The sequence below is a fragment of the Ruegeria sp. HKCCD7255 genome, assembly GCF_013031565.1.
GTDB lineage: Bacteria > Pseudomonadota > Alphaproteobacteria > Rhodobacterales > Rhodobacteraceae > Ruegeria.
This window is the reverse complement of the sequence record NZ_WQAG01000006.1, coordinates 167,320-220,720: the sequence shown is the minus strand read 5'-3', so window position 1 is coordinate 220,720 and position 53,401 is coordinate 167,320. Positions and strand designations below refer to the sequence as shown.

Here is a 53,401-nt window from a genome sequence, read left to right as displayed (position 1 = left end):
TGGTGTCGAACATATCTCGGGCGCCGGGCTGGCAGACCCGTCGGTGGCAAAGCTTGTCCAGCGGATCACCGTTTCTGAACGTGACCGCCACAACGCGCGGTTCCCTTTGGGCCGATGGGCCGATATCGAGCTGAAGACGAATGACGGTCAGGTCTATGAGTCCGGCGACATCAACGCGCGTGGCGGAGCAGAAGAGCCGCTTGGCCGGGATGAAATTGTCGCCAAATTCAATGAATTTGTCGTGCCGGTGTTAGGCCGGACCAGAGCCTCTCAGATCTGCGCGACCGTGTTGTCTCTACCTTCAAAACAAACCCGGTTTTCCGACCTCGCACATCTTATTTACGATCCGCCTGGAATATGACCGATCAGAAAAAAATGGAACTTTTTCCCGTATTAGAGACAAAAACAAGCTTTCCCGCTATTCCAACACAGCCTCATCTGACCTGTGTAAATCGTCCAATAGAGTGAACATCTCAGAGATCTGACTGCGAGTTGCGTCACTCTGTTTCAACAAAGTTTCAGCATCGGCAAGCGGAGTATCCGAAGCGCGTCGCATCGGTGTCGCCAAAGCCGCGCTCAATTGAGATAGATTGCGATATGGCTCGCTGGTCTCCGGCAGATCCTCAACCGCCGCGCCCGAAAGCCAGAGATAGCGCGCAGCGCTCTCGCTTTGACCCAAGTCCTGCAAACCTGCGCCGCGCCTTCATAATTCTCGCCCAGAATCATGGCCTCTGCCCGCAATAGCCGCGCTTCGTCTGATTCATCGCGCGAAAGCGTAAGCAGCGCCTGATTGGGAGATCCCTCCTCCAAGGAGATACGCGCGCGTAACCTTCTGTTTGCATCTTCGGCATTGGTGGTATTGATCGTCGCAGTTATCTCAGCCGCGCGCTTGAGAAAGCCCAGATCGACCAGGCGGGCAGAAATGGATGCAACAGATTTCTGCGGCAATTTCTTATGCGCGGCGGCGCTCATGTTTAGCGCACGTCCCAGAAAGGTGATATCATCTGCCCGCTCAGTCACAAGATCCAGAACCTGATGACGTGTGCGCTGCCAGTCTTTGTCATCTGGTGCAGCGTCTAAACGTTTGTGAGCCGTGGCGAAATCTTGACTCAGAGCCAGGGCCAGAACATGCGCCCGCGCCATCATCGGCCCCATCTTGGACCGGCGCAGTTCAACCTCATATGCGGCGGCCAATTCCACTTCTTTTGGAGTGATCGTACCCCGATCAAACCAGCGTTTTTCGATCAATCGCGCCAGCGCCAGCGGTGCATCTTCTACGGCCTCGGCTGTGGTGACAACTTCTGTCAACAACGCGTCTGTGCGTTCCTGTTCTCCTTCCGACTGGGCTATTTCCGCCTTGGCAAGCGTGACATCCGGGCCCGGCTTCGCTTCGCCCCGCTCGATGGCGCGCAACACACGGCGCGAGGCCTCCAATTCATCAGCTTCAACCAAAATCTCAGACAATCTTGGTCCCAGATGTTTGCGAAGATGGAGCGGTAGCTTTGAGTAGGATTGCTCAATCGCATTCAATTTCGCATCGGGGGCCAGCCGACCCGCGGACAACAGACCCCAAAGCGCAGAGTCGGAGTTACATCTTTGCTGCCCGTCAAACGGCCCTGGCGCGCGGGCTGGTTCTTGGTCAATAATACGCGCGATGGCAGCCACTAGTTCACCATCCGAGGTGTCTGAACCCGCAAGATCGAGCAGATGCAACGCTTCCGCGCCAAACCCGAAATAGGCATAGAGTTTTGCTAGCTGTATCGCGGCCCCTGATCGACCTTGTCAAACTCCATAAACAAGCCGGCACGCAGATTTGCAACCTGTTCGACAAAAGGCTGTTCGGTTGACCAGTCGTCAAATCCCAGATCTGCATCGGTCAGGCAAACCGGAACCGGATCCAGCGCGTCCAGCCGGAGGTCTCCCAGCCCTTCAACATCGTCCAGCACCGAAGAAAGCCGGATGTTTTCAGGCAGTGAGTTCGGCAAGAGCAGAGACAAATCGCTTACTGAATCGCGGCGACCGACTCCTGCAATGTCCAGATCAACAACGCTTCGATTCGCACCTTGGAGGACCCGTTCCATCAACTGTGCTTCAAAGCCGGGGGCATTCAGGTCCAGCAACGGAAGGGCGAGGGCCTCAGAGATTGGAAAAGGCGGTTTTTCAACCACTGAATTCTCTGTGAAATCAAAGATATCCGCTGTGGGCGGAGGCACAAATTCTCCCGGAGCGATGTCGATCACGATCATGGTTTGCCGATGCAAGAACGCCGAAGCGACGCAGTCACAGGCAAATTCCAGTTCCAGGGGCCCGCCCAGTTTGGGTTGGGTCAGCTTTGACAAACGGTTTTGGAAAAGGCGGTCAAATACTGGGCCGGTATCAAATGTCACGTCCGTAAGATCAACCGATACTGATGCCCCGTTTTGACGCTGAGACAGCTGCCAATCCGTGCCCTGCGGTACCTGCAGGACAAGGCGGGTGTAACCCTCATGCTCGCCCGACCGTACCGGGATTTCCTGAGCTTTCGCGGCAGCGGCAAAAAGACAGACAGCAAATATCGCGATCAGCCGGAATATCATGCCGCCGCCTGCTTGAGCTCTTTCAGCGCCTCTTCCAACTCCGAGAAGCCGGGACGGCTATGAGTTGGTGTATTTTGCCGCCCAACCTCGATGCACATAGCGGCGTTGTGGTTGTGCAGATTGGCAACCAGAACTTCCTTGATGAGCTGATAGAAATGGTTGTCTTCCTCAACGACAGCCTTCACCTTTCCCGCAAAGGGGCCGACCAGACCATAGGCCAGAAAGACCCCCAAAAAGGTGCCAACCAGCGCCCCGCCGATCAGCTTGCCCAATACTTCGGGCGGTTGATCGATCGAACCCATTGTTTTGATAACACCCAGAACCGCGGCAACGATTCCCAAGGCAGGCAAGCCATCGGCCATCGTTTGCAGGGCGTGGCTGGAATGCAGTGCGTGGTGGAAATTGGCCTCCATCCGTTTTTCCAGCACCTCTTCAACGTGATGGGGATCGTCATAGTTCATCGACGCCGACCGCATGGTATCACAGATTAGATCAACGGCTTCCTTTTCGGCCTGGATTTTGGGATAGGCCAAAAACAGGCTCGAACTTTGGGGATCTTCGATATGTTGTTCGACCTCCACCGGGTTGGCGCGCGCGATACGGATCAGGGAAAACAGCAGACACAAAAGGTCGCGATAGTCATCGGGTTTCCATTTCGGTCCCTTGAAAACCTTGCCGATATCCTTTGCGGTGTGTTTGACCGCGCTCATGTCGTTGCTGATCAAAAAGGCACCGACAGCGGCCCCCCCGATCATCATCATCTCGAACGGCAGTGATTTCATGATGATGGTCATCTTGCCACCCGCAGCCAGATAGCCGCCGAAAACCATGACGAAAATAACGACGATTCCAACAATGCCGATCATGAGAAATCTCCGGTGTTTTGAAGTGCGTGAGGGGAAACCATGGTGCCTATTCCTGCGGCGCGCGCGCGTTACGGCCAGCCATGACGACGCTAATTGTATAGGCGGCCTCGGGGCTTAGCCCGGCCATGACACCTGCGGCTGTATCGGCGGGCATCCGGCCCAAAAAACCTGCTGCGAAAACGGGATCCATGGTCTCGAACAAAGCGGCGGCGTCTTTGGGCTTCATGTTCTGATAAACCTCTGTCAGGCGCGAAAGATCCTTCTCGGCGGCCTTGTCAGCCAGACTAAGTGTCTCGCGCAGCGCTTCTTCGGCCTGTTCAAGCGTGACCAGTCGGGTTTTAATTGCGTCGTTTGCGATCTCAAGCGCCCGTTCGGTATTCTGGATTTCTTCTTCGCGCAGTTTGAGGTCTTTCTCGCGGGCTTGAAGCTCGCTCAGCAACAGCTGCAATTCAGCGGCTGTGGTGCTTGCGGGCGCCTCGGGCTTGGGTTCCATCTGATACGGGTCCATCCCCCTTGCCAGCGCGGGCCCTGCCTCCAGACCGACCCGAATGGCGGCTGATCCCAGCATCAAAAGCGCGATGACTGCCAATACGCCACCGCGTGGCCGTGGTTTGTTGGGAGCGACCGGGTTCATTTCGCTGGCCCCGCCTGAGGTTTGGCATGGCGAAAGAACATCAGCCCGCCCGGAGATCTTTCAATTTCTGTCGAACCGACCGGTTTCTCAGGCTTTTCCGGCGCAGCAGGATCGACTGTGTCGTTCGAATGAGACACTGTCTGCGACACCTTGGGGTTTCGCGTTTCGGTCTGTTCCGCCTGAGCTTGAGAGTGTTCGGGCGTCAGATCGTGCATCGACGCCATCATCAGTTCGAGCCGCTGAGCAACGGCCTCGGCACGTTGGGTCAACTCCTGCAGCGCAGCGCCCGACTGATCTGATGCCGCGCGGGCTGAGTCCAATGAGGTTTTCAATTCGTCCGCTTGCGCCGACAGGACCGAGACAGCACCTCCGACTCCTTGCTCAAGATCGGTAAACCGTTTCAGACGGCGCGCCAGAACAAAGCAGTACAGACCCGCTCCAAGCGCACCAGCGACCAGCAGAATATCCGCAATCAGTTCCAACTTTGTCTCCTAATTCAATACGAATTCCATCACGAGAACGTCGCGAACGCGGCCTTCTCCGACGACAATGGCGATACGGCGCAGCAGGTGGCCGCGAATGCGCATTAGGGCCAGCGAATCCTCAAGATCGGTCAGTTCGACGGCCCGCATGTAGTTGTTCAAAACGTCCATGATTCGCGGCTGCATCTTTTCCACATCCGCAATGTAGTCGGCGTTCACCTCAAGCTGAGCGTGAAACTTCAAATGCCGCGAATCGCCAGCGTTCACCGAAACGATCACCGAAGGCTGGTCGACGAAACCAACATCTGGCAGGGCTTCGACGTCCTTTTTTTCATCCTTGGTCTTGGCCATATCTTCGGGTTTTTCCGACCCGAAAGGCAGCAGACCTGCGGTGGTCGCGAAGAATCCGCCAGCCGCACCGGCAAGGGCCAGAATCACCCCAAGGATCATTCCCAATTTCCCCGATTTCTTAGGGGCTTCTGCCTCATCTGCGGTTGCGTCGGTCATGACATCCTCATCCATGCGTCTGGCCCTTGTCATAACCCCGCAGGGACTAACCGATTGTTAAGGGCAATCGTTCAAACAAGGGACGTGCCGCACAGAATGTCGGCGAGTCGGAGGTGAGCGTGCAGCAGATCGGAACTGTCTGGGCAAGTTTGGACAGGCGTAAACAAATAATCGTGGCTGGTGCTGTTGTGCTGGTATTTCTGGGAATCCTCGGCATGTCGCGTCTGGTGACGGCGCCCTCCATGACCCTGCTTTATGCTGGGTTGGAAAGCGGGGCCGCTGGCGACATCGTACGCTCGTTGGATCAAAGAGGGGTTGCCTACGAGATTCGCGGCGGGTCAATCTATGTACCCAGTACGCAGCGGGATGAGCTGCGGATGACATTGGCCAGTGAAGGATTGCCCGCAAATGGTAGCCGCGGGTACGAGCTGCTTGATTCCCTTAGTGGGTTTGGCACCACCTCGCAGATGTTTGACGCCGCATATTGGCGCGCAAAAGAAGGCGAGCTGGCCAGAACCATCGTCGGAAGCCCTCATGTCAGTCAGGCGCGGGTGCATATCGCCAATGGCACCGCCAACCCGTTTCAGCGCAGTGTTACCCCGACTGCTTCGGTCTTTCTGGTGGCTTCGGGCGCGCAGATCACTGGCGACCAGGCCAAAGCGATCCGATTTCTTGTTTCTTCGGCTGTCAGCGGCTTGGCCCCCGAAAACGTTGCCGTGATCGATTCGAGCGGCGCAGTGATCGGCGCGCAGGATGATCCGGTGGCAGGAGATAGCGCGGATGAAAAGGCGCGCCAGTTGCGCGAACGCGTTTTGCGTTTGGTCGAGGCGCGGGTTGGCGCAGGAAACGCGGTGGTCGAGGTCAGCGTCGATACGGTGACCGAAACTGAATCGATCCGTGAACGGCGGTTTGATCCACAAAGCCGGGTGGCGATCAGCACCGATGTTGAAGAACGCTCGGACAGCACGCGCAACCAGTCGTCTGATGTGACGGTCGCGTCGAACCTGCCAGATGGTGACGGTGCCGGAGGAGACGAATCCAACTCGACGGCGACCCAAACCCGTGAACGCGTGAACTATGAAGTGTCCGAGACCGAACTCGAGGTTCATCGGGCACCCGGTGTTATCAAGCGGCTGACCGTTGCGGTGCTGGTCAATGGTATACAGACCGAGGCGGGGTTCGAGCCGATGCCGCAGGCTGAACTTGACGCGTTGGAAGAACTGGTCGCCTCAGCCGTTGGGTACGACGCCGAGCGGGGCGATGTGATCACCCTCAAATCGCTGGATCTGCCGGTGGTCGAACCGGCTGGAACCCTGGTGGCTTCTTCGCTGTGGCAGAACATCCATCTGGACGTGATGTCTCTGATCCAGATGGCGGTTTTGGCGCTTGTTTCCCTTGTTTTGGCTCTGTTCGTGATCCGACCGATCCTGACCAATCAGGCAGCCCCGGCTTTGCCATCCCCCGCCACAGCGAACACCGGCGATGCGCCGCTGGTTGGTGAGATTGCAGCAGATGACGGGCAGGGGTTCACCGCTTTGCCAGGGCAGCCGGCTCAGAATGTACCAGCGTTGTCCGAGGCACGCAGTGACGATGCCGTCGACCGTTTGCGCTCGATGATTGGAGACAAGCAGGAAGAAACGGTCGAGATACTGCGCAGTTGGCTTGAGGAAAGCGAGGAGACGGCCTGATGTCGATTGCGCATCTTCTCGAGGATTTCACCTCTCAGGTCGGTGGCAGTGCGTTGCATCTTCTGGATGAAGAAGCACTGGAGGAACAGCGCCTGATCGCATTCGAGCGCGGATATGGTGCTGATTGGGACGACGCCACTCAAGCTCAGGACGCAGGCCGCGACAAGCTTACGGGCGATTTGTCAGCGGCCTTGTCGGATGTGTCGTTCACCTATCACGAAGCGCTGACACGGATGACCGTTTCGCTTGAACCGATGTTCGAAAGCCTGGTCCAGGCGGTTTTGCCGGAAGCGCTGGATCAGAGTTTTGCGCGCAGACTGATCGAACAGCTTGTTGAGATGGCGCGCAACCAAATCGCGCAACCCATTCAATTGCGCGTGCCTCAGGGAACAGCCGCGCTGATCGATGACTTGCTGCCGGAAGGTCTGCCCTCCAAAGCTCAGGTCGTCGAAGACCCCGGCTTGATGCCGGGGCAGGCAGCATTACAGGTCGGGCAGGAGCGTCGCGAGATTGACCACATCGCGTTGCTGTCCACCATCGCGGCGGCATTTGACGCCTATCTGTTTGAAGCAAAAGAGGCTTTGACCCATGACTGACTCGCAAAACCCGACCCAGGACAAACCCAACCCGTTCGAGGCCATCCCAATTGAGGTAACGGTATCCGTTGGCCGCGCGCGCCCTTTGATCCGAGATCTGTTGAGCTTGGGTGAGAACGCGGTTCTGACCCTGGACAAGCGGATTGAGGATCCTGTCGATCTCTATGTTGGTGATCAACTGGTCGCCAGAGGTTTGCTGGAGGAGATGGAGGGGGACCAAGCCGGTCAGCTGGCAGTACGTTTGACCGAAATCTCAGATCTTCAAAACGGGATCGGATAATGCGCTTCCTGGCCTGGCTACCGGTTCTGGCGCTGTTGATGATGCCGTCACATGCGGTTGCGCAAGAACTGTCCGTGTCGCTGGGCGAGGGCGGGTCCATCTCGGCCCGATCAATACAGTTGATCCTGCTGATCAAGGTGCTCAGCCTGGCGCCGGGTTTGGCGATCATGATCACCTGTTTCCCGTTTCTGATCACGGTCCTTTCGATCTTACGGCAAGGGATTGGTTTGCAGCAATCACCGCCGAACATGTTGATTGTCAGCCTTGCGCTGTTCCTGACCTATTTCATCATGGAGCCGGTATTCACCGAAGCCTGGGACACCGGCATCCAGCCAATGATTGAAGAAACGCTGGAGGTCGAGCCCGCGTTGACGCGGGCGATGGTGCCGTTTCGTGAGTTCATGGCTGCGCGGCTGGATGCGGATACATTCCAGGCGATGGCTGCCTTGCGTCCAAACGGCGACACCCTGCAGCCGACCCCGGACGCCCCGCTTTCAGTTTTGATGCCGTCTTTCATGCTTTCGGAAATCGCGCGCGCCTTTCAGATCGGGTTTTTGGTCTTTCTGCCGTTTTTGATCATCGATCTGGTTGTCGCGGCTGTGCTCATGTCTATGGGCATTATGATGGTGCCGCCAGCCACTGTTGCGCTGCCATTCAAACTGGCGTTTTTTGTGATTGCCGATGGATGGGCACTGATCGCAGGCGCGTTGGTGCGCAGCTATGTGCCCTGACCCGTCCAGTCTCGCCTCGCGGCTCTGGTCACGCATCAGGGCGGGAAACCCTAACCGATTGAATCCAGATCTTTGATCAACTGATTGAGGTTGCCTTTGCGTGCATCCAGCAGGGCCCCTATCTCTGTTCTTTCGGTCAATAGCAGGTTCACACCCTCGATGAACATGTTGAAGAACTTACCGCGGCCCGATTTATCGGAAACGAGGAACGTTACCTCGAACGGTGCCGAGCCGCGCAGTTTCACTGATGTTCTAACTTCGTAACCCGCTTTGATTTTGCGTGCATTGAGAACGGTAACTTCGCCACCGATGAACTCGCGGAAACGACGACCGTATTTGCGCGAGATGTAACCCTGAAACGCCTTGGTGAACTGACGCATCTGAGCATTGGACGCGCTGCGAGCTTCGACACCGAGCGCATAGCGGGCCATGATCGGCACATCACCATATTCCACGAAGATCCGTTCGAAATCGCGCAGCATCGCGTTTTCGGATTTACCGGAATCGATAACGCGGGTTATGTCGGCGACCACTGAATTCACCAGCTGCGTGGCCTCTGCCTGAGTCAAAGCAAAGGCGGGAAGGGGCAGCAGTGTCGCCGCTAGACCAGCGAATGAGGTCGAAACAAATTGACGTCTGTTCAAAACATTATTCGGCATAGGGGTCCTCGTAAGGGTCTAGGAAAGGGTCCCTGACAGGGTCGGTGCCAATATCGGCATATGGGTCATCATATAGACCCAAATAGGAGTCTTCATCATCTCTCGCCAGTTCAAACCGACGATTTTGTAGATAAATCAGGCGCGCCTGGGCGTAGCTGTCTGCGCTGTCGTACAAAATCGAGTCGACCGTATCTGAAAACCGGCCGCGGTCGCCCATGCGTCTTACAACTTCGGCATAGACGCCCAAATTGTCGGCGGGCCGCACTGGGGTGAAGTTGATGGGATTCGAGAACAAATTGACGATTACACCCACCGCGTCGCGAGTGGTTGAGGGGCCATAGAAAGGCAGCTCGACATACGCGCCTTCCCCAAATCCCCAAACGTGAAGCGTTTCTCCGAAATCGGTATCCACAGGTGGCAGGTTCAATTCGTCAGCAGGCGCGGATAAGCCCAGGCCACCAACTGTCATGTTGATCACAAAGCGCAGAAGCGCGTTGCCCATCTGTTTGGGGTTGCCCTGCAACAGATAGTCAATCGCCTGCCCGGGCAGCGAGATGTTTTCCGCGAAGGTGCTAAAGCTGGTCACCATCGGATCCGGGACGATTTTGACATAGCCCTTTGACGCCGGGCGGAACAGAAACCGGTCAACACCCAGATTGAACTTATGAACCGAGCGGTTGGCGCCTTCGTAAGGGTCAAATACTTCGCCCCGAGCAGCTTCGTCTGCGGGTTGGCTGGCACAGGCAGACAAAAAGGTCGCGACGGACAGCACCATCAGGGTTTTCAGAAGACTGAGACGAGACACTGTTCCTGCCACTCCAAAAAAGCCCGGTCTTACGATGCCGGTCATTCAAACAATAATAGGCTTGCCGCGCAAAGGCGCAATCCGAGGTCACATAAACGTTCCAAGTGTGAATTGAAACTCCTTGCGTTTAACGCGTTTAAGGGTTTGTCGTAAAGTGAGACCAACTTGCAGCATCAAGAATGAGTGAACTCATGCTCAGAGTGTCACTTTGACGGCAGGTTTGCATTTCCCGCTTTCCGATTAGGCGCTTCCCGGTTAGCGTCCGCCCGAGTCGAACTTGGCGAGGAAGAGGAACAAGACATGAGCATTGCAGCAAAACTGGAAAGCCTGGGCGTCAACTTGCCAGATGCGCCCGCTCCGGCGGCGAATTATGTGCCTTTCGTGCGCGTTGGGAACATCGTTTATGTCTCGGGCCAGATCTCGATGGATGGTGAACTCATTACAGGCAAGCTGGGCGACACGATGGATGTCGAGGCCGGTGCCGCAGCCGCAAGAACCTGTGCGATCAACCTGTTGGCTCAGGTCAAAGCGGCGTGTGGGGGTGACATCGACAAGCTGGTGCGTGTGATCAAACTGACCGGTTTTGTGAACTCGACCCCGGATTTCACCGCACAGCCACAAGTCATCAACGGAGCCTCGGATTTTCTGGTCGAAGCGCTGGGCGAGGCCGGTCGCCATTCCCGTTCCGCTGTCAGCGCAGCCGCGCTTCCATTGGGTGTGGCGGTTGAAATCGAAGGCATTATCGAAGTCCAATGAGACCCGCGCTGCCAGAGGCCTTCCTCTCGGTACCGATTGCGCATCGTGCCTTGCACGATATCGAAAACGCGCGCCCGGAAAACAGCCGGGCCGCAATCGAGGCTGCGATTGAGGCCGGATATGGGATTGAGATTGATCTGCAGCTGACCTCGGACGCGCAGGCCATGGTCTTTCACGACTATGACATGACGCGATTGACCGGCCAGCCTGGCCCGATCCAGCAAATCCCGGCACGGCAGGCGCAACAAACGGCCCTGCTGAAAGGGGACGGCGCGGGTATTCCAAGCCTGGAAGATGTGCTGACTCTTGTGGCGGGGCGCGTGCCGTTGCTGATCGAGCTTAAGGATCAGGACGGTGCGATGGGGCCGAATATCGGCGCGCTCGAGGCCGCGACGGTGCGGGCCCTGCAAGGGTATCAGGGGCCTGTGGCGCTGATGTCCTTCAACCCGCACAGTGTTGTCGAACTAGCCCGTCTGGCTCCGGACATCCCGCGCGGTATTGTGACGTGTTCCTATCAGCCCAAGGTCGAGCTTTTGCCTGAAACCGTCTGTGACCACTTGCGTGGTATCCCGGATTTCGACCGGGCTCACGCGAGTTTCATCAGCCACGAGGCCAAAGATCTCTCGCGCCCGCGGGTGGCCGAGTTGAAGGCAAGTGGCGTTCCGATCCTGTGTTGGACAATCCGCTCGCCCGAAGAAGAGGCACAGGCGCGTCTGGTTGCCGATAATGTGACGTTCGAAGGGTATCTGGCCGAACATTCGGCTTGAACCGATTTGCCTGGGCCACAGATAATAGCCAAGGCGTTGAGGGCACATGGATCAAACACAAGTCGAAGTTCGGATTCTGAGCTCGCTGTCGCAGATTTCGGCGGCGGACTGGGACAGTTGCGCCTGTCCCGAGGCCGCAGAGGGCGGACGCCCGCTGGATCCGTTTACAACGCACCGGTTTCTGATGGCGCTGGAAGAAAGCGGCTCGGTCGGGCGTGGCACCGGGTGGCAGCCGCAATATCTGACAGCCTATCTTGACGGGATGCTGATTGGCGCCGCACCGATGTATGCCAAAAGCCACAGTCAGGGTGAGTATATCTTCGATCACAGCTGGGCCCATGCCTATGAAAGCGCGGGTGGTCGCTACTATCCCAAGCTGCAAATAGCGGTGCCTTTTACACCCGCCACAGGACGACGCTTTCTGGTGCGACCGGGCTATGACGTGGTGGGCATGTCAGCGCTTGTGCAGGGCGCAGTGCAACTGGCGGCCGAGAACCAGGTTTCGTCGCTCCATGCCACGTTTTGCACCGAGGCCGAAGCGCTTGCGGGCGCACAGATGGGGTTGATGCATCGCCAGTCGCAACAGTTTCATTGGTTGAACGAAGACTATGCCGATTTCGATGGTTTCTTGGCAGCACTGTCGTCGCGCAAGCGGAAGAACATCCGAAAAGAGCGTAAACAGGCCACCGCGTTTGGCGGCCAGATCCACACTCTGACCGGTGACGACCTGCGCCCAGAACACTGGGACGCGTTCTGGCGCTTTTATCAGGATACCGGCGCACGCAAATGGGGTGCGCCTTATCTGACGCGGCAATTCTTTGATATCGCCCATGAAACCATGGCCGAAGACATGGCTTTGGTCATTGCGGAACGCAACGGATATCCGGTTGCTGGCGCGCTGAACTTCATCGGGCGAGAAACCCTCTACGGTCGCTATTGGGGTTGTGTTGAACATCATCCCTGTCTGCATTTCGAACTGTGCTATTATCGGGCCATCGATTTCGCCATCGCCCAGGGCTTGATACGGGTCGAGGCCGGGGCGCAGGGCGAACACAAGCTGGCGCGGGGTTATTTACCAACACTGACGCATAGCGTTCACTGGGTTGGTGACGCGGGATTTGCGGATGCGATCCGAAAATATCTGGACGCCGAAGCCCAAGCTGTGGGGGAAGAGATCGAAATCCTGACGGATTACGGCCCGTTCAAAAAGGCAAACCCGGAGGAACAGCAATGAGTGAACTCTTGTCGACCGAGGCGCGTGGCCCTTTGCTGGACCCGCTATTCAGAAATGGCTGGATGATGGTCGAAGACCGAGATGCCCTGACCAAGACCTTTACGTTCGATGATTTCGTTGACGCGTTCGGATGGATGACCCGAGTGGCGATCTGGGCCGAGAAGTGGAACCATCATCCCGAATGGTTCAACGTCTACAAGACGGTTGAGGTCACATTGTCTACCCACGATGTGGGTGGGTTGTCATCATTGGACGCCAAACTGGCACGCAAGATGGACGCGCTGGTTTAGTCGCGATCCGATTGTGACCCTTGCCCGCCGGCCAAGAGAGCAACCTGTGCCATTTGACGGAATTCAGCGGGTGTGACGGAGCCGCTGCTAACATCGATGTTGCCGGGTATGCGCGTGGTGCGATTTCCGATCGACCGTACACTGCGCGCACGGGGATCAATATCCAGGCAACGGGTTTCAAAACAGGTCAAGCCGCTGGTATTGATCTCGATCCGCGTTTGCCCGTCGGCACCGACAAAAGTCGGCGCCTGAGGCACGTCACAGGCTGCTAAACACAACACGGCCCCGAGGCCGATCCATTTGTTCATAATACACTCCCGTCAAAATACCGGGGCTCAATCCAGCCGGCCGTTTCCGTCTTGATCCGCTGCCTGAAAGTCAGCGTTCATCTGATTGTTGTATTCCTCACGAGAAATAACGCTGTCGTTGTTTCGGTCAACCTTTTGGAATTGCTTGATGTCCAGAAATTTTGTCGCTTCGGCCTGACCCAGCGTGCCGTTCTTGTCGTCATCCATTTCCTGAAACGCATAGTCGGAAAACGCGTCGAATTCGTCTTTGGACAGGAAGCCGTCATTGTTTGTGTCGATGGCCTTCAATTCGGCTTCGTTCAACTCGGCTGTTGTCTCGGCTGCGCCAGCGCTTGCAAGACCCAAAAACACCAGAAATGCGGTTGCGTATTTCATCCGGGTTCTCCTCAGCAAGCGTAACGTTGACCGCTGACCCCACCGGCAGCAGCGCCTGCGGCAGTCAGAATTGCTTTGCCGGATCCACCGCCGAACTGATTTCCAATCGCCCCGCCGATCAAAGCGCCGCCAAGCGTTCCGCTTAGGCATGCGATCTCGTGCTGACGCGCGGCTTGTTGCTGAGGGGTCGGGGCGGGCCCGCATGCGGCCAAGGTGCCAGCGCTGACCAGGCCAAACGCAATAAACTTGAGTTTCATTCGCGGTTCTCCGGTTTGCATCACTTTGATACTTGCATACCAAAGAACCGCTGCAAGTTAAATTTGCCGCGCCGCCGGGGCTTAGATTGACGCCAGCAGACCTTCGCCTGCCGAAATCTCACATGCGCCCGGGCTTTCTTCCAGGTTCAATGCAGTTACCCTGCCATCTTCGACAAGCATCGCATAGCGCTTGGAGCGTGCGATCAACCCCGCAGGCGGTGCGTCAAAATCCATACCAATGGCTTTGGTGAATTCAGACGTCGCGTCGGCCAGCATAGTCAGACCCGCATCTGCAGCACCGGTCGCTTCGCCCCAGGCTTTCATGACAAAAGGATCGTTGACCGAGATGCAGATGATTTCATCAACGCCCTTTGCGTCAAACTGATCCTTTGTGCGGATAAAGCTGGGCACATGGGCCGAGTGGCACGTTGGGGTGAACGCACCCGGAACCGCAAAGATCACCACTTTGCGTCCTTTGGTCTTGTCTGAAATCCGAACCTCTTCCGGCCCCTCCGCACCCAATTGGGTCAATGTGGCATCGGGAAGTGTGTCTCCACTGGAAATCATTATTCAGCTCCTGTTGTTTGGATTTGCAGAGTTGTGTTGCGACGCAATATAGGTGGTCCTGTGAATGAGACCACGTGAATTTGACAGGGTAAGAGACACATGAGCCATTTTGTTGTGATCGGGGCCGGACAGGCCGGAGCATCGTTGGTTGCCAGATTGCGCAAGGACGGGTTCGATGGCGAAATCACCCTGATCGGGGCCGAGCCTCATTTGCCCTATCAGCGCCCACCTTTGTCCAAGGCTTATCTGCTTGGTGAAATGGAGCTGGAGCGTCTGTTTCTGCGACCCGAAAGCTTTTACGCGGAAAACAACATCACCTTGCGCCTTGGTCAGCCCGTGACTGATATTGATCCACAGGCCAAGACCGTGACCGTCGCGGGTGAGGTGATTTCCTATGACGAACTGGCGCTGACCACAGGGTCCGAGCCACGACGCCTGCCCGCTGCAATCGGTGGCGATCTGGAGGGCGTGCATGTGGTGCGCGATCTGGCCCATGTTGATGATATGGGTCCCTTTGTGACCGAAGGCGCCCGCGCCCTGATCGTGGGCGGTGGGTATATCGGGCTTGAGGCCGCAGCCGTCTGCGCCAAGCGTGGGGTCAAGGTGACCTTGGTCGAAATGGCAGATCGCATCCTTCAGCGCGTCGCGGCCCCGGAAACCAGCGATTTCTTCCGTACCCTGCATACGCAATATGGTGCTGATATCCGTGAGGGCGTCGGCCTGGACCATTTGGTTGGCCATGAAGGCAAGGTAACCGGTGCTGTTCTTACCGATGCAACAGAGTTGGAAGTTGATCTTGTTGTTGTCGGTGTCGGCATCGTTCCTTCGACCGCTCTTGCCGAAATGGCCGGGCTGGAATTGGACAACGGGATCAAGACGGATGCCCATGGCCGTACCTCAGACCCGTCGATCTGGGCGGCGGGGGATTGCGCCTCATTTCCGCATAGAGAGGGACGCATTCGACTGGAAAGCGTGCCCAATGCCATCGATCAGGCTGAAATCGTGGCCCAGAACATGCTGGGCGCGGCCAAAGATTATGTGGCCACGCCCTGGTTCTGGTCGGATCAGTACGACGTCAAATTGCAAATCGCCGGGCTGAACACAGGTTATGATCGTGTCGTCACACGTCAGGGCGAGGGCCAGACCGTGTCGTTCTGGTACTATAGGGTTGACCAGTTGATTGCCGTTGATGCGATGAACGACCCTCGGGCCTATATGGTTGGCAAACGCCTGATCGACGCCGGTAAGACTGCTGATCCGGCGGTTGTGGCCGACCCCGACGCCGACCTTAAACCGCTGCTTAAAGCGTGAGGATCATCGCCGGAGACTTCCGTGGCCGCGCTTTGGCTTCGGTCGGCAAAGGCGATGCGGGCGCACATCTGCGCCCCACCACTGACCGGGTGCGCGAGAGCCTGTTCAACGTTCTGGCCCATCAGATCGATTTTGATGGGCTGCGCGTGCTGGACCTTTTTGCTGGCACCGGTGCGCTGGGGCTTGAGGCGCTGTCGCGGGGCGCGGATCATGTGACGTTCGTGGATGATGGGCGCGTGGCTCAGGGTCTGATCCGCAAGAATATCGACCTGACCCAAGCAGCGGACAGCACCTATCTACTGCGCCGCACTGCGCTGAAACTTGGTGACAACCCCGATGCGCCTTACGACCTGATCTTTCTGGATCCTCCTTATGGCAAGGGGCTGGGGCAGAAAGCGATCGCGGCCGCATTAACCGGGGGCTGGGTCGCAGGTGACGCCCTGATCGTATGGGAAGAAAACGCCCCGATGGCCGCCCCGCCGGGGTTTAATCTGCGCGATACTCGCAAATATGGCGATACCCATATCTCATTGATGTGGCGCGATGTTTCAGACTGAAACGGACACTGGCGATTTGTCGCTGTTTCTCAAATTGCCACAACGCCCAAGCTCGGTTAGGGCTGAGCGGTAACAGGTGGAGACCCCTCATGCATGATCTGGTGATTTTCGATTGTGACGGTGTTCTGGTGGACAGTGAGCCGATCACCAACCAAGTGCTGATCGCGAACCTCAACAGCTATGGGCTGAACCTGACCATCGACGATAGTTACCAGCTGTTTGTGGGCGGCACCATGCGAGGTGCAGGAGAGGTCGCGCGCCAGATGGGGGCGGACCTGCCCGAGGATTGGGTCGATCAGATCTATGCCGCTATCTATGGTCGTCTGCGCCAGGGCGTGACGGTGATGCCGGGTGTGCCTGATCTGTTGACCGCGCTGGACCAAAAAGAGGTGCCATTCTGCGTTGCCTCAAATGGCAGCCCCGAAAAGATGGGTATTACCCTAGGGCAAAACGACCTGCTGCATCGTTTCCAAGATGCGATGTTCTCGGCGCATGTGTTGAAGACTGCAAAACCCGATCCCGACCTGTTCCTGACCGCTGCACGTCATTTCGACGCCAGTGCGCCGGTCGTTATCGAAGACAGCGTCAGTGGTGTGACCGCCGCAATGCGCGCGAATATGCGCTGTTTGGCCTATGCGCCCGAGGGTGGAGGCGAGAAGCTGGCGGATCTGGGGGCCGAGGTCTTTCGGGACATGGCCGAGGTGCCAGAACTTTTGGGGATTTGAACGACCTATGCTAAGCTGGGCACATGGACCGAGCTTTAACTCCGCCCTTCTGGGTGCCAGCACAAAAGACCGAGGCCGCCACAGGCCCCGAGCCCAAACCCCGGCGCGCACCGGTGTTCATCCATGATGCGGTCACGCCATGGGGGGCCGAGACGATGCTGTTGAAGGTTCTTCGGGATCAGGCCCTGGATCAGGACGAAGAATAGGTCGGGTGGTATTTGCCACCGGGCGACAAGGTAAAGATCTCGACCCCGTCTGCTGTTACACCCACCGAATGCTCGAACTGCGCCGAGAGTGACTTGTCCCGGGTCACCGCCGTCCAGTCATCGGCCAGCGTCTTGGTTTCCGGGCGGCCCAGATTGACCATCGGCTCGATGGTAAAGAACATGCCTTCTTCCAGCACCGCGCCAGTGCCCGGGCGACCGTAATGCAGCACATTGGGCGGTGCGTGGAACACACGGCCCAGCCCGTGGCCGCAGAAATCGCGCACAACGCTCATACGATGGGCCTCGACATAGGCCTGAATCGCGTGGCCGATATCACCGAACGTATTGCCGGGTTTGACCATCTCGATGCCTTTGAACAGCGCATCATGGGTCACTTGGATCAACCGCTCGGCCTTGCGTGGCAGCTTGCCGGCCACATACATGCGCGACGTGTCGCCAAACCAGCCGTCGACGATTACGGTCACGTCGATATTCAGAATATCGCCATCTTTCAGACGCTTGTCCCCGGGGATGCCGTGACACACCACATGGTTCACGCTGATACAGCTGGCGTGTTCATAACCCTTGTACCCGATCGTGGCCGAGGTCGCCCCGGCCTCTTCCACCATCTGGGTGATGATCCCGTCAATCGCACCGGTTGTCTGGCCGGGAAAGACGTGATCGGCAATATCATCCAGAATGCGCGCCGCCAGAGCCCCTGCCGCGTGCATCCCGGCAAAGTCACCCTGTTCATAGATGCGGATACCGTCCTTCGTCAGACGGCCACGATGCTCTTTCATCGACGCTTGGCTCCAATAGTTGCGCGCAATGAGCTATTTACGCTGCTTGCGCAGAAAGTTCCAGAGGGCGCAAAGTCGCGGTGTTTCGCAGTATAATGGTGACGCAGTATCACGTGAATTCAAGCACCGCCGCGCTTCACAATTTCGCAAGGCCGAAACCCCAACCAGCGTGCGCTAAGGCCCGAGTCTTTGATCGCGATTTTCAGTCGGTCCGAGAAGAACACCCGATTTCTGATACTGCGATCAATCCAAAGATCCAGGTCACAGGCGTTGGTCGCGTCAATGGCAAGTTTGTTGTCACCTTCAGGATGCGCGCTCCACGCTTTCCCCTTGGTGCCAACTGGATGGATACTCACAGACTTTTCAGGTACAAAAGTTTTTCGGTTTTCTCGAATATGCATGAAAAACCAACGCCTTCCGGGAAAAGGTGTTTTCTGGTCATATTCACGCAGTTCGACTTCTTTGAACCGTGTATGGCCGAGCTCAAACTGAGTTAGCAGATCATGCATTTCGCCGGAGATGTAGATCAAAGACAAAAAGCCCGTAAAAATATCTGGTAAGTTCTCTTTCTTCTTACGCGCGATGTCTCTGTACCCGAAATAAACGTAGTCTGGGTACTCGGATATTTCGATATCATCTGTCAAAGACTTGTATCTATTCTGAAAATCCACGTAGCCTGCCGGGCGCGGAACGTACAAATGGACATCAACTGGTTGAGAGTTTCGGGTTGAGTAAAGAAGGAGAGATTCCCAAACTTTTTTATGTGTCATAATGCCTTGGAACAATCGAATTGGCTTTCTGGTATTGGACGGTCACAGATCGTGCATCTCAAGTCAAATACCCTTCGACCCAAACCCCCTCGGGTGAAATGCGCGTACCGCAGACCAGCCGCTCGACCCCGGTTGCTGCGTCGAAAGCCGCCGCATAGGCCGGGTCGATATCTGCGGCCAGCGCGAAGCGGTCGCAATCGGTGCGTTGCACCAGATACAGCATGATCGCGCGGTGGCCTTGCGCGGCCATCGCCGCCAGTTCGCCCAGATGTTTGGTTCCGCGGGCGGTGACGCTGTCGGGAAACTCGGCCAGACCGGGCTGGCGCGACAGGGTGACGCTTTTGACCTCGACATAGGCGTCCGGCAGGCCCGGTTGGGTCAGCAGGAAATCAATGCGGCTGTTCTCGCCGTATTTCACCTCGGTCCGGACGGTTTCATAGGTGGCCAGTTCAGGGATCTGCCCCGCCTCAAGCGCAATGCGCAGCGCGCGGTTCGGCACGGATGTGTCAACACCGGTGAAATGCCCGTTTTCATGATCAACCAGACGCCAGCCGTATTTCAGCTTTTTCCTGGGGTCATCATTGGGCTCCAGCCAGATTTTCTGCCCTGGTTCCGCCAGCCCCATCATGCTGCCGGGATTGGCGCAATGGGCCGTCACCTCGCGCCCGTCCTCCAAGCTGCAATCGGCCAAAAAGCGTTTATAGCGGCGGATCAGTCGGGCGGGGACAAGGGGGGTTTCAAATCGCATGGCCAAGGGCCTATACCTGCCCAAACAGCCGATCAAGAGGAGACAGCGCCATGGCCAACCCAACCGCAGCCATGCTGGTCATCGGTGACGAAATCCTGTCGGGCCGGACCCGCGACGCGAACATGCATTTTCTGGCGCAGGAGCTGACCAAGCAGGGGATCGATCTGAAAGAGGTTCGGATTGTCTCGGACGACGCAGCCGCAATCGAAAACGCGGTTCGGGCGCTGTCAGAGGCGTATGATCACGTCTTTACCAGCGGCGGTATCGGGCCCACCCATGACGACATCACCGCAGATTGCATCGCCCGTGCTTTTGAAACCCCAATTGATGTCCGCGCCGATGCGCGTGCGCTGCTTGAGGCGCATTATGCAAAGTCGGGATCAGAGTTGAATGAGGCCAGATTGCGCATGGCGCGTATTCCCGACGGCGCCGAGTTGATCGAGAATCCGGTCTCGACCGCGCCGGGCTTTACCATCGCCAATGTCCATGTGATGGCCGGTGTCCCATCGGTGTTCGGAGCCATGGTTGCCAGTGTTCTGCCCAAGCTGACCGGTGGCAGCCCGCTTTTGTCTCAGACCCTGCGGGTGGATCGGGGTGAGGGCGATATCGCCGCGACGCTGGGCAGCCTTGCCGATGATTTCCCGGATTTGTCCATCGGGTGCTACCCGTTTCAGATCAATGGTGTTTTTGGGGCCAATGTCGTGGTGCGCGGCGTTGATGGCGCGCGGATTGATGCGGCAGTTACCCGGCTGGCGAAAGATCTTGAGCTTTGAGTAAAGACTGGTCGAAAATCGTTGACGGCACCTGGCCTGCGGCTGAATTCATCCAAGACGGTCCATTCAGGCTACGCCGTGGTCAGGGCGGTGGCTCGCGCGTGTCAGCGGCCAGTCGGATCGGTGCGTTCTCAGAAGCAGACATAGACGCTGCGGAACAGGTCATGTTGGGCATGGGCCAAAAACGCTTGTTTTGTGTCTGGCCCGGGGATGAAGCGCTGGACGAACAGCTGGCCAATCGCGGCTATGAGGTTCTGGACCCGGTGAATATCTATTCATGCCCGGTCGAACATCTCACCGATGTGCCGATCCCACGCGTTACCGTTTTCACGTTGTGGGAGCCTCTGGCGATCATGCGAGAGATCTGGGCGCGGGGCGGGATCGGCCCTGCACGTCTGGCTGTGATGGATCGGGCAACCGGCCCCAAAACGGGTCTTTTGGTACGGCATATGGATCAACCCGCTGGAACCGGTTTTGTGGCAGCTCAAGATGGGGTTGCGATGGTACATGCGCTGGAAATCCTATCTGACCATCGCCGCCAGGGTTTGGGCAAATGGGCCATGCGCGCTGCGGCCTTTTGGGCGCTGGAGAACGGGGCCAAAACCCTAAGCGTGATCTGTACACAGGAAAATGTTGGGGCCAACGGTCTGTACAGTTCGCTTGGGATGGAGTTGGTTGGAACCTATCATTACCGCTTGCAGGTCTAAGGAGGGCATATGAAACAAGACGCAATGCCAACGGCGCTGAACCTGCCGATGGTCGATCCTTTGCCTCCGGAAACACAAAAATACTTCGACATCTGTGTCGAAAAACTTGGGATGGTGCCGAACGTATTGCGTGCCTATGCCTTTGATATCGAAAAGCTAAATGCTTTTACGGCGATGTATAACGATTTGATGCTGGCCGAAAGCGGGTTGTCCAAACTGGAACGCGAGATGATTGCGGTTGTCGTCTCGTCCCTCAACAGATGCTTTTACTGTTTGGTTGCGCATGGGGCGGCTGTCCGTCAACTGTCTGGCGAACCGGAATTGGGTGAAATGCTGGTGATGAACTACAAAATCGCCCCGCTGAACCCTCGTCACCGCGCGATGCTGGATTTTGCGGCGAAAATGACCACATCCAGCGCGTCGGTTGAAGAGTCGGACCGACAGAGCCTGCGCGATGCCGGTTTCTGTGATCGCGACATCTGGGATATTGCCAATGTGGCGGGCTTTTTTAACATGACCAATCGTGTCGCCAGTGCAACGGCGATGGTCCCGAACCCAGAGTATCACGCACAATTCAGATGATCCGCTTTCTTCTTTTATGTTTTGCGCTTTTGGCGAAACCGGTTCTGGCACAGGATCTGACCTTGCCGTCCAGCGCTCGCCAAGTGTCGGATCGCACCAGCACGTTGGACAGCTATGACTTGCCCACAGGTGTTTTTTCTGACGGCCAAATCCCTGTGCGCCGGGTCGAGGGCCGGGTCGAACGCCTGACATGGCGCTTGCAGGCGGGTGCCAGCACAACACTGCAATTACTGGCGCCATTGCGGGATCAATTGATCGCGCAAGGCTATGAGATTCTGTTCGAGTGCGAAGCGCGTGAATGCGGCGGGTTTGATTTTCGCTTTGCTACCGAGGTTGTACCGACGCCAGATATGTATGTGGCCATCCAGGATTATCGCTTTCTGTCTGCTGCCCTCGGGGACGATGTGCTGAGCCTTTTGGTCAGTCGCAACCCGCCTGACGGGTACTTGCAAATGATCCGGGTGACCCCTGTGGATGCTCCGTCTACGCCAGCGCTGGTGATTGAAGAAACTGTGGACGGATCGCAAGGTCTGTTGGCTGATCTGATCCGTGATGGTCACGTCATACTGGCCGATCTGCATTTTCCAACTGGCGAGTTTTCCTTGGGTGAGGGCCCATTCGAGTCGCTTGAACTGCTGTCGAACTATCTGTCCGACAATCCCGATGTGCGTTTGGCTTTGGTCGGGCATACGGATGATACTGGTGACTTGCAGGCCAATATCACCGTCAGCACGGAACGGGCCCAAGCGGTGCGGACGCGGCTGATCGAGACCTATGGGATTGACGGAAACCGGGTGGAAGCGCGCGGCGCGGGCTATCTGGCCCCTATCACATCAAACGCTACCCCCGAAGGACGTGACACCAACCGCCGTGTCGAGGCGGTATTGCTGATTAACTGACCAACTTGCGCTGGCCAAAAAAAACCCGCGCAAGTAAGCGCGGGTTGTGAGGTGCCACAGGGAGAATTCTACCAGTTCATCGGGCCCTTTTCATTGAAGGACTCGACAAGAAAATCAATGAAAGCCCGGACTTTGGGCTGCGTAAAGCGGCCGGGCGGGTATACGGCGTAGATGCCTTGCACTTCGTCCGGCAAAGTCGGCATCGCGTCCACAACTTCACCCGCTTTCAATGCATCGGCATAAAGATAGCTGGGCAGATAAGCGATACCGAGCCCCGAGATTGCTGCGTTCAACAGTGATTGGCCATCATTCACGCTCAGCCAGCCCGCCGTGCGCACTTGGCGCTTTTCACCCGACGGAGCTGTCAGTCTCCAGACATTGCCAGAAGACTGGCTGGAATAATGCAGCAGCTTGTGCTCGTTCAACTCGTCAATCTTTTGCGGGCGACCAAACTGTTCGATATAGCTGGGTGCCGCGACCATACGTTTGACCGTTTCGGTCAGCTTGCGGGCACGCAGCGTGCTGTCATCCAACTCACCAATGCGCACCGCCACGTCAAACCCTTCCGAGATCAGCTCAACGTAACGGTTGTTCAGCACCATGTTCACTGTGATGTCGGGATAGGCAGACAAAAAGCCCGACAAGACCGGTGACAGGTGGTTTACCCCAAAATCCGTGGCAACACTGATCCGCAACAGACCCGAAGGGGCCGATTGCATCGATGTCACCATCGCATCTGCTTCACCTGCGTCGTTCAACACCCGCCGCGCTCGATCATAATACGCCAATCCGATCTCCGTCGGTGACACCCGACGTGTTGTCCGGTTTAACAGGCGTGCGCCCAGCCGTGCTTCCAGGCTCGACACGTGCTTCGACACGGCCGATTTGGAGATTCCCATCTTTTTCGCCGCGTCGGTGAAGCCACCCTGGTCCACCACGTTGGAAAAGGCCTCCATTTCGGTCAGTCTGTCCATACTCTCATTCCCAGGTCTTCTTTTCGATGATCACATTTGCGTACAATCTGGGCGAGAACTTGGCAGACATGGGATAATATAAGGGTTTTAATTCTGATCGTTTGCGCTTGGGAAACGAGGAAACAGTCGTAATTCTCAGGCCAGATCGATGCCAATCACCTTATTTTCAAGGTGCTTATCGATTTGTGTTATGATGCAGACGGCAAATTTATGGCCTTGGGAGGGAAATATGACACTCAGATCAATCGCAGTAGCCTTATGCGCGTCTGCCACATTTGCAATGGCGGGCGGACCAACGCCTTCGAACCCGGACGCTATTGTTTATTTCGCCAATCTCGCGGATGGCGACACGGTTTCATCGCCGGTCACAGTGGTCTTTGGGCTAAAGGGCATGGGTGTGGCGCCCGCCGGGACCGAGGTCGAAAACACCGGCCACCACCACCTGCTGATCAACCGCCCCCCGATTGGGCAAGGTGAAGACGGTGCAGATGAGCTGGCCTATGGGCTGCCAGCAGACGACAATCACGTCCACTTTGGAGGCGGGCAGACCGAAGTGACACTGGACCTGCCGCCCGGTGAGCACACATTGCAATTGGTGCTGGGCGACGCGGGCCACGTCCCACACTCCCCGCCGATTGTCTCCGAGGTGATCACGGTCGCGGTGGAGTAGGGCGCTTCTTTGCTGGGGTCAGACCATCAAAAACCCGCCGCCAGCCGGGTGCCCTGATTGATTGCGCGTTTGGCGTCCAGTTCGGCGGCGACGTCTGCGCCTCCGATCACATGGGGGGTGATGCCGCGTTCGATCATTGCATCTGCCAGACTGCGATCCGAGATCTGACCGGCGCAGAGCACGATCGTGTCAGCTGCGATCAATGTCGGGTCTGCGCGCTCTTCGCCAAAGCTGACATGCAGGCCGTCCTGGTCGATGCGTTCATAGTTCACACCGCCAACGAAATTGACGTTCTTCATCTTCAGCGTGGCGCGGTGAATCCAGCCGGTTGTTTTGCCCAGCCCTTTGCCATGCGCCTGTTTCTTGCGTTGCAACAGCGTGACCTGACGCGCCGGGGCGGCGGGTTGAGGGCCTTCGGGCGCAAGGCCCGAGCGGTGCTGTTCTGGATCGGTCACGCCCCATTCCTTCATCCATAGCGGCAGGTCGGTTGTGGCGCTGTGGCCGTCTTCCAGCAGGAATTCCGAGACGTCAAACCCGATTCCCCCTGCGCCAACTACGGCGACGGTTTTGCCCACCTCGGCCTTGCCGCGCAGAACGTCGACATAGCTGAGAACATTGTCGCTGTCCTGCCCCGGAATCGCCGGATCGCGGGGGGTGACGCCGGTGGCAATCACCACCTCGTCAAAACCGGTCAGGTCATCGGCCGCGACCTCGCGGTTCAGTTCCACCTGAACACCCAGATCGTCCATCATAGTGCGGTACCAATCGACCAGACCCCTGAACTCTTCCTTACCGGGCACCTGTTTGGCCATGTTCAGCTGACCGCCGATCTCGGTGGCTCGGTCAAACAGGGTAACACTGTGACCGCGCTGGGCTGCGGTCATTGCGGTGGACAGGCCAGCGGGGCCGGCCCCGACAATGGCAACGGTTTTGGGGGTATCAGCCTTTTCGATAACCAGTTCCGTCTCGTGACAGGCGCGCGGATTGACCAGGCAAGAGGTCAGCTTGCCACTGAACGTGTGATCCAGGCAGGCCTGATTGCAAGCGATGCAAGGCGCAATCCGCGCAGACTGCCCCGCGATGGCTTTGTTCACAAAATCCGCATCCGCCAGCATTGGTCGGGCCAGCGACACCATATCGGCGCATCCGGTCGACAGAACCTCTTCGGCGACCTCGGGCGTGTTGATCCGGTTTGAGGTGATCACCGGGATCCCAACCTTGCCCATCAGCTTTTTGGTCACCCATGCGAAAGCCGCGCGCGGGACGCTGGTGGCAATGGTGGGGATCCGCGCCTCATGCCAGCCGATGCCGGTGTTGATGATCGTCGCGCCAGCCGCTTCGATCCGTTGCGCCAGTTCGACGACTTCTTCATGGGTCGAGCCATTGGGCACCAGATCAATCATCGACAGGCGATAGATGATGATGAAATCGGGGCCCACGGCTTCGCGTGTGCGGCGCACCACCTCGATGGGCAGACGCATCCGGTTTTCGTATGATCCGCCCCAGCGATCCTCTCGCTTATTCGTATGGGTCACAAGGAACTGGTTCAGAAAATACCCCTCAGACCCCATGATCTCGACCCCGTCATAACCCGCCTTCTGCGCCAGCCGGGCTGCGTTCACGATGTCGCTGATCTGCTTTTCGATCCCGTCTTCGTCTAATTCATTTGGCGGAAACGGTGAGATCGGAGATTTCACCGGGCTGGGGGCCACGCATTTGGGGCCGTAGGCATAACGCCCGGCATGAAGAATTTGCATCGCGATCTTGCCACCGGCCTGATGTACGCGGTCGGTCACGATGGAATGGTTCGCGACGTCCTTGTCCGAGGTCATCATCGCCGCCCCCGGCAGCACCGAGCCTTCCAGATTGGGACCAATCCCGCCCGTGACCATCAGCGCCACGCCACCGCGTGCCCGGTCGGCATAGAACTCGGCCACGCGGTTCCAGTCGCCGGTTTCCTCAAGCCCCGTATGCATTGACCCCATCAACACGCGGTTCTTCAGCGTGGTAAAGCCCAGATCCAGTGGGGCCAGCATGTTCGGGTACGCGGTCATCGTGAAACTCTCCCTTATTTCGCAAAGACAATTGCCGGGCGTTGCGCGACTGTCACGCGAAACCTGACGTCACCCCCTTTGCGGTCAGGCCGGGGCTTGTTACTAGAGGGCGCACAGATCAAGAGGCCGCGCATGTCCCCCGAAGAAATCGCCAAACTGCCCTATCGCCCCTGTGTCGGGCTGATGCTGATGAATGCCGATGGCAAGATCTTTGTGGGTCAACGCACTGACCGCCACAAGGATGCCTGGCAAATGCCGCAGGGCGGGGTGGACAAGGGCGAAGACCCGCGCGATGCGGCGTTGCGTGAACTTTGGGAAGAAACCGGCGTGACCTCGGATCTGGTCGAGATCGTGACCGAGACCGAAGGCTGGCTTCCCTATGATCTGCCGCATGATATCGTGCCCAAGATCTGGAAAGGCCGATATCGCGGGCAAGAGCAGAAATGGTATCTGCTGAAATTCCTCGGGCGTGACGATCAGATCGATATCGAAACCGAACATCCGGAATTCACCCGTTGGAAATGGCAAGACCCCAGCCAATTGGTCGACGAAATCGTTCCGTTTAAGCAAGACGTTTACGCTCAGGTGATCGCGGCATTTGACGGGTATTTGACCTGATGTGACAGCAAAACGGTCCAAACCACTGCGGATTCAGTCCAAATGTTTCATGCGCAACTGGATTGGCTCACCGAAACTCATGCGCTGACAACTTGGCGTGAGGGCGGATAGCCTGGTTTGGAACAGGCCTCTAGCTTTGAGGCATGAAAGACATTGCTCTCAGCCCCGCTAAATTTGCTCCTGCCGGACGCCGGTTTGTCGGCTCTGACCGGCGTGCCCCCTTGCGGGACGGTCTGTGGTCCTCGGGTGAATACGGGCCGGGCCAGACCGCGGGCCGGTTCTATCCCATCGCCTGCGTGGCGCTTGAAGTCACTCAGCGGTGCAATCTGGACTGCACGCTGTGTTACCTGTCCGACAGCGCCGAGCTGACCTATGACCCGCCTCTCTCGGTCCTTTTTGCGCGGCTCGAGTCGATCCACAGTCACTATGGGCCCGGAACCTCGGTCCAACTGACCGGCGGTGATCCGACGCTGCGCAAGGTCGAGGACCTGGAAGCGCTATGTCGCGAAATCCACCGTCTTGGAATGCGATCCTGCCTGATGACCAACGGTATTCGCACCAGCCGGGCCATGTTGGCACGACTGGCCGCAGCCGGGCTGGATGACGTGGCCTTTCACGTCGATCTGACGCAAGAGCGCAAGGGCTTTGAAACCGAGACCGAACTGAACCGGGTGCGCCGATCCTATATTCGCCGGACACGGGGATTGGGCTTGCGGGTTCTGTTCAACACAACCGTTTTCGCGGGAAACTTTGCCGAGCTGCCTGCGCTGGCGCGGTTCATGCGGGACCAACCTGAAATCGCTTTTGTCTCGTTCCAGATGCAGGCGGATACCGGTCGTGGCGTTCTGCGCGCTCGGCCCGAGGGTATCACGCAGGCCTCTGTGAGCAAAGCGATTGAGGACGGGTATGAAACCCCGTTGCACTTTGACACGGCATCCGTCGGTCATTCCCGGTGCAACCGATATGCCAGCGTGGTGTCGGCCGGTGGTCGAGCGGTCTCACTGCTGTCGAACGCGCCTTTGGTCCATCAGGTGATCGACGCGCTCGAGCAATATGACGAGTCCAATCAGGGTCACATCGACACGGCCGAGGCGGTAAAGCGCCTTGTGTTGCGCAGGCCTCTTTTAGCGCTGCGTGCGGGATTGCACCTGGCGGGATGCGCTCTGCGATTGGGTGGTGGCTTGCTGAGGGGACGAGCCCGGCGGCAGGCGGTGTTCATTCACAATTTCATGGCCGCGGACGCGTTAGAGGAGGATCGCTGTGCCTCCTGCGTTTTCATGGTGGCCACCGCAAACGGCCCGATGTCGATGTGCGCGCATAACGCTCAGCGCGATGCGCAGCTGGCAGAGGCAGATCAGGTGGACAGCGAAATGGGGTCGTTCTGGTGGAACCCGACCCGAAAGGGCTTGTCCAGCCGCCCGGACCTTCCGCAACTGGATGACCCGTCGCTGGCCCCTCTGAAACGGCTCAAGGGTCAGATGCGCGCGCTGCGCGAACGGCAGAGGGATGCGTCATGAGAGCTTTTATCTTATGCCTGTTGCTGCCCTTGCTGGCCGCATGTGCAAGTGTCGAGCGTTTGGCACTGCCCGCGCCAACGCCGCTTGAGAACAGTGCTCTGACGCGGTTGGCGGACCCTCCCGGTATCAGGGTCAGTCATTCTGAGTGGGATAGGTTTCTTTCCACTTATGTGTCCACCGATTCAAGCGGTGTGAACCGAGTGGCGTATGGCCAGGTGTCTGCCGCTGACCGCGCGCGCCTTGAGGCCTATCTGAATACCTTGCAAGCGGTTGATCCCGCCACTCTGACCCGCGATCAGCAGCTGGCCTATTGGATCAACCTCTACAATGCGATCACCGTTGATCTGGTGCTTGAAAACTACCCGGTGGCATCCATTCGCGATATCAGCGAGGGCCCGCTGTCAATCGGCCCGTGGAACCGCCCGGTTGCCGTTGTGTCAGGTCAAACCCTGACCCTGAACGATATCGAGCACCGGGTCATCCGCCCCACCTTTCAGGAACCACGCATCCATTATGCGCTGAACTGCGCCGCTGTGGGGTGCCCGAACCTGATGGACCGTGCATGGCAGGCGGGCACGTTGGAGCGTGATCTGGCAGCAGCCGAGCGCGCCTATGTCAATGACCCGCGCGGCGTTCGGTTTGATGATCGCGGGCGGCTGATCCTGTCCAAGATCTATATCTGGTTCCGCGAGGATTTTGGGCCGAATGAACAAGCCGTCATCGCAGCCATTTCCAAGGCCGCCGAGCCCGAGCTTCGGGCACGGCTGCAACAGGCAAGGCGCGTCAATGCCTATAAATATGATTGGGCCCTGAACGACGCGGCTCCGGGCCTGTGAGGGTTGGTTACAGCAACCCTTCAGCGCGCAGCAGATCCTGCATGTTCGCCTTGGGGCGCGGGCCGATATGGCTGATCACTTCGCGCGCGCAGGCGTTGCCGATCTTGGCGCAGGTCTCGTAATCGCGACCGGTGGCCATGCCGAACAGAAAGCCCGCCGCGAACTGATCGCCTGCACCGGTGGCATCCACGGGCACAACCTTTTCGACGGGCACATCGAAACGCGCTTCGCCGTTCAAAATTGTAACGCCATCACCTGAACGCGTGCAGACGACCAGAGGGCAGATCTGCGCGGTCTTGGCCAAGGCGTCTTCAAGTTCATCTGTTTCGAACAGCGATTTGATCTCGGCCTCGTTGCCGATCACAAAATCCAGCTCATTTTCGATCAGCAAAAGGAAATCGACCCGGTGCCGTTCCACGCAGAACGGGTCGGAAATGGCGATCCCGGCCTTGCCGCCACCCTTGTGACAGGCGCGCGCTGCCTCAAGAAATGCGGCTTTGCCCTTTTCCTTGTCGAACAGATAGCCTTCGAGGAACATGATCTCGCTGTTTCCAGCCACATCCGCCGAGACATCTGCCGAGGACAGCTCGGACGAAATACCCAGATAGGTGTTCATCGACCGCTCACCATCCGGCGACACAAAGATCATCGAGCGCGAGGTCGGCAGCTCTCCACCCGGCACCGGCGGGTTCACAAAATCAACACCGTCTTCGTTCATCGCATCGGCGTAGAACCGCCCCAGCGCATCGTCATGGACGCGCCCGATAAAGGCCGACTCCAGCCCCAGCGCGCCGGCACCCGCGATGGTATTGGCCACCGAGCCGCCCGGCGTCTGTACCCGCCCTTCCATCGACGCATAGAGCACTTCACCGCGCTCTTGCTCGATCAGTTGCATGATACCTTTCTCGATGCCCATCAGTTCCAGAAAGCTGTCATCGGCCTGAGAGATCACGTCCACAACGGCATTTCCAATACCGGTGAGCTGATAGGTTTTCATAAGTTCTTATCCTCAAATTGGCAGAGATCGCGGATGATACAGGTTCCGCACATCGGTTTGCGCGCTTTGCAATGATAGCGCCCATGCAGGATCAGCCAGTGATGCGCATGGAGTTGAAAATCCGCAGGGATATTGTCTTCGATGGCGCGTTCCACCGCGTCCACATCCTTGCCGGGGCAGATGCCCGTGCGGTTGCCGACACGAAAGATATGCGTGTCAACGGCCTGTGCCGGTTGGCGCCACCACATGTTCAGCACTACATTGGCCGTCTTGCGCCCGACACCTGGCAACGATTGCAGCGCGGCGCGGGAATTGGGAACCTCACCGCCATAATCCTCGACCAGAATGCGGCTGAGCTTGATGACGTTCTTGGCCTTCTGGCGGAATAGGCCGATGGTCTTGATATGCTCGATCAGACCTTCTTCGCCCAGATCCAGCATCTTTTGCGGCGTATCGGCGATCTTGAACAATTCGCGCGTGGCCTTGTTGACGCCCGCATCTGTCGCTTGCGCAGACAGGGCCACAGCAACGACCAGAGTATAGACGTTCACATGCTCCAACTCGCCCTTGGGTTCGGGATCGGCCTGCTGGAAACGTGTAAAGATCTCGCGGATCGTGTGATAATCAAGTTGCTTTGCCATCCGAGCCTTAATGCCGCCCATGGCCCTGTGACACAAGCCCTAAGCCAATGCGCAAGTTCCGGGTCGCGAGGGCGGGGCCTGCGCGCTAAGGTCTGGATCAACAGATGAGGTGTGAAATGAACGTCCAGGCCCCCGAAAGCGGATACCATTACAACGTCATGCGCCGCGCGATCGAATTGATCGATCAAGGCGGCGAATCCCTCAGCCTTGAAGATCTGGCGCGCCAGATGGATATGAGCCCCGCGCATTTCCAGCGCCTGTTCTCGCGCTGGACCGGGGTATCGCCGAAACGGTACCAGCAATATCTGACGCTGGGCCACGCCAAGGCGCTGCTGCGCGAGCGGTTCACGACATTGGAAACCGCCCATAACGTTGGTCTATCCGGCAGCGGCCGTTTGCACGATCTGTTCCTGAAGTGGGAATCCATGAGCCCCGGTGAATACGCCCGCAAAGGTGGCGGGCTGACGATCTATTGGGGCTGGTTCGAATGCCCCTTTGGCCCGGCATTGGTCATGGGAACCGACAAGGGTATCTGTGGCATAGCGTTTGGCGCTGAAACTGGTGAAGAAGCTGCGATGGAGGACATGATTTCGCGCTGGCCCAAGGCACAGTTTGTTGAAGATCCGATGCGCCTGCGCCCCTGGGTGCTCAGCGCCTTTGGCGCGGCCAGTGATCGGCTGGAGCCGACGCCGCTCTACCTGATCGGATCACCTTTGCAGATCAAGGTGTGGGAGGCGCTGATGCACATTCCTTCGGGTCAGGTCACCACCTATTCCGAGATTGCCCAACGCGTCGGCACACCTCAGGCGGTGCGTGCGGTGGGGACGGCGGTCGGGCGCAACCCGGTCAGCTGGTTGATCCCCTGCCACCGCGCCCTGCGCAAATCGGGCGGTTTGGGCGGGTATCATTGGGGCTTGCCGATCAAACGCGCGATGTTGGCCTATGAGGCCGCGCAGGCCGACGCCTGATCGCTGCAAAAAAGGCAGGCGGAACCGGCGCCTGGATGCTACACAAAGGGTGAGGCAGCAAGAAACCGGCTTGATGATCCAGAAATTCGCACTGTGGTCGATCCCGATTTCCATCGCGGTATTGGCGTTGAAGCTTTTGGCCTGGCACCTGACAGGATCGGTTGCCCTGCTGTCGGACGCCTTGGAATCCGTGGTCAATGTGGTGGCAGCGCTGCTTGCGTTCTTTGCCGTCTGGGTCGCGGGCAAGCCGCCTGATGCGAAACACCCGTTTGGTCATAAAAAGGCCGAATACCTTTCGGCGGTGGTCGAAGGTACGCTGATCGTTCTGGCAGCGTTGCTGATCCTGCGCGAGGCGATCATGGCTCTGCCCTCGCCGCAGTTGCACGACACCCCGACCTTGGGGCTGGTGGTCAACACCTTGGCCACGGCGATCAACGCAGCCTGGGCGTTCATGCTGTTGCGGATCGGACGGCGGCAATCGTCTCCCGCACTTGAGGCCAGCGCAAAGCATATCTTTACCGACATCATCACCTCGGTGGGGGTGATCCTCGGCCTGCTGCTTGCGCTTGCAACCGGATGGCTGATCCTTGACCCGATCCTTGCCATTCTGGTTGCGTTGAACATCCTTTGGGAAGGCTGGAAAGTGATCCGCAAATCGGTCGATGGGCTGATGGACGCCACCTTGTCTGAACCCGACCTGAAGGCGGTGCGGTCCATTGTCGAGGCCAACTTGGGCCCCGCTTTGGAATACCACGATCTGCGCGGTCGCAGGTCCGCAAACATGATCTTTGTCGAATTTCATCTGGTGGTCGAAGGCGGTATGACCGTGGCCGCGGCCCATGACATCTGCGATCAGATCGAAGCGGCGCTGAAAGACAGATTTCCCGGATCGGTCTTTGTCATCCATCTTGAACCCGATAGCGAGCTGCACAACGCGGTCTGATTGACAGGCCGCGCAGCGAATGCCAAAAGGCGGGCAGGTTCGGGTCTCCTGCCGTTCGCGGCCCTTTGGCTTTGGTGAAACCCGCTTGACCAAACATCTGTTGCCCTTTTCCAGGCGCGCGGATGGCAATGCGAACACCGTCCTGACTTCGCGCCCGTTTTAGGAAACGAGGCAAACATGACCGTGTCAAAACCGATCCCTTCGATCGAAGACCTAAAAACGCAGGCCAAACGGCTGCGCCAACACCTGTCTGCCGAAGGAGTAGACATCACGCACAGCAAGGCGCTGGAACTTATCGCTCATCAACATGGCGCCCGAGACTGGAACACCTTGCACGCACAAGCGGGAAACCGGCTGCATCTGCGCGTCGGAGACCGCGTGTCCGGCCACTATCTGGGTCAGGCATTTACGGCCGAAATCCGCGGGATGACAATGCTAGGAGACGGCGAACACCGTCGCCTGACCTTGCAATTCGACGACCCCGTGGACGTGGTGACATTCGACAGCTTCTCATCCTTCCGCCACCGTGTCACTGGCGACATAGGCTGGGACGGACGATCCCCACGCCACACATCAAACGGCGAACCACAGCTTGTCGTGCGCCCGGAGTGATGCGGCAAGTGGTGTTCTGGTTATTTGAGAGAAGTACCCGCGCAGATTTCTGCGTGGGTGTTGCTGTTTTTAGTGGCCATAGCACGGACAAATCTGACTTTATTATCCGCAACACCTATCGCCATTCTGGATCGGCGGGCAAGGCACCGTGGCATAGGAGCAGTAGACGCAACAATCTCCTTCCAACGGCTTCAAGACTACGGTGCAAGACTTGCATTCATAGAACCACTGGCAAGCATCTGTCGGCATTATTTCGGTTTCGCTGTGACCGCATTTCGGGCACGTCAGGGTGCTTTCAAGCACTACAGTTTGCTCTGTCATTGTTTCACATCTGCATTATCAGGTAATCGTTGATCCGGGCTTCGTTAAAGACGACGACCCAAGCTAACGCGGTGATTGCGGTTGTCCCCGAAAGCCACCATTTCAACTTTGCTAAGGAGCCGCGCTGATAAGACACAAGCCACGATATAGCGACAAGCGCCGTCGAAATCGCCAGTACGTAGTAGCTTGCCGCCGCGATCTTTCCGAAAATGGCTAGCCAACTGCCTCCTAGTCCCAGCAGCATCATTGTCATGGGCAATACACAGCAAGTCGCGACGCCGAGTGCTGACAGTGATCCCAGGTAACTAACACTAAGGTGCTTCTGCATTTCATTCCCTTGACTGGCTGGAGTTGTCGAAATGTCAGCCTCTTGTATAACTTCTGTAGTCGCTACAGGATCAAGACGGGAAAACTAACATGTTTGCGATTGGGGAAGCATCCCGGCAAAGCGGTGTCGGCATTGAAACGATCCGCTACTATGAACGCGAAGGGATCGTGCCCAAACCAGTACGGGCAACTAACAACCGACGGATGTACTCCGCGCACGATGTTGGGAGGCTTCGTTTCCTGAAAAAATGCCGTGATTTGGGTTTCCCGCTAGCCGATACAAAGACGCTTCTCAGCCTGTCCGAAGGCGACGAAGAGGATTGCCGATCCGTAAAAGAGCTGGCTGAGCTTCATATCTTCAATGTGCGTGAAAAGATAAACGAGCTGAAGCGATTGGAAGCGGCGCTGAACGAACTCACAGCCAACTGTGACAGCGGGAATGTCTCTTGCCCCATGCTCTCAAAACTGCGTACCGACCAGTGAAACTTTGGGCTCAAAACTCCCATTCGTTGCGCTTTTGGGGAACCAAAAAAGGCCCCGGCGTTTCCACCGGGGCCTTTGTCATTCGAAAAAGAGCTGATTACTCTGCGTCTTCTTTCTTTTCTTTCTTCTCAGGCACGACCTCTTCGCCCGTCTCCTGATCGACCACTTTCATCGACAAGCGAACCTTGCCGCGGTCGTCGAAGCCCAGCAGCTTGACCTTTACTTCCTGACCTTCCTTCAGAACATCCGACGGATGGTTCAGGCGGCGGTTTTCGATCTGGGATACATGGACCAGACCGTCGCGCTTGCCAAAGAAGTTCACGAAAGCGCCGAAATCGACGATCTTGACCACTTTCCCAGTATAGATCTGACCTTCTTCCGGCTCGGCGACGATCGAGTGGATCATCTCATAGGCCTTCTTGATCGACTCTCCATCGGGCGAGGCGATTTTGATGACGCCATCATCGTTGATGTCGACCTTGGCACCCGAGGTTTCCACGATCTCGCGGATGACCTTACCGCCCGAACCGATCACTTCACGGATCTTGTCGGTGGGGATGTTCATGGTCTCAATGCGCGGGGCGTGGACCGAGAACTCGTTGGTCTCGGACAGGGCTTTACCCATCTCACCCAGGATGTGCATCCGGCCGTCTTTGGCCTGCGCCAGGGCTTTTTCCATGATCTCTGGCGTGATGCCCGCAACCTTGATGTCCATCTGAAGCGAGGTGATACCGTTTTCGGTACCTGCCACTTTGAAGTCCATGTCGCCCAGGTGGTCTTCGTCACCCAGAATGTCGGTCAGAACCGCATAGTCGCCGTCATCTTCCAGGATCAGACCCATCGCAACACCGGCAACCGGTGCCTTGAGAGGAACACCCGCATCCATCATCGACAGCGAGCCGCCGCAGACCGATGCCATCGAGCTGGAACCGTTGGATTCGGTGATCTCGGACACGATGCGGATCGTATAGGGGAAGTCAGTTGGCGCGGGCAGAACCGCCTGCAAGGCACGCCATGCCAGCTTGCCGTGGCCGATCTCGCGACGGCCGGGCGAACCCACGCGGCCCACTTCACCAACCGAATAGGGTGGGAAGTTATAGTGCAGCAGGAAGTTCGATTTGAAGTTGCCATGCAGCGCGTCGATGAACTGTTCGTCGTCACCGGTGCCCAGTGTGGTCACGGCCAGCGCCTGTGTTTCACCACGGGTGAACAGGGCGGAACCATGGGTGCGCGGCAGCAGCGAGGTTTCAGCCTCAATCGCGCGGACATCAGTGGTCGAGCGACCGTCGATCCGCTTGCCGCCTTTGACGACGTCGCCACGCAGAATGCCAGCTTCCAGCTTTTTCATCGCTGAGCCGAGGTTCGCGTCTTCCAGCTGTTCCTCGGTCAGCGCTTCCTTGATCGCTTCACGGGCCGCAGCAACAGCAGCGGTGCGCTCTTGCTTGTCGGTGATCGCAAAGGCGGCGCGCATCTGCTCTTCACCGGCAGCCGAAATAGCAGCGTACAGCTCGGAATAATCAGGAGCGGCGAATTCAAACGGCTCTTTCGCGGCTTCTTCGGCCAGACCGATGATCAGGTCGATAACTGGCTGGATTTGCTCATGCGCAAAGGTAACCGCGCCCAGCATCTCGGACTCAGAAAGCTCATAGGCTTCCGATTCCACCATCATCACGGCGTCTTTGGTGCCGGCGACAACCAGATCCAGACGTTGTTCAGGGTTCAGGCGCAGGTCCTGCATGTCGTCCACGGTCGGGTTCAGGACATATTCACCATCCACGAAACCAACACGGGCACCGGCGATCGGGCCCATGAAGGGAGCACCGGAAATGGTCAGCGCAGCCGAAGCCGCGATCATTGCCACGATATCGGGGTCGTTAACCAGATCGTGCGAAAGAACGGTGCACATCACCAGAACTTCGTTTTTGAAACCGTCAACGAACAGCGGGCGGATCGGACGGTCGATCAGACGCGCGGTCAGCGTCTCTTTCTCGGTCGGGCGCGCCTCGCGCTTGAAGAAGCCGCCCGGAACCTTACCGGCGGCATAGTATTTCTCTTGGTAATGGACGGTCAGCGGGAAAAAGTCCTGACCAGGCTTTTGTTGCTTGGCAAAGGTCACGTTGGCCATGACGCTGGTTTCGCCCAGCGTGGCAATCACGGTACCGTCCGCCTGACGGGCAACCTTGCCGGTTTCCAGTGTAAGCGTCTCTTCGCCCCACTGCATTGATTTCTTCGTTACATCAAACATATGCGTATCCTAGAACGGAGCACTCCCGCCCCTGCGGGTCTCCGGTTTTGCATGGCGGCCCCATTGCCGCCGACCCCACTTTATCTTCCATTCGAGTGCCGGGGTCAGGGCACAACGTCTCAGATGCTGGGCGCATACAGGAGTTTGGGGATAAAGGGAAGTGGGAACAACGGCCAAAGAAAACGCACGTAGTTGCACGCACATGCCAGTTTAACCGTTAATTCCGCCGTTTTCCTGCATCAGCGCGTCAAATCCGGCGCAGCGATCAATCCGGAACGCCAGCTTGCTTCAGGCTGGACAACCATATCCGTCGGTTTTCTGGATGGTTCTTCGAGCCTGCGAACTGCCGTTGCATTGCTGAAATTGACAGGTTGGGGTTTATCTCCAACGCAGCGTTGACAGCCTTCTGCGCATCCTCACCCCGACCCAACTCGTTCAGGTTCGCGGCGCTAAGCAAATGATGAAACAGCCGCCACGTATTGCTGGTCGCGACAGCGCCCAACTGGTGCGCAACCTCCAGTGCTTCGTTGTGGCGCCCAAGGTGAAACAGGATATGTCCTTTGTAAAAGAGCATGTTCTGCAACAAAGGATCGCGCGGACTGAGTTTGATCGCCATTTCAATCTCGGGCAATGCGCGTTCCTGCATCCGAAACCAGTCAAATGTATGTGCAAGCTCTAGCCGGATACGCGCGTCATTCGGATTCAGCGCAACAGCGCGTTCCAAGTTTGCAATGGCCGGATCGACCTCGCCCGTAAAGCGATAGATATACCCCAGCGCCGCATGAGCCTGCGCGTCCTGATCATCCAGTTCTATCGCGCGTCGTGCGGATTGGGTTGCCGAAACCAAAGTATCCTGCGGGTCATCGGACCACTGAAAAAAGAAGATTGTTCCAAGAGCCCGTGCCAGCAGGCTGTGCGCCGCTGCGAAATTCTGATCGGCTTGTATGGCGTCTTGCGCAAATTGGACTGCCTCTTCCTGAGCCTCTTTCGAGAACACCGCCTGTCGTGCGCGACCCCGCAGATACAAATCCCATGCGCCGATGTCTTGAGTTGGTTTATCCTGTGATCGCACCACGTCTGACTGATAGATTTCCGGAAGCAACCGTCCGGCGATGGCCTGGCTGATGTCGTCCTGAACGCTGAAGATGCCCGTCATTTGACGCTCGAACGCTTCCGCCCAGATGGTCTCGCTCGCCGCGACGTCGATCAGTTCTCCGCTGATGCGCACCAGATCGCCCTCGCGTCGGACACTGCCTCGGACAACGTAATTGACCCCTAGCTCTCTTGCGATTTCGATGGGCGTCGACTGACCGTCAGAAAAGGAAAACATTGTTGCGCTTGAGACTACGAACAGCTCTCGATTGCGCGACAACTGTGCGATCAGATTGTCCGTAAGGCCATCGACAAAGTACTGTCCCGCGCTCTCGCCATTAAGATTGTCAAATCTGACGACGGCTAGCGATGGTTTTTCGCCCTCTTGTAACGTAGTCGGATCGCGAAAACCGAGAATTGCAAACGCGACAAGTGCAACGCTCATGACCAGACCAGCCAAAAGGGCCCTGCGTTTAAAGGGCGTTTCCGCGAAAGCTGGAGGAGGCTCAACCGGCTGCACTGGCGCAACGAATTGAAACCCGCGTTTGGGGAAAGTTTTGATAAAGTTAGAACTGGCTGCTGAATCCCCCAGAGCTTTGCGAACCGACCGAATACGAGTATTCAGCGCGGCGTCGGTGATGGCAGCCCCGCTCCAGATTTCATCTATGATCTCTTGTTTACTTACGATCCTGTCCCGGTGCCTGATCAGGAATTCCAGCAGCAAAAGGGCCTGGGGCTCAAGGGCAATCGGCTCTCCCTCACGGCTGAGTCCCTTCTTAGGTTCAAGTCTGAAATCCAAAAACTCGTACATATCATAACTTACCCCGTGACGTTGCCACCGCTCAACGGGCTTTGGCGATTGTTATCAGAATGTCAGAAAATGTCAGCTTGCCATCAAGCTTAGCGCCCTGCTTTTGCTTACCTTTCGGCTCGGGTGACCTGCCCGACACTACAGCTTTTGAATTGGAGACAGAATATGGCACGACGGAACTCAGCTATTCTAGCAGCATTGATCACATTTTTCGGCAGCGCAGCTTTTGCTCAGACAGATCTTGAGAACGCTTTGGCGAACGGTGGTGAGCGGCTCAACGCCGACCAAATTGCCGAGATCTTGATCGGTCACACAGTTACAGCCAAATCGGGGGACAAGACCTTTCGGTTCTATTATGACCCGAATAACATCGTCAGCGGTGAATTGACCAATGGGGGTTGGCAAGGCGCGGGCGCCTTCGCAATAACCGACACTGACCAGGTCTGCGTGTCCATGGCCGCCGACAAGGGACGTTTCCGTTGCTTGACAGTACTTCGCGTCGGTGACCGGGTCCAAAAATTCAACACCGCCGGGAAGAAGACGTTTGATATTCTGGGTTTCGAACCTTCGACCGGGTTGTGACTTGTGAGTAACCCAAAGAAAAACGCCCGTCAAAAAGGCGGGCGTTCGAACCAGTATCTACTGGATTCAGATCAGTATTCAAAAAGCGTTTAGCGGCGGATGCCCAGCTTTTTGATCAGGTCCTGATAGCGTGCTTCTTCTTTGCCTTTCAGGTAGTCCAGCAGCTTGCGGCGTTGGGCGACCATTTTCAGCAGACCGCGACGACCGTGGTTGTCTTTTTTGTGGGTCTTGAAGTGCTCGGTCAGGGTGTTGATGCGCGAGGTCAGGATGGCAACCTGGACTTCCGGCGAACCGGTGTCGCCGTCTTTGGTTGCGAATTCTTTCATGACGCGTGCTTTTTCAGCGGCAGTAATCGACATCGGGGTCTCCTTTGACAGGTTAGAGTTGATGGCGCAGGCCGGGATGTCGTCCAGCACAGGCCCATGGAGAAATACCGCACCGATTCCAATGCGGATGGGCGCGTATAGGCGCTATTCTTGCAATTGGCAATGGGTTCAGGGTCGGAACACGAACTGATCCAATTGGGCCTCAGTCACGAATTCGATATCCGCAGCGGTCAGGCCCTCCGCTCCGTAAAGCTGTGCCACGTCTTGCCCATCGACCGCGACATGGGTCAGGTTGGTGTCTTCTTCATCCTGTTCGATCGTGACCTCGGGGGTTTCGGTCGCGTCCCATGTGATGAGCAGTTTGTCCTGGCCAACCTCAAAATCCATGATCATGACACTGTCTTGGTCTGCTTCGGTGGTGATGTAGATATCATCCGCGCCTGCACCGCCGGTGACCACGTCACCGCTCTCGGCCAGCAATATATCATCGCCTCCGCCACCGTTCAGGAAGTCTGTTTCGGGGATGTGATCCGCATCCGCGCCCGACAGGATGTCATCCCCGTCGCCGCCAAACAGAACGTCTTCGCCTGCGCCACCAGCGAGGTGGTCATCCCCGCCACCGCCTTGCAGCGCATCATCCCCTTCACCACCGTCCAATAGGTCATCGCCCTGACCGCCAAACAGCTCATCCTGCCCGGTATCGCCGTTCAGATCATCATCGCCAAAATGGCCATAAAGGGCGTCGTCCCCTTCAGATCCAGACAGATGATCGTCGCCATTCTCGCCATGAAGGATGTCGTTGCCCTGATCCCCAATCAGAAGGTCATCGCCTTCGGCACCGTGGATCACATCGTTCCCGGCACCGCCGTTCAGCAGATCGTCGCCTTCATACCCGTTGATCTGGTCGTTGCCGTCCTGCCTCGAGATCACGTCATCGCTTTCATCCCCGGCGATCACCAGATGGCCATCATGATCCGACAGGACCTGCCCGGTCTCTTCCGGATCGCTATCATCGATCTGCAGAAACTCACCTTCCGTCAGCGCGTCGGTTTCGCCTTCGTCAATCTGATCGTCATCCTCTGCCTCTTGGGTGGTGAACACGTCACCCATGGCATAAGCGGCGCCGCCAATTGCGGCCAATCCAAACAAGCCAATCAGGAACATGGGGACCCTCCGAAAGCACATTGCTCCGAGCCTGGACTATCCCATCAGTCAGCTTGGTGGGTCAAAGCTAAGTTACTGTTTTGGTTAACCGTTTGTCACCAAGGCTCTGGCTGTTGGGTATAGGCGATATAGAGAGGATGCTTGGGGTGCCCCTCTTTGGTCAGCCCCAAATGGAACAGAGGCTGGCCGGTGTCGCGCAACAAAGCCTCGACCGCTGGTCCACGCTCCAGATGTGCGCCATGGGTACCCCAGGCGGCGATCACCTGATCGGCCCAGGCGACACCTTGCAGAATGGCCACGTCATTTTCGGGCCCTACCGGATCGACGGCCGCACGCATCTTGCGTGGGTCGGTATCGCGCCAGGCAAAAATATTGGTCACCTGAAACGCGCCGAACCCCAGCGCGCGGGCACGCCGCTCGCACCGCTCGACCGTGGGATCGTTTTGCACCTCGGTCGCGGTCGAAGGGTTCAGCATCACGAACAGCGCCCTGCGTCCGGCAGGATCCCAAACGCGGGTCAAGCTATAGCGATAGGCCTCGCAATCGGAATAAACGGCGGTCGAAGGTGCGTCGCCTTTGGTGTGGGAGCGGGTGATCATCGCAATGGGTTTCACCGGTTTGGCCGGTGATGACAAGTGCAGATGTTACAAACGCGCGCTTGTGCTATCGTGCTGGCATTTGATCCGCGTTTTCTGGGGGGGAAGCAATGGCATTTGAAACACTGGACCCGTCCGATTGGGAAGAGACCCGCAAACTGGCGCATGAGATGCTGGACATGGCGCTGGATCATACGCGCGATGTGCGGGACCGTCCGATCTGGCAGGACATGCCGCCCGAGATCCGCCGAGGGTTTGAGACCCCAGCACCACAGCAGGGCATGCCGATGGGCGACCTGATGGAGGATGTGACAACGCAGGTGATGCAGTACCCGATGGGCAATATCCATCCCCGGTTCTGGGGCTGGTATATGGGGGCCAGCAATTTCACCGGTGCAATGGCCGATTTTCTGGCCGCAATTCAGGGCTCGAACCTGGGGGGTGGCAACCACGCAGCAGCGTTGATCGACCGGCAGGTAGTGGATTGGCTGCGCGAGATGATCGGGCTGCCGGAAGGGGCCAGCGGAACCTTGGTGAGTGGCGGCAGCGTCGCGAACATGATCGGCCTGACCGTGGCGCGAAACGTGAAATCGGGGATCGATATCCGCGAAGAGGGCGTCGCCGCTATAGAACGCCCGCTGCGCTATTACGGGTCAGACCAGATCCACAGCTGCCACCAGAAGTCACTGGAAACGATTGGCCTTGGCAACAAGGCGCTGCGCCGCGTTCCGACGCGCGATGATCTGACCATGGATCTGGGGGAATTGGCGCGCATGGTGGCGCGGGATCGAGCGGACGGGTTCGCCCCGGCCTGTGTGATTGCAACGGCGGGAACCGTGAACACCGGTGCCATAGATGACCTGAACGCGATTGCCGATTTCTGCGAGGCTGAAGGCCTGTGGTTTCATGTGGATGGGTGTATTGGTGCGTTGATCGCGATTGCCCATGACAACCGCTGGCGCGTTGCGGGGATCGAACGCGCGGATTCGGTGGCGCTGGACCCGCATAAATGGCTGCACGCGCCCTTTGAAGTCGGCTGCGCCTTGGTGCGGGATCACGACGCGCACCATGCGTCGTTCACCCTGACGCCCGAATACCTCAAACCGCAGACAAGGGGGGTGGCCGGAGCTGCGTTCTTGCATGATTATGGCCTGCAAACCTCGCGCGGGTTTCGCGCGCTCAAGGTCTGGATGTCGCTGCGCGAGCACGGGGTGCAGAAATTCGGTCGGTTGATCGATCAGGATATCGAAAAGGCGCAGGTTCTGACGTCTCTGATCGAGGCTGAAAGTGACCTCGCCCTGATGTTCCCCACCAATATCAACATCGTCTGTTTCCGCTATGATCCCGGCGGGCTCAGCCCCGAGGCGCTGCGCGCGGTCAACACCGAGATCATGCTATGCCTGCAAGAGCAAGGCACAGCCGTGCTGTCAGACACAACCGTGCGCGGTGAACACTGCCTGCGGGTGGCGGTCAACAATCACCGCACCCAGGCGCAGGATCTGGAGCTTTTGGTGTCCGAGGTTTTGCGTTTGGGCCATCAGTTGCGTCAGGCGGCCTGACGCGGCTCAACTGGTGACAAAGACGCGGCTTGGGTGCAGCTCGCCCGATTTGTAGATGCCGACCGCCACCGCCTTGCCCTCTAGCGAGGCCCAGGCTTCGTCGCCATAATCCACGTCACTGGCCAGCACCATGCCCGGATTGCCATTGCGCAGGCGTGTGGCGCCTTCGGGCGTGCATTTCAGCTCGGGCAGGTCTGCCAGACCGGTTTCCAGCGGGTGCAAGTACTCGTCGAGCGCCGTCGTCTTGGCCATTTCGTCGATCTGTTCGATGGATAGACCATCTTGTACCTCGAATGGGCCGGACCAGATGCGACGCAGTTCCTTGACGTGGCCGTGACAGCCCAACGCCTCGCCCAGATCCCGTGCAATCGATCGGACATAACCGCCTTTGCCACAGGTCATCTCAAGCACCACGTGGTCGGGGTCGGGGCGGTCGATCAGAACCAGTTCCTCAACCCAAAGCGGGCGGGCGGTCAAGTCCACATCCTCGCCCTCGCGGGCCAACTTATAGGCACGTTGCCCGTCGATCTTCACGGCTGAGAATTTGGGCGGGACCTGCATGATCTCACCCAGAAACGGGCCCAGCGCTTGTTTGATCTGATCATCCGACGGGCGCACATCGCTGTGCGCGATCACTTCGCCTTCGGCATCATCGGTGTTTGTGGCCTGACCCAAACGCACGGTGAAGGTGTAGGCCTTTAAAGCGTCGGTGATATAGGGAACGGTCTTGGTCGCCTCACCCAGCGCCACAGCCAGAACGCCGGTTGCTTCGGGATCCAGCGTACCCGCGTGGCCCGCCTTTTTCGCGTCCATCGCCCAGCGCACCTTGTTGACCACGGCGGTTGAGGTCATGCCCGCGGGCTTGTCTACCACCAGCCAACCGGAAATGTCGCGGCCCTTGCGCTTGCGTCCCATTCTGCACCTTGATCTTTGCTAAGGCGGGCGGGTTAGCGGATCACTCTACCGCTGTCAATTTCCCTGCATGTCTTCGACCACGCCGACAATAGGGCCCAGCGAAAACCCGGCATCCGACCGGTTGCTGGCACGGTCATACATACGAGAGATATTGCCATCAAAGAACAACGCGTTCGGGGTGCCGATCACGTCGCGAAACAGGCTACCGAACTCGTGAAAGGTGACGGCGTCTTCGGACAAAGCGAATACGACACGAGACCCATCCGCACTGGTGCCGACCCCATTGCGCACAAAGCGCGAGGTCGAATCGGGCAGAAACCTTGGATGCAGCTCTCCGTCGATCACCAGCATGGGTCCGGATTGGCTGGCAAACCGGCATTGTGGCGCCTGATCAAGGAACGCCAGCGTTTCAAAAACGTCGGCGCGCCCATCGCGGATGCAGAACACACCGTTGGGCAGCAAGCCAAAATTACCGGGGCCGGGATTGGCGATCACGCGCATCTGTTCCTGACCGTCTTCGACATAGTGACCCACAGGCGACCGGTCATCGTGATACATGCCCGCGTTCATCGCAAAGGCCAGCCGTTTGCCTTGCGGCGCCAAAACCTCGTTCACTGACGAGAAATGGCCCAAAACCGCACCGTCTTCATCATTCAGAAACAGACGCAGATCGGCTGCGCCATCCACTTCGCAAATGGTATAGCGCTTGTCCGCATGGGTCTGTCTTTCGCAGGTAACCGCACCCGCTTGCGCGGCCCAAAGGACAGCGCCAAGGATGACAAACGTGCGGATCACTCGTCCAGATCCCGGCGCACGGCGTCCTGTTCGAACATGCGGCGGGTGTCGTCCATCCGGTCGAACGTATCATCCAGTCGGAACCGCAGATCGGGCGAGAACTTTAGGCCGACCTTCTTTCCGACCGCGCGCCGCAGCTCGCCCTTGTTGCGCGCCAGCAGGTCGATCACATCCTCTTGCCCCTTGCCGCCCAAGGGCAGCACATAGGCGGTGGCGATCTTCAGATCGGGCGATGTGCGTACCTCGCCCACGGTAATCGACATGCGGTTCAGGTCGGGGTCATGGACATCTCCGCGTGCCAGAACCTCGGACAGGGTGCGGCGGATCAGTTCGCCGACACGCAGTTGTCGTTGGGACGGGCCGGGGCCATCGTGAAATTTGTTCTTAGCCATGCCCCCGATCTAAGCGCAAAGCGGGGCTTTGCCAAGCGGGCGCGAACCGGGTAGGAGGCTTTGAGCGAACTGCAGCAAGGGAACATCGCCATGACCCATATACCGGGGATCGTTATCACAGGGGCTTCGGGCCGTATGGGGCAGATGCTGATCAAAACCGTGACAGACAGCGATCAGGCGCGTCTGGTGGGCGTGGTCGAACGCGCCGGTCACGACTGGGTCGGTCAGGACGTGGGCGTCGCCACGGGTGGTCCGGCGCTGGGCGTCACCGTGACCGATGATCCGTTGGAGGCGTTTGCACAGGCGCAGGCGGTGATCGACTTTACCGCGCCCGAGGCAACCTTGGAATTTGCCGCCCTGGCCGCGCAGGCGCGCTGTGTGCATGTCATCGGCACGACCGGCATGACCGAGGAGCAGATCGAAGCGCTTGAGCCTGCGTCACGCCATGCGGTGATCGTGCGGGCGGGCAATATGAGCCTCGGGGTCAACCTGCTGGTACAGCTGACCAAAAAGGTCGCCGCAGCGCTGGACGAGGATTTCGATATCGAGGTGATCGAAGGCCATCATCACCACAAGGTCGACGCGCCCTCGGGCACTGCCTTGATGCTGGGCGAGGCCGCCGCTGAAGGGCGCGGTGTCAAGTTGGTGGATGTGGCGGACCGTGCCCGCGACGGCATCACCGGCGCACGCAAACGCGGCGATATCGGCTTTCACGCCATTCGTGGCGGCGACATCGTGGGAGAGCATGATGTCCTGTTCGCCGCGCCCGGAGAACGCATCGTCCTGCGTCACCTCGCCACCGACCGCGCCATCTTTGCCCGCGGGGCGTTGAAGGCAGCGCTGTGGGGCCAGGGAAAGGCGCCGGGTCAATATGACATGGTGGATGTGCTGGGCCTATAGCCCGATGGACGCGCCCGCACCCTGCGCTAAGCTTGGTGTATGCAGAGCCTGAAAACACGCCTGATAACCGGCGCCATACTGGTTGTCTTCTACCTGACCTTGCTGCCCTTTGTGCTGCGCGGGTTTGGCATGGCGCTTACCGGTATGTCGCAGGGCGAAAGCTATCTGTTCGTGCCTGACGCCAGTGTCGGCAACGCGGCCATGATCGTACACATCATTGCGGGGACGTTACTGGTGGCTCTGGTGCCATTGCAGCTGCTGAAACCCATCCGGCTGCGGTTTACGCCGTTTCATCGCGCATTAGGAGCAAGCCTTGTTGCCTTGGCGCTGGTGACGGCTCTGGCCGGAATGACCTATATCCCGCTGCGTGGAACGATTGGCGGCCCGGTGATGTCGGTTGCGTTTTTTCTCTATGGCCTTTGCCTGTTCACATCCGCCCTGATGGTGGCGCGCATGGCGCTGAGCGGTGATCGCGCGGGTCATTGGGCCTGGGGGCTGCGCCTGTTCTGGTTGGCATTGGGGTCCTGGCTTTACCGGGTGCATTATACGCTGTGGTATCTGTTGACCGGGGGGCTCGGCTCGCAGCCCGACTTTCTGGGGCCCTTCGATCTGGTACAGAATTTCGCGTTTTTCGTCCCGTATCTGCTGGCGGTTCAGATCTGGATTGCCCGGCGCGGTGCGGCGCATCAGGGTCGACTGGTCGCCTAGTTCGGTTCAACCATGTGCCGATCCACCATGCGCTGCACCATTGGGGCAAAATGCGCGAAATCCGGCGTGTCCATGTCGGGGCTCTTGCCTGCTTCGTCCAGATACCGCACCTGAATAATCGCTTCGAGGTTGGGGTTGGCCTGAAACGTGGTGACCTCTTCGGCGCTCATGGGGCCGCCTTGCAATTCCAGCGTGTGGACCGACGCGGCAGACAGACAATCATAATACGCGGGCTTTGTGGCACAGAGATACCGTTTGGCGGCCACGTGATAACGGCAGCAATCGGTGATGACCGAAGGAAAGAACTGTTCGAGAACCGCAGCGCCGGCATCTTCGTGGTGACGGTCTTCGGTGTCATCCGGGTGATAGCTGCCGAACTCCGAGGTGAAATGGCCTATGTCGTGCAGCAGGGCACCCACGATGATCTCTTCCGGCATGTTGTTTTGCTCGGCAATTGTCGCGCCTTGCAGCATGTGCTGTGCCATCGTGACCGGCTCGCCCAGGTATTCCTCGCTGCCGCGTCGATCAAAGATGTCGGCCAGAAATGCCACGATATTGGCTTGATTCAGGGTCGAAAAATCAGGCTTCATTCCGCCGCCTCCGGGTGTTGGGCCTGCATTGCCGCCAGCGTTGACAGCAGCCCATCCTTGTCGGCGTAACAGCCTTGCAGCCAGCGCGACCCGGAACCGGAATAGCCCAGCCTTGCGTGCAACACGCGGGTGTTGTCGACAATAAAGCTCTCGCCCGGTTCCAGTTTGAACGCCACGTCCATGGCGGGGTCATCGATGATTTCCGCGAATTGCCTGTAGGCGGCATAAAACGCCTCCATCTGATCAAAGGGCACATCCACAAAAGGGGCCGAGGAGCGGTTGTTGAACCGGATGCCGATCAGCTCGCCATCTGGTGCAAGCTCGATCATCGGGCGTCGTGCGCGCAGGCAAACCCCGTCGGACCCGCTGTACTCAAACCGCGCCGGATATCCGGCCAGCAGGGCAAAGCCACTGGGGTTTTGATCCCTCAGCCGCTGGGCGGCGCGAAACCCGTCCACAACAATTGAATCGCCCCCTTCGGCAGAGTTTTCCAGACAATAGAGGATCTGCAACGTCGGCACAGGATCGCGGTAGGGATTGTCGGTATGGGCCTGCAGTCCCAAACCGGTATAGGCCAGGTTGGTGGGGTTCACCTCGGTCCGAACCTCAAAGAACGGGCCATAATTGGTCTCGCGCACATAGCCGAACAGATCTGCCACTTTCAGCAGCGCGCCGGGGTCGGTCGGACCTCCGGTCAGCTTGGCAAAGCCGAACTCGGCAACTGCCGCGAGCCAAGTGCGCTTGGCCACTGGGTTTGCATGTACTTCAGCCCAATCCGCGCTGGGCGCGGTCAGCCCTTGCTCCCATGTGGTGATACCTTCCGCGACGCGCCCGGTTTCAAGTGCGGCGTCCCGGTCATAGCTGTGATCGGCCAGCCATTGGCCGGGGAAGATGACCGTTTTGCCCTCGGGCTGGAATGTCACACGCAGGCCCCCATCCACGACCTCAGCGGCGCTGACATGGGTATCTGCTGGTATATCCCCGATCGTGATCAGACGCTGCCCATTACCCGGCGCGCGTGTGTCCGGGTCAAGCGCATTGTCGCGCAGCCAGACGGCGTGAAAGCGCGATTGGGACATATCCGCGAATGTGAGAGTGACGACAGACGGGGTGAAACTGGCACTGTGCAGCATGGTGACCTCTGATCCGATGCCACCTCACGATAACAGATCGTGCCTGATTTGCCCGATCAAAAGTCGACAGCGATGCCCTTCTTTTCCCAATCGCCATAGCGCGCAGGGTCGGGTCCGTCGCGACCGCCCAATTCCTTTGGCTGCTCCTTGGCCTCTGCCTCGGCCTTGCGGCGGCGCTCTTCGGCTTCGGCCAAGGCGCGCTGGGCGGCAGGCGGCAGGTCTTTGCGCGTGTTGGTCATGACATTGGGTTCCTTTCCGGGCATGGGCTTGATATACGCCCGCGTCCGCCTTTGGCAATGCGGGCGCAAGTCACATGAAAGGCGAATCCATGTCCGACAGCGCAACAGCGGCGCGACGCAGCGCGATCTATTTGCTGGATCAGATCCTGGGCGAAGGCAGGTTGCTGTCGGAGTGTCTGGCGGCGGGTGCGCTGGATCGGCTGGACCCCGAAGACCGGGCGCGTGCACAGCGTCTGACGCTGGAAACCCTGCGCGGGTTGGAACGAGCGGACCGCCTGCTTGAAAATCACCTGAAGCGTACCCCGGCGCTGACCGTCCACAACGCGCTGCGTCTGGGTACGGTCGAGCTGTGCCACGGTGCGGCGGCGCATGGTGTAGTGAACTCGATTGTCGAGATCATCAGCCGCTCACGCAAACACGGGCGGCTAAAAGGGTTGGTCAACGCGGTTTTGCGCAAGGTTGCGGCTGAGGGTCCCGAGGCCTGGCCCAAAATGCGTGTCCCGCGTTTGCCCGAATGGCTGCGCGACCCGCTGGTGATGGCTTGGGGCGCGGATGTCGTCGCCGCGATGGAGCAAGCGCATTTCAACGCGGCACCACTGGATATCACCTGCAAACCTGGAGGGCAGGCACCGGATGGTGAGGCGCTGCCCACCGGATCACTGCGGTTGCGCGATGCTCCGCAGGTCTCAACACTGCCGGGCTATGAGGCCGGGGCGTGGTGGGTGCAGGACGCGGCGGCGGCCTTACCGGTGCAGGTCCTTGCGCCGCAGGCAGGCGAGAAGATCCTTGACCTTTGCGCGGCGCCGGGTGGCAAAACCCTGCAACTGGCAGCAGCCGGGGCAGAAGTGACTGCGCTGGACATCTCGGATGCACGGCTTGAGCGTGTGCGTGAAAACCTGGCGCGGACGCATCTGTCGGCCAAGGTCGTTGCTGGCGACGCGCTGGATCATCAGGGCGAATACGATGCGATTCTTTTGGATGCACCCTGTTCCGCCACTGGCACCATTCGCCGCCATCCCGACCTGCCATTCGCCAAGGACGGTTCGGAATTTGGCGGGCTCATTGATTTGCAGGCCCGGATGCTGAGCCATGCATGGGGTCTGTTGAAACCGGGCGGGCGGCTGGTCTATTGCACCTGCTCTTTGCTGCCGGATGAGGGCGAAGTGCAGATCGAAGAGGCGTTGGAACAGCTTCCCGAAGCGCAGATTGATCGCAAGGCGCTGGACATTTCAGGGGTGGACCCGGCCTGGATCACCGATGAGGGCGGTCTGCGTTTGCGGCCTGATTATTGGCCCGAACGCGGTGGGATGGACGGGTTTTACATCGCCTGCCTCAACAAATCGAAGTGAACGCACGCTTTTCGATGACTTGACCTTTTGACCCGTCTATCGTTGGGTCACGCGCCAGCAGAGCGTCGGGGGCAGAGTAACAATCGACATGTCACAGTCAGACACCTTGGCAAACCGATGGACACGGTTTCAGAACCGGCTCTACGCACGGCTGGCTCAGCGGCAGAGACCGGCGTCGGGTTTTGTGGTGCAGCCCGAACCGCGCACCGTTGGGTCCTATGCACGCGGGCGGCAATTGGTGGCTGGCAACCTGCTGTTCTCGGGATATCTTGTCGAGGCCGAAGACACCGGGCTATGGGATGTGGCCGCACCAAATGCCGAGTTCGAGGATGAGCGCCAAGGGTTTACCTGGCTGGATGATCTGGCCGCAGTTGGCGACATGCGCGCGCGTGAAAAGGCGCAGCGCTGGGTCTGGGGTTGGATTGACGCCCATGGCAAGGGCATGGGCCCGGGCTGGGCGCCTGACCTGACCGGCCGCCGGGTGACCCGCTGGATCAACCACGCGATTTTCCTTTTGCGTGGTGCCGACGAGCAGCAAAGCAAACAGTTCTTTCGGTCGCTGGCGCAACAATCCTGGTTTCTGTCAAAACGGTGGAAGGCCGCCAATCCAGGTTTGCCCCGGTTCGAGGCCCTGGCCGGTTTGGTCCATTCCGGGCTGGCGCTTGAGGGGCTCGAGGCTTTTGCAGACCCGGCCTTGCGGGTTTTGGCAAAGGAATGCGAACGCCAGATCGACAAGCAGGGCGGGATCCCGACCCGCAACCCTGAAGAGCTGTTGGAGGTTTTCACCCTCCTGTCCTGGACCTCGGCGGCGCTGAGCGAGGTCGGACGCGGCACACCGGCAGCCCAGACCGATGCGATCCGACGCATCGCGCCAACTTTGCGCAACCTGCGTCACGCGGATGGAGCGTTGGGTCGGTTTCACGGCGGTGGGCGCGGTGTCGAAGGGCGGCTGGATCAGGCGCTGGCGCAAAGCGGGGTAAAGCACAAGCATTCCGATGCCCTGGCGATGGGATTTGCGCGCCTTTCGGCGGCGCGGACGACGGTTATTATCGACGCAAGCCCACCGCCGACGGGTACGGCGTCGTATAACGGCCACGCATCGACCCTTGCGTTCGAGCTGACCTCGGGACGCAGGCCGTTAATCGTGAACTGCGGATCAGGCACAAGCTTTGGACGGGAATGGCGCCGGGCCGGACGCGCGACGCCGTCGCACTCGACGCTTTGCGTTGACGGGTATTCCAGCGCGAGGCTTGCCGACCCCATCAAGGGTTCGGACTATGAAGCATTGGTAGATGGTCCGCGAAACGTACCGGTCGAGCTTGAGGGGGCTTACGAAGGCGCAAGGCTGACAGCCGGGCATGATGGGTACAATGCGGTGTTTGGCCTGACCCATGCGCGCACCTTTGAACTGCGCTTTGACGGTCGAGAGCTGGCGGTCGAGGATATTTTGCTGACAGCCAATGACAAAGCCAAGCGTCAATTCGAGCGGGCGCTGGACAGTTCTGGCCGTCAGGGCGTGGCCTTTGACATCCGCCTGCACCTGCATCCCGATGTGGATGCAGCGCTTGATCTGGGTGGTGCGGCTGTCTCGATGGCGCTCAAAAGCGGTGAGATCTGGGTTTTCCGCCATGATGGTGGTGGAAAGTTATCTTTGGAACCAAGTGTTTACCTGGAAAAAGGCCGCTTAAAGCCCCGCGCGACAAAACAGATCGTTCTCTCTGCGCGCGCAATGGAGTATGCGACGCGCATCCGATGGACATTGCGTAAGGCCCAAGACACAGCTTATGCCGTGCGCGACCTGCATCGGGACGAGCCCGATTTCGACTGACGCCAAAAGGACCTTTGGACCCATGACTGACCTTCACCCCGTGCGCCGCGCGTTGCTTTCCGTATCCGACAAGACCGGGCTGATCGAGCTGGGCAAGGCGCTGGCCGAGCGCGGGGTCGAACTGTTGTCGACCGGTGGCACGGCCAAAGCGCTGCGCGAAGCGGGTCTTGAGGTGAAGGATGTCAGCGACGTCACCGGTTTCCCCGAAATGATGGATGGTCGGGTCAAGACGCTACACCCGATGGTCCATGGCGGGCTGTTGGCTTTGCGCGACAATGACACCCATGTCGCCGCGATGGAGGAACACGGCATCGGCGCAATCGATCTGCTGGTGGTGAACCTCTATCCGTTTGAGGCGACCGTCGCCAAAGGTGCGGAATATGACGAATGCATCGAGAACATCGACATCGGTGGTCCGGCCATGATCCGCGCCGCCTCAAAAAACCATGCGTTTGTGAACGTGGTTGTGGATGTCGAAGATTATTCTTCGCTGCTGGATCAGCTTGAAGAAAACTATGGCAAGACGTCTTATGGATTCCGTCAGTGGCTGGCCCAAAAGGCCTATGCCCGCACTGCTGCGTATGACAGTGCCGTGTCGAACTGGATGGCAGATGCGCTGCAGCTTGAAGCCCCAAAACGCCGCGCCTTTGCGGGTGAGTTGAAACAGACCCTGCGCTATGGCGAAAACAGTCATCAGACGGCGGCGTTTTATACCGATGGTACCAATCGCCCTGGTGTTGCGACCGCTGTTCAGCACCAAGGCAAGGAACTGAGTTACAACAACATCAATGACACCGACGCGGCGTTCGAGCTGGTGGCCGAATTCGACCCACGTGACAGTGCAGCCTGTGCGATCATCAAACATGCAAACCCTTGCGGTGTCGCGACCGGAGCGACCCTGACAGAAGCGTACAAGGCGGCGTTCGACTGTGACCGCACCTCGGCCTTTGGCGGGATCATCGCTCTGAACCGGCCCTTGGACGCTGAAACGGCGCAAGAGATCACGGGCATCTTCACCGAAGTGGTGATCGCCCCGGGTGCAAGTGATGAGGCCAAGGCGGTCTTTGCCGCCAAAAAAAACCTGCGTTTGCTGACAACTGAAGGTTTGCCCGATGTGCGGGCAGCGGGAAAAACCGTGCGTCAGGTTGCCGGAGGCTTGCTGGTGCAAGACAAGGACAACGGCTTTGTTGATCTGGACGACTTGAAAGTGGTGACCAAGGTTGCGCCGACACCCGAGCATATGCGCGATCTTCTGTTCGCCTGGAAAGTCGCGAAACACGTGAAATCCAATGCGATTGTCTATGTGAAGAACGAAGCAACGGTTGGCGTTGGCGCTGGTCAGATGAGCCGGGTCGACTCGGCGCTTATTGCTGCCAAAAAGGCCGAGCGCATGGCCGATGTGCTGGGCCTGCCGCAGCCGCTGACCATCGGATCGGCCGTTGCCTCGGACGCGTTCTTCCCCTTCCCTGACGGGTTGCTCGAGGCCGCCCAGGCCGGTGCCACTTGCGTTATCCAGCCCGGTGGCTCGATGCGTGACGACGAGGTGATCGCCGCCGCAGACGAGGCTGGCTTGGCCATGGTCTTTACCGGCATGCGCCACTTCCGCCACTGATGCGACACGGGCTTCTCCTCTGGGCGGCGCTGGCCGCGTTTCTGATCGACCAGATCAGCAAATATCTGGTCGTCTACGTCCTGCGCGTTGCGGAAAAGCCCGGTGGTATCGATGTTTTCCCGCCTTTTCTGGTGTTCCGATACGGTGA

The 53,401-nt window shown here is 58.3% G+C and carries 65 protein-coding genes and 1 pseudogene (2 of these 66 running past the window's edge); 33 read left to right on the top strand and 33 right to left on the bottom strand.

The window, feature by feature from the left end; genetic code table 11:
- Window positions 1–361, top strand: partial view of an MmgE/PrpD family protein gene (locus GOX45_RS13350; protein ID WP_171101639.1) — the end only. It extends 992 nt beyond the left edge of the window; only the last 361 of its 1,353 coding nucleotides appear in the window; the start codon falls outside the window, past its left edge; its stop codon occupies window positions 359–361.
- 215 nt (window positions 362–576) lie between these two features.
- Here GOX45_RS13350 and GOX45_RS13345 read toward each other — a convergent pair whose 3' ends face one another.
- The 6 genes from GOX45_RS13345 to fliL all read right to left on the bottom strand — a co-directional run bounded on the left by GOX45_RS13345 (window position 577) and on the right by fliL (window position 5,065).
- Window positions 577–1,464, bottom strand: coding sequence for a hypothetical protein (locus GOX45_RS13345; RefSeq protein ID WP_171101638.1), 888 nt, complete (start codon window positions 1,462–1,464; stop codon window positions 577–579).
- 287 nt (window positions 1,465–1,751) lie between these two features.
- Entirely contained in the window at window positions 1,752–2,576 is an 825-nt protein-coding gene (locus GOX45_RS13340; protein WP_171101637.1) for a hypothetical protein, read from the bottom strand.
- Window positions 2,573–3,442: a flagellar motor stator protein MotA gene (gene motA / locus GOX45_RS13335; RefSeq protein WP_171101636.1), complete on the bottom strand. Its 870-nt coding sequence runs from the start codon at window positions 3,440–3,442 to the stop codon at window positions 2,573–2,575. The genes GOX45_RS13340 and motA overlap by 4 nt, the downstream gene beginning before the upstream one ends.
- Before the next feature lie 46 nt (window positions 3,443–3,488).
- On the bottom strand, window positions 3,489–4,076 hold the full coding sequence (locus GOX45_RS13330) for a MotE family protein (protein WP_171101635.1): 588 nt from the start codon (window positions 4,074–4,076) through the stop codon (window positions 3,489–3,491).
- Window positions 4,073–4,558, bottom strand: a complete 486-nt coding sequence (locus tag GOX45_RS13325) for a hypothetical protein (RefSeq protein WP_171101634.1) — start codon at window positions 4,556–4,558, stop codon at window positions 4,073–4,075. The genes GOX45_RS13330 and GOX45_RS13325 overlap by 4 nt, the downstream gene beginning before the upstream one ends.
- A gap of 9 nt (window positions 4,559–4,567) precedes the next feature.
- Window positions 4,568–5,065, bottom strand: coding sequence for a flagellar basal body-associated FliL family protein (fliL, locus tag GOX45_RS13320; protein ID WP_171101708.1), 498 nt, complete (start codon window positions 5,063–5,065; stop codon window positions 4,568–4,570).
- 119 nt (window positions 5,066–5,184) lie between these two features.
- On the opposite strand from fliL, the gene fliF reads away from it, so the two are divergent.
- The 4 genes from fliF to fliP are packed head-to-tail and all read left to right on the top strand — an operon-like array spanning window position 5,185 to window position 8,360.
- The gene (gene fliF / locus GOX45_RS13315; RefSeq protein WP_171101633.1) at window positions 5,185–6,753 is read left to right on the top strand and encodes a flagellar basal-body MS-ring/collar protein FliF; all 1,569 of its coding nucleotides are present in this window, start codon (window positions 5,185–5,187) and stop codon (window positions 6,751–6,753) included.
- The gene (locus GOX45_RS13310; RefSeq protein WP_171101632.1) at window positions 6,753–7,349 is read left to right on the top strand and encodes an ABC transporter ATP-binding protein; all 597 of its coding nucleotides are present in this window, start codon (window positions 6,753–6,755) and stop codon (window positions 7,347–7,349) included. Before fliF ends, GOX45_RS13310 begins: the two co-directional genes overlap by 1 nt.
- Complete coding sequence (locus GOX45_RS13305; RefSeq protein WP_171101631.1) at window positions 7,342–7,629, top strand: FliM/FliN family flagellar motor C-terminal domain-containing protein; 288 nt, start codon at window positions 7,342–7,344, stop codon at window positions 7,627–7,629. Before GOX45_RS13310 ends, GOX45_RS13305 begins: the two co-directional genes overlap by 8 nt.
- Complete coding sequence (gene fliP, locus GOX45_RS13300; protein ID WP_171101630.1) at window positions 7,629–8,360, top strand: flagellar type III secretion system pore protein FliP; 732 nt, start codon at window positions 7,629–7,631, stop codon at window positions 8,358–8,360. Before GOX45_RS13305 ends, fliP begins: the two co-directional genes overlap by 1 nt.
- A 50-nt stretch (window positions 8,361–8,410) precedes the next feature.
- On the opposite strand, the gene GOX45_RS13295 is transcribed toward fliP, so the two are convergent.
- Both GOX45_RS13295 and GOX45_RS13290 read right to left on the bottom strand, forming a co-directional pair.
- Window positions 8,411–9,019, bottom strand: a complete 609-nt coding sequence (locus GOX45_RS13295; RefSeq protein WP_171101629.1) for a phospholipid-binding protein MlaC — start codon at window positions 9,017–9,019, stop codon at window positions 8,411–8,413.
- Window positions 9,009–9,794, bottom strand: a complete 786-nt coding sequence (locus GOX45_RS13290) for a VacJ family lipoprotein (RefSeq protein ID WP_171101707.1) — start codon at window positions 9,792–9,794, stop codon at window positions 9,009–9,011. Before GOX45_RS13290 ends, GOX45_RS13295 begins: the two co-directional genes overlap by 11 nt.
- A 330-nt stretch (window positions 9,795–10,124) precedes the next feature.
- On the opposite strand from GOX45_RS13290, the gene GOX45_RS13285 reads away from it, so the two are divergent.
- The 4 genes from GOX45_RS13285 to GOX45_RS13270 are packed head-to-tail and all read left to right on the top strand — an operon-like array spanning window position 10,125 to window position 12,871.
- Entirely contained in the window at window positions 10,125–10,580 is a 456-nt protein-coding gene (locus GOX45_RS13285; protein ID WP_171101628.1) for a RidA family protein, read from the top strand.
- Window positions 10,577–11,347, top strand: a complete 771-nt coding sequence (locus tag GOX45_RS13280) for a glycerophosphodiester phosphodiesterase family protein (RefSeq protein ID WP_171101627.1) — start codon at window positions 10,577–10,579, stop codon at window positions 11,345–11,347. Before GOX45_RS13285 ends, GOX45_RS13280 begins: the two co-directional genes overlap by 4 nt.
- 46 nt (window positions 11,348–11,393) lie before the next feature.
- Window positions 11,394–12,581 carry a GNAT family N-acetyltransferase gene (locus GOX45_RS13275; RefSeq protein ID WP_171101626.1) on the top strand — a complete coding sequence of 396 codons (1,188 nt, stop codon included), beginning with the start codon at window positions 11,394–11,396 and terminating at the stop codon, window positions 12,579–12,581.
- Complete coding sequence (locus tag GOX45_RS13270; RefSeq protein WP_171101625.1) at window positions 12,578–12,871, top strand: 4a-hydroxytetrahydrobiopterin dehydratase; 294 nt, start codon at window positions 12,578–12,580, stop codon at window positions 12,869–12,871. The genes GOX45_RS13275 and GOX45_RS13270 overlap by 4 nt, the downstream gene beginning before the upstream one ends.
- Here GOX45_RS13270 and GOX45_RS13265 read toward each other — a convergent pair.
- From GOX45_RS13265 to GOX45_RS13250, 4 genes are all read right to left on the bottom strand, one after another.
- Window positions 12,868–13,179, bottom strand: a complete 312-nt coding sequence (locus GOX45_RS13265) for a hypothetical protein (protein WP_171101624.1) — start codon at window positions 13,177–13,179, stop codon at window positions 12,868–12,870. The genes GOX45_RS13270 and GOX45_RS13265 overlap by 4 nt on opposite strands.
- Before the next feature lie 27 nt (window positions 13,180–13,206).
- Entirely contained in the window at window positions 13,207–13,554 is a 348-nt protein-coding gene (locus GOX45_RS13260; RefSeq protein WP_171101623.1) for an EF-hand domain-containing protein, read from the bottom strand.
- 11 nt (window positions 13,555–13,565) lie between these two features.
- Window positions 13,566–13,811 (bottom strand): glycine zipper 2TM domain-containing protein, encoded by a 246-nt coding sequence (locus GOX45_RS22265; RefSeq protein WP_171101622.1) that lies wholly within the window; start codon window positions 13,809–13,811, stop codon window positions 13,566–13,568.
- An 81-nt stretch (window positions 13,812–13,892) separates the two neighbouring features.
- On the bottom strand, window positions 13,893–14,378 hold the full coding sequence (locus GOX45_RS13250) for a peroxiredoxin (protein WP_171101621.1): 486 nt from the start codon (window positions 14,376–14,378) through the stop codon (window positions 13,893–13,895).
- A gap of 99 nt (window positions 14,379–14,477) precedes the next feature.
- On the opposite strand from GOX45_RS13250, the gene GOX45_RS13245 reads away from it, so the two are divergent.
- The 4 genes from GOX45_RS13245 to GOX45_RS13230 all read left to right on the top strand — a co-directional run bounded on the left by GOX45_RS13245 (window position 14,478) and on the right by GOX45_RS13230 (window position 17,177).
- Window positions 14,478–15,689 (top strand): NAD(P)/FAD-dependent oxidoreductase, encoded by a 1,212-nt coding sequence (locus GOX45_RS13245; protein WP_171101620.1) that lies wholly within the window; start codon window positions 14,478–14,480, stop codon window positions 15,687–15,689.
- Window positions 15,686–16,246, top strand: coding sequence for a 16S rRNA (guanine(966)-N(2))-methyltransferase RsmD (gene rsmD, locus GOX45_RS13240; RefSeq protein WP_171101619.1), 561 nt, complete (start codon window positions 15,686–15,688; stop codon window positions 16,244–16,246). The genes GOX45_RS13245 and rsmD overlap by 4 nt, the downstream gene beginning before the upstream one ends.
- Window positions 16,247–16,335: 89 nt before the next feature.
- Entirely contained in the window at window positions 16,336–16,971 is a 636-nt protein-coding gene (locus GOX45_RS13235) for an HAD family phosphatase (protein ID WP_171101618.1), read from the top strand.
- Between the two features lie 23 nt (window positions 16,972–16,994).
- Window positions 16,995–17,177 carry a hypothetical protein gene (locus GOX45_RS13230; protein WP_171101617.1) on the top strand — a complete coding sequence of 61 codons (183 nt, stop codon included), beginning with the start codon at window positions 16,995–16,997 and terminating at the stop codon, window positions 17,175–17,177.
- Here the strand turns inward: GOX45_RS13230 and map are convergent.
- The 3 genes from map to sfsA form a co-directional block, all read right to left on the bottom strand.
- Window positions 17,162–17,977, bottom strand: coding sequence for a type I methionyl aminopeptidase (gene map, locus GOX45_RS13225; RefSeq protein ID WP_171101616.1), 816 nt, complete (start codon window positions 17,975–17,977; stop codon window positions 17,162–17,164). The genes GOX45_RS13230 and map overlap by 16 nt on opposite strands.
- Window positions 17,978–18,096: 119 nt before the next feature.
- Complete coding sequence (locus GOX45_RS13220; RefSeq protein WP_371808979.1) at window positions 18,097–18,747, bottom strand: imm11 family protein; 651 nt, start codon at window positions 18,745–18,747, stop codon at window positions 18,097–18,099.
- Between the two features lie 58 nt (window positions 18,748–18,805).
- On the bottom strand, window positions 18,806–19,495 hold the full coding sequence (gene sfsA / locus GOX45_RS13215) for a DNA/RNA nuclease SfsA (protein WP_171101614.1): 690 nt from the start codon (window positions 19,493–19,495) through the stop codon (window positions 18,806–18,808).
- 50 nt (window positions 19,496–19,545) lie between these two features.
- Between sfsA and GOX45_RS13210 the strand changes: the two genes are divergently transcribed.
- Genes GOX45_RS13210 through GOX45_RS13195 form a run of 4 tightly spaced genes read left to right on the top strand, consistent with a single transcriptional unit; the run spans window position 19,546 to window position 22,456 of the window.
- Window positions 19,546–20,268, top strand: a complete 723-nt coding sequence (locus GOX45_RS13210; RefSeq protein ID WP_171101613.1) for a molybdopterin-binding protein — start codon at window positions 19,546–19,548, stop codon at window positions 20,266–20,268.
- Window positions 20,265–20,975 (top strand): GNAT family N-acetyltransferase, encoded by a 711-nt coding sequence (locus GOX45_RS13205; RefSeq protein WP_171101612.1) that lies wholly within the window; start codon window positions 20,265–20,267, stop codon window positions 20,973–20,975. The genes GOX45_RS13210 and GOX45_RS13205 overlap by 4 nt, the downstream gene beginning before the upstream one ends.
- A gap of 9 nt (window positions 20,976–20,984) precedes the next feature.
- Window positions 20,985–21,557 (top strand): peroxidase-related enzyme, encoded by a 573-nt coding sequence (locus GOX45_RS13200; RefSeq protein WP_171101611.1) that lies wholly within the window; start codon window positions 20,985–20,987, stop codon window positions 21,555–21,557.
- On the top strand, window positions 21,554–22,456 hold the full coding sequence (locus GOX45_RS13195; RefSeq protein WP_171101610.1) for an OmpA family protein: 903 nt from the start codon (window positions 21,554–21,556) through the stop codon (window positions 22,454–22,456). The genes GOX45_RS13200 and GOX45_RS13195 overlap by 4 nt, the downstream gene beginning before the upstream one ends.
- Window positions 22,457–22,524: 68 nt before the next feature.
- Here the strand turns inward: GOX45_RS13195 and GOX45_RS13190 are convergent, their stop codons facing one another.
- Window positions 22,525–23,430 (bottom strand): LysR family transcriptional regulator, encoded by a 906-nt coding sequence (locus GOX45_RS13190; protein ID WP_171101609.1) that lies wholly within the window; start codon window positions 23,428–23,430, stop codon window positions 22,525–22,527.
- A 229-nt stretch (window positions 23,431–23,659) separates the two neighbouring features.
- Between GOX45_RS13190 and GOX45_RS13185 the strand changes: the two genes are divergently transcribed.
- The gene (locus GOX45_RS13185; RefSeq protein WP_171101608.1) at window positions 23,660–24,100 is read left to right on the top strand and encodes a DUF4399 domain-containing protein; all 441 of its coding nucleotides are present in this window, start codon (window positions 23,660–23,662) and stop codon (window positions 24,098–24,100) included.
- 26 nt (window positions 24,101–24,126) lie between these two features.
- On the opposite strand, the gene GOX45_RS13180 is transcribed toward GOX45_RS13185, so the two are convergent.
- Window positions 24,127–26,154, bottom strand: coding sequence for an NADPH-dependent 2,4-dienoyl-CoA reductase (locus GOX45_RS13180; protein WP_171101607.1), 2,028 nt, complete (start codon window positions 26,152–26,154; stop codon window positions 24,127–24,129).
- Window positions 26,155–26,286: 132 nt separating this feature from the next.
- On the opposite strand from GOX45_RS13180, the gene GOX45_RS13175 reads away from it, so the two are divergent.
- From GOX45_RS13175 to GOX45_RS13165, 3 genes are all read left to right on the top strand, one after another.
- Window positions 26,287–26,772, top strand: coding sequence for an RNA pyrophosphohydrolase (locus GOX45_RS13175; RefSeq protein WP_171101606.1), 486 nt, complete (start codon window positions 26,287–26,289; stop codon window positions 26,770–26,772).
- Between the two features lie 143 nt (window positions 26,773–26,915).
- Window positions 26,916–28,289 (top strand): radical SAM protein, encoded by a 1,374-nt coding sequence (locus GOX45_RS13170; RefSeq protein WP_171101605.1) that lies wholly within the window; start codon window positions 26,916–26,918, stop codon window positions 28,287–28,289.
- Entirely contained in the window at window positions 28,286–29,125 is an 840-nt protein-coding gene (locus GOX45_RS13165; protein ID WP_171101604.1) for a DUF547 domain-containing protein, read from the top strand. Before GOX45_RS13170 ends, GOX45_RS13165 begins: the two co-directional genes overlap by 4 nt.
- Window positions 29,126–29,132: 7 nt before the next feature.
- Here GOX45_RS13165 and GOX45_RS13160 read toward each other — a convergent pair whose 3' ends face one another.
- Window positions 29,133–30,122, bottom strand: a complete 990-nt coding sequence (locus GOX45_RS13160; RefSeq protein ID WP_171101603.1) for an adenosine kinase — start codon at window positions 30,120–30,122, stop codon at window positions 29,133–29,135.
- Window positions 30,119–30,763, bottom strand: a complete 645-nt coding sequence (nth, locus tag GOX45_RS13155; protein ID WP_171101602.1) for an endonuclease III — start codon at window positions 30,761–30,763, stop codon at window positions 30,119–30,121. Before nth ends, GOX45_RS13160 begins: the two co-directional genes overlap by 4 nt.
- A gap of 116 nt (window positions 30,764–30,879) precedes the next feature.
- On the opposite strand from nth, the gene GOX45_RS13150 reads away from it, so the two are divergent.
- The 3 genes from GOX45_RS13150 (at window position 30,880) to GOX45_RS13140 (ending at window position 33,286) form a co-directional block, all read left to right on the top strand.
- A complete protein-coding gene (locus tag GOX45_RS13150) occupies window positions 30,880–31,731 on the top strand; it encodes a bifunctional helix-turn-helix domain-containing protein/methylated-DNA--[protein]-cysteine S-methyltransferase (protein WP_171101601.1) in 852 nt (283 codons plus the stop codon).
- Window positions 31,732–31,804: 73 nt separating this feature from the next.
- Complete coding sequence (locus GOX45_RS13145) at window positions 31,805–32,674, top strand: cation diffusion facilitator family transporter (RefSeq protein WP_171101600.1); 870 nt, start codon at window positions 31,805–31,807, stop codon at window positions 32,672–32,674.
- 177 nt (window positions 32,675–32,851) lie between these two features.
- Window positions 32,852–33,286, top strand: a complete 435-nt coding sequence (locus tag GOX45_RS13140) for a glyoxalase superfamily protein (protein WP_171101599.1) — start codon at window positions 32,852–32,854, stop codon at window positions 33,284–33,286.
- Between the two features lie 102 nt (window positions 33,287–33,388).
- Here the strand turns inward: GOX45_RS13140 and GOX45_RS22110 are convergent, their stop codons facing one another.
- Both GOX45_RS22110 and GOX45_RS13135 read right to left on the bottom strand, forming a co-directional pair.
- Window positions 33,389–33,607, bottom strand: a complete 219-nt coding sequence (locus GOX45_RS22110) for a GDCCVxC domain-containing (seleno)protein (protein WP_254446018.1) — start codon at window positions 33,605–33,607, stop codon at window positions 33,389–33,391.
- Between the two features lie 4 nt (window positions 33,608–33,611).
- Window positions 33,612–33,860 (bottom strand): hypothetical protein, encoded by a 249-nt coding sequence (locus GOX45_RS13135; RefSeq protein ID WP_254445669.1) that lies wholly within the window; start codon window positions 33,858–33,860, stop codon window positions 33,612–33,614.
- 164 nt (window positions 33,861–34,024) lie between these two features.
- Between GOX45_RS13135 and GOX45_RS13130 the strand changes: the two genes are divergently transcribed.
- Entirely contained in the window at window positions 34,025–34,417 is a 393-nt protein-coding gene (locus tag GOX45_RS13130; protein WP_171101597.1) for a MerR family transcriptional regulator, read from the top strand.
- A 97-nt stretch (window positions 34,418–34,514) separates the two neighbouring features.
- On the opposite strand, the gene pnp is transcribed toward GOX45_RS13130, so the two are convergent.
- The 3 genes and pseudogenes from pnp to GOX45_RS22330 form a co-directional block, all read right to left on the bottom strand.
- Window positions 34,515–36,662, bottom strand: a complete 2,148-nt coding sequence (gene pnp / locus GOX45_RS13125) for a polyribonucleotide nucleotidyltransferase (protein ID WP_171101596.1) — start codon at window positions 36,660–36,662, stop codon at window positions 34,515–34,517.
- Window positions 36,663–36,927: 265 nt separating this feature from the next.
- A complete protein-coding gene (locus GOX45_RS13120) occupies window positions 36,928–38,199 on the bottom strand; it encodes a tetratricopeptide repeat protein (RefSeq protein ID WP_254446017.1) in 1,272 nt (423 codons plus the stop codon).
- A 96-nt stretch (window positions 38,200–38,295) separates the two neighbouring features.
- Window positions 38,296–38,565, bottom strand: a pseudogene (locus GOX45_RS22330) (transcriptional regulator); the annotation flags it as partial.
- Between the two features lie 165 nt (window positions 38,566–38,730).
- Between GOX45_RS22330 and GOX45_RS13115 the strand changes: the two are divergent.
- Window positions 38,731–39,147, top strand: coding sequence for a hypothetical protein (locus GOX45_RS13115; RefSeq protein ID WP_171101594.1), 417 nt, complete (start codon window positions 38,731–38,733; stop codon window positions 39,145–39,147).
- A gap of 89 nt (window positions 39,148–39,236) precedes the next feature.
- Here the strand turns inward: GOX45_RS13115 and rpsO are convergent, their stop codons facing one another.
- The 3 genes from rpsO to GOX45_RS13100 form a co-directional block, all read right to left on the bottom strand.
- Window positions 39,237–39,506: a 30S ribosomal protein S15 gene (gene rpsO, locus GOX45_RS13110; protein ID WP_068336567.1), complete on the bottom strand. Its 270-nt coding sequence runs from the start codon at window positions 39,504–39,506 to the stop codon at window positions 39,237–39,239.
- A gap of 135 nt (window positions 39,507–39,641) precedes the next feature.
- Window positions 39,642–40,637: a calcium-binding protein gene (locus tag GOX45_RS13105; RefSeq protein WP_171101593.1), complete on the bottom strand. Its 996-nt coding sequence runs from the start codon at window positions 40,635–40,637 to the stop codon at window positions 39,642–39,644.
- A 95-nt stretch (window positions 40,638–40,732) separates the two neighbouring features.
- The gene (locus GOX45_RS13100; RefSeq protein ID WP_171101592.1) at window positions 40,733–41,236 is read right to left on the bottom strand and encodes a DUF1643 domain-containing protein; all 504 of its coding nucleotides are present in this window, start codon (window positions 41,234–41,236) and stop codon (window positions 40,733–40,735) included.
- 107 nt (window positions 41,237–41,343) lie between these two features.
- Here GOX45_RS13100 and GOX45_RS13095 point away from each other — a divergent pair, with 107 nt between their 5' ends.
- Window positions 41,344–42,792: a pyridoxal-dependent decarboxylase gene (locus GOX45_RS13095; RefSeq protein ID WP_171101591.1), complete on the top strand. Its 1,449-nt coding sequence runs from the start codon at window positions 41,344–41,346 to the stop codon at window positions 42,790–42,792.
- Between the two features lie 6 nt (window positions 42,793–42,798).
- Here the strand turns inward: GOX45_RS13095 and truB are convergent, their stop codons facing one another.
- The 3 genes from truB to rbfA are packed head-to-tail and all read right to left on the bottom strand — an operon-like array spanning window position 42,799 to window position 44,894.
- Window positions 42,799–43,707 (bottom strand): tRNA pseudouridine(55) synthase TruB, encoded by a 909-nt coding sequence (gene truB, locus GOX45_RS13090; RefSeq protein WP_171101590.1) that lies wholly within the window; start codon window positions 43,705–43,707, stop codon window positions 42,799–42,801.
- 54 nt (window positions 43,708–43,761) lie between these two features.
- Window positions 43,762–44,502, bottom strand: coding sequence for a phosphodiester glycosidase family protein (locus tag GOX45_RS13085; RefSeq protein ID WP_171101589.1), 741 nt, complete (start codon window positions 44,500–44,502; stop codon window positions 43,762–43,764).
- On the bottom strand, window positions 44,499–44,894 hold the full coding sequence (gene rbfA, locus GOX45_RS13080) for a 30S ribosome-binding factor RbfA (RefSeq protein WP_171101588.1): 396 nt from the start codon (window positions 44,892–44,894) through the stop codon (window positions 44,499–44,501). Before rbfA ends, GOX45_RS13085 begins: the two co-directional genes overlap by 4 nt.
- A 90-nt stretch (window positions 44,895–44,984) precedes the next feature.
- Here rbfA and dapB point away from each other — a divergent pair, with 90 nt between their 5' ends.
- Window positions 44,985–45,794 (top strand): 4-hydroxy-tetrahydrodipicolinate reductase, encoded by an 810-nt coding sequence (gene dapB / locus GOX45_RS13075; protein ID WP_171101587.1) that lies wholly within the window; start codon window positions 44,985–44,987, stop codon window positions 45,792–45,794.
- A gap of 39 nt (window positions 45,795–45,833) precedes the next feature.
- Window positions 45,834–46,502 (top strand): DUF2306 domain-containing protein, encoded by a 669-nt coding sequence (locus GOX45_RS13070; protein WP_171101586.1) that lies wholly within the window; start codon window positions 45,834–45,836, stop codon window positions 46,500–46,502.
- Here GOX45_RS13070 and GOX45_RS13065 read toward each other — a convergent pair.
- Genes GOX45_RS13065 through GOX45_RS13055 form a run of 3 tightly spaced genes read right to left on the bottom strand, consistent with a single transcriptional unit; the run spans window position 46,499 to window position 48,464 of the window.
- On the bottom strand, window positions 46,499–47,092 hold the full coding sequence (locus tag GOX45_RS13065; protein WP_171101585.1) for an HD domain-containing protein: 594 nt from the start codon (window positions 47,090–47,092) through the stop codon (window positions 46,499–46,501). The two genes, GOX45_RS13070 and GOX45_RS13065, sit on opposite strands and share 4 nt — an antisense overlap.
- Window positions 47,089–48,225 (bottom strand): gamma-butyrobetaine dioxygenase, encoded by a 1,137-nt coding sequence (locus GOX45_RS13060; RefSeq protein WP_171101584.1) that lies wholly within the window; start codon window positions 48,223–48,225, stop codon window positions 47,089–47,091. The genes GOX45_RS13065 and GOX45_RS13060 overlap by 4 nt, the downstream gene beginning before the upstream one ends.
- 56 nt (window positions 48,226–48,281) lie before the next feature.
- The gene (locus GOX45_RS13055; protein ID WP_171101706.1) at window positions 48,282–48,464 is read right to left on the bottom strand and encodes a DUF1674 domain-containing protein; all 183 of its coding nucleotides are present in this window, start codon (window positions 48,462–48,464) and stop codon (window positions 48,282–48,284) included.
- 89 nt (window positions 48,465–48,553) lie between these two features.
- On the opposite strand from GOX45_RS13055, the gene GOX45_RS13050 reads away from it, so the two are divergent.
- From GOX45_RS13050 to lspA, 4 genes are all read left to right on the top strand, one after another.
- Window positions 48,554–49,813, top strand: a complete 1,260-nt coding sequence (locus tag GOX45_RS13050) for an RsmB/NOP family class I SAM-dependent RNA methyltransferase (RefSeq protein ID WP_171101583.1) — start codon at window positions 48,554–48,556, stop codon at window positions 49,811–49,813.
- Window positions 49,814–49,901: 88 nt separating this feature from the next.
- On the top strand, window positions 49,902–51,641 hold the full coding sequence (locus tag GOX45_RS13045; RefSeq protein ID WP_171101582.1) for a heparinase II/III family protein: 1,740 nt from the start codon (window positions 49,902–49,904) through the stop codon (window positions 51,639–51,641).
- A 22-nt stretch (window positions 51,642–51,663) separates the two neighbouring features.
- Window positions 51,664–53,253 (top strand): bifunctional phosphoribosylaminoimidazolecarboxamide formyltransferase/IMP cyclohydrolase, encoded by a 1,590-nt coding sequence (gene purH, locus GOX45_RS13040; RefSeq protein ID WP_171101581.1) that lies wholly within the window; start codon window positions 51,664–51,666, stop codon window positions 53,251–53,253.
- Window positions 53,253–53,401, top strand: partial view of a signal peptidase II gene (gene lspA / locus GOX45_RS13035; protein WP_171101580.1) — the start only. It continues 328 nt past the right edge of the window; the window shows 149 of its 477 coding nt (coding positions 1–149); the start codon lies at window positions 53,253–53,255; its stop codon lies off the right edge, out of view. The genes purH and lspA overlap by 1 nt, the downstream gene beginning before the upstream one ends.

Coding starts and splice junctions, on each gene's coding strand:
- GOX45_RS13340 (WP_171101637.1), bottom strand. CDS start 2,576: ATGATATTCCGGCTGATCGCGATATTTGCTGTCTGTCTTTTTGCCGCT.
- motA (WP_171101636.1), bottom strand. CDS start 3,442: ATGATCGGCATTGTTGGAATCGTCGTTATTTTCGTCATGGTTTTCGGC.
- GOX45_RS13330 (WP_171101635.1), bottom strand. CDS start 4,076: ATGAACCCGGTCGCTCCCAACAAACCACGGCCACGCGGTGGCGTATTG.
- fliL (WP_171101708.1), bottom strand. CDS start 5,065: ATGACCGACGCAACCGCAGATGAGGCAGAAGCCCCTAAGAAATCGGGG.
- GOX45_RS13310 (WP_171101632.1), top strand. CDS start 6,753: ATGTCGATTGCGCATCTTCTCGAGGATTTCACCTCTCAGGTCGGTGGC.
- GOX45_RS13305 (WP_171101631.1), top strand. CDS start 7,342: ATGACTGACTCGCAAAACCCGACCCAGGACAAACCCAACCCGTTCGAG.
- fliP (WP_171101630.1), top strand. CDS start 7,629: ATGCGCTTCCTGGCCTGGCTACCGGTTCTGGCGCTGTTGATGATGCCG.
- GOX45_RS13295 (WP_171101629.1), bottom strand. CDS start 9,019: ATGCCGAATAATGTTTTGAACAGACGTCAATTTGTTTCGACCTCATTC.
- GOX45_RS13290 (WP_171101707.1), bottom strand. CDS start 9,794: ATGGTGCTGTCCGTCGCGACCTTTTTGTCTGCCTGTGCCAGCCAACCC.
- GOX45_RS13285 (WP_171101628.1), top strand. CDS start 10,125: ATGAGCATTGCAGCAAAACTGGAAAGCCTGGGCGTCAACTTGCCAGAT.
- GOX45_RS13280 (WP_171101627.1), top strand. CDS start 10,577: ATGAGACCCGCGCTGCCAGAGGCCTTCCTCTCGGTACCGATTGCGCAT.
- GOX45_RS13275 (WP_171101626.1), top strand. CDS start 11,394: ATGGATCAAACACAAGTCGAAGTTCGGATTCTGAGCTCGCTGTCGCAG.
- GOX45_RS13270 (WP_171101625.1), top strand. CDS start 12,578: ATGAGTGAACTCTTGTCGACCGAGGCGCGTGGCCCTTTGCTGGACCCG.
- GOX45_RS13265 (WP_171101624.1), bottom strand. CDS start 13,179: ATGAACAAATGGATCGGCCTCGGGGCCGTGTTGTGTTTAGCAGCCTGT.
- GOX45_RS13260 (WP_171101623.1), bottom strand. CDS start 13,554: ATGAAATACGCAACCGCATTTCTGGTGTTTTTGGGTCTTGCAAGCGCT.
- GOX45_RS22265 (WP_171101622.1), bottom strand. CDS start 13,811: ATGAAACTCAAGTTTATTGCGTTTGGCCTGGTCAGCGCTGGCACCTTG.
- GOX45_RS13250 (WP_171101621.1), bottom strand. CDS start 14,378: ATGATTTCCAGTGGAGACACACTTCCCGATGCCACATTGACCCAATTG.
- GOX45_RS13245 (WP_171101620.1), top strand. CDS start 14,478: ATGAGCCATTTTGTTGTGATCGGGGCCGGACAGGCCGGAGCATCGTTG.
- GOX45_RS13235 (WP_171101618.1), top strand. CDS start 16,336: ATGCATGATCTGGTGATTTTCGATTGTGACGGTGTTCTGGTGGACAGT.
- GOX45_RS13230 (WP_171101617.1), top strand. CDS start 16,995: ATGGACCGAGCTTTAACTCCGCCCTTCTGGGTGCCAGCACAAAAGACC.
- map (WP_171101616.1), bottom strand. CDS start 17,977: ATGAAAGAGCATCGTGGCCGTCTGACGAAGGACGGTATCCGCATCTAT.
- GOX45_RS13220 (WP_371808979.1), bottom strand. CDS start 18,747: ATGACACATAAAAAAGTTTGGGAATCTCTCCTTCTTTACTCAACCCGA.
- sfsA (WP_171101614.1), bottom strand. CDS start 19,495: ATGCGATTTGAAACCCCCCTTGTCCCCGCCCGACTGATCCGCCGCTAT.
- GOX45_RS13210 (WP_171101613.1), top strand. CDS start 19,546: ATGGCCAACCCAACCGCAGCCATGCTGGTCATCGGTGACGAAATCCTG.
- GOX45_RS13200 (WP_171101611.1), top strand. CDS start 20,985: ATGAAACAAGACGCAATGCCAACGGCGCTGAACCTGCCGATGGTCGAT.
- GOX45_RS13195 (WP_171101610.1), top strand. CDS start 21,554: ATGATCCGCTTTCTTCTTTTATGTTTTGCGCTTTTGGCGAAACCGGTT.
- GOX45_RS13190 (WP_171101609.1), bottom strand. CDS start 23,430: ATGGACAGACTGACCGAAATGGAGGCCTTTTCCAACGTGGTGGACCAG.
- GOX45_RS13185 (WP_171101608.1), top strand. CDS start 23,660: ATGACACTCAGATCAATCGCAGTAGCCTTATGCGCGTCTGCCACATTT.
- GOX45_RS13180 (WP_171101607.1), bottom strand. CDS start 26,154: ATGACCGCGTACCCGAACATGCTGGCCCCACTGGATCTGGGCTTTACC.
- GOX45_RS13175 (WP_171101606.1), top strand. CDS start 26,287: ATGTCCCCCGAAGAAATCGCCAAACTGCCCTATCGCCCCTGTGTCGGG.
- GOX45_RS13170 (WP_171101605.1), top strand. CDS start 26,916: ATGAAAGACATTGCTCTCAGCCCCGCTAAATTTGCTCCTGCCGGACGC.
- GOX45_RS13165 (WP_171101604.1), top strand. CDS start 28,286: ATGAGAGCTTTTATCTTATGCCTGTTGCTGCCCTTGCTGGCCGCATGT.
- GOX45_RS13160 (WP_171101603.1), bottom strand. CDS start 30,122: ATGAAAACCTATCAGCTCACCGGTATTGGAAATGCCGTTGTGGACGTG.
- nth (WP_171101602.1), bottom strand. CDS start 30,763: ATGGCAAAGCAACTTGATTATCACACGATCCGCGAGATCTTTACACGT.
- GOX45_RS13150 (WP_171101601.1), top strand. CDS start 30,880: ATGAACGTCCAGGCCCCCGAAAGCGGATACCATTACAACGTCATGCGC.
- GOX45_RS13145 (WP_171101600.1), top strand. CDS start 31,805: ATGATCCAGAAATTCGCACTGTGGTCGATCCCGATTTCCATCGCGGTA.
- GOX45_RS13140 (WP_171101599.1), top strand. CDS start 32,852: ATGACCGTGTCAAAACCGATCCCTTCGATCGAAGACCTAAAAACGCAG.
- GOX45_RS22110 (WP_254446018.1), bottom strand. CDS start 33,607: ATGACAGAGCAAACTGTAGTGCTTGAAAGCACCCTGACGTGCCCGAAA.
- GOX45_RS13135 (WP_254445669.1), bottom strand. CDS start 33,860: ATGACAATGATGCTGCTGGGACTAGGAGGCAGTTGGCTAGCCATTTTC.
- GOX45_RS13130 (WP_171101597.1), top strand. CDS start 34,025: ATGTTTGCGATTGGGGAAGCATCCCGGCAAAGCGGTGTCGGCATTGAA.
- pnp (WP_171101596.1), bottom strand. CDS start 36,662: ATGTTTGATGTAACGAAGAAATCAATGCAGTGGGGCGAAGAGACGCTT.
- GOX45_RS13120 (WP_254446017.1), bottom strand. CDS start 38,199: ATGAGCGTTGCACTTGTCGCGTTTGCAATTCTCGGTTTTCGCGATCCG.
- GOX45_RS13115 (WP_171101594.1), top strand. CDS start 38,731: ATGGCACGACGGAACTCAGCTATTCTAGCAGCATTGATCACATTTTTC.
- rpsO (WP_068336567.1), bottom strand. CDS start 39,506: ATGTCGATTACTGCCGCTGAAAAAGCACGCGTCATGAAAGAATTCGCA.
- GOX45_RS13105 (WP_171101593.1), bottom strand. CDS start 40,637: ATGTTCCTGATTGGCTTGTTTGGATTGGCCGCAATTGGCGGCGCCGCT.
- GOX45_RS13100 (WP_171101592.1), bottom strand. CDS start 41,236: ATGATCACCCGCTCCCACACCAAAGGCGACGCACCTTCGACCGCCGTT.
- GOX45_RS13095 (WP_171101591.1), top strand. CDS start 41,344: ATGGCATTTGAAACACTGGACCCGTCCGATTGGGAAGAGACCCGCAAA.
- truB (WP_171101590.1), bottom strand. CDS start 43,707: ATGGGACGCAAGCGCAAGGGCCGCGACATTTCCGGTTGGCTGGTGGTA.
- rbfA (WP_171101588.1), bottom strand. CDS start 44,894: ATGGCTAAGAACAAATTTCACGATGGCCCCGGCCCGTCCCAACGACAA.
- dapB (WP_171101587.1), top strand. CDS start 44,985: ATGACCCATATACCGGGGATCGTTATCACAGGGGCTTCGGGCCGTATG.
- GOX45_RS13070 (WP_171101586.1), top strand. CDS start 45,834: ATGCAGAGCCTGAAAACACGCCTGATAACCGGCGCCATACTGGTTGTC.
- GOX45_RS13065 (WP_171101585.1), bottom strand. CDS start 47,092: ATGAAGCCTGATTTTTCGACCCTGAATCAAGCCAATATCGTGGCATTT.
- GOX45_RS13060 (WP_171101584.1), bottom strand. CDS start 48,225: ATGCTGCACAGTGCCAGTTTCACCCCGTCTGTCGTCACTCTCACATTC.
- GOX45_RS13055 (WP_171101706.1), bottom strand. CDS start 48,464: ATGACCAACACGCGCAAAGACCTGCCGCCTGCCGCCCAGCGCGCCTTG.
- GOX45_RS13050 (WP_171101583.1), top strand. CDS start 48,554: ATGTCCGACAGCGCAACAGCGGCGCGACGCAGCGCGATCTATTTGCTG.
- GOX45_RS13045 (WP_171101582.1), top strand. CDS start 49,902: ATGTCACAGTCAGACACCTTGGCAAACCGATGGACACGGTTTCAGAAC.
- purH (WP_171101581.1), top strand. CDS start 51,664: ATGACTGACCTTCACCCCGTGCGCCGCGCGTTGCTTTCCGTATCCGAC.